This is a genomic window from Neobacillus solisequens (genome assembly GCF_051233465.1).
GTDB lineage: Bacteria > Bacillota > Bacilli > Bacillales > Cytobacillaceae > Neobacillus.
Map to the genome: position 1 here is coordinate 57,672 of NZ_JBKFGJ010000009.1, position 57,671 is coordinate 115,342.

51 protein-coding genes (2 of these 51 cut by a window edge) are annotated in these 57,671 nt (G+C 41.7%); 43 read left to right on the forward strand and 8 right to left on the reverse strand.

Annotated elements, in window-relative coordinates:
- Together ACI3K6_RS09535 and ACI3K6_RS09540 are read left to right on the forward strand one after the other, a co-directional pair.
- Positions 1–550 carry the final stretch of a DHA2 family efflux MFS transporter permease subunit gene (locus ACI3K6_RS09535; protein ID WP_435554632.1) on the forward strand. It extends 977 nt beyond the left edge of the window, so the window shows 550 of its 1,527 coding nt (coding positions 978–1,527); the start codon falls outside the window, past its left edge; the stop codon is at positions 548–550.
- A 131-nt stretch (positions 551–681) separates the two neighbouring features.
- Positions 682–1,137, forward strand: a complete 456-nt coding sequence (locus ACI3K6_RS09540; RefSeq protein ID WP_435554633.1) for a GNAT family N-acetyltransferase — start codon at positions 682–684, stop codon at positions 1,135–1,137.
- An 84-nt stretch (positions 1,138–1,221) separates the two neighbouring features.
- Here the strand turns inward: ACI3K6_RS09540 and ACI3K6_RS09545 are convergent, their stop codons facing one another.
- The 3 genes from ACI3K6_RS09545 to ACI3K6_RS09555 form a co-directional block, all read right to left on the reverse strand.
- Complete coding sequence (locus ACI3K6_RS09545) at positions 1,222–3,207, reverse strand: methyl-accepting chemotaxis protein (protein ID WP_435554634.1); 1,986 nt, start codon at positions 3,205–3,207, stop codon at positions 1,222–1,224.
- Positions 3,208–3,340: 133 nt separating this feature from the next.
- Entirely contained in the window at positions 3,341–4,402 is a 1,062-nt protein-coding gene (locus ACI3K6_RS09550) for an ABC transporter permease (RefSeq protein ID WP_435554635.1), read from the reverse strand.
- Positions 4,399–5,124: an ABC transporter ATP-binding protein gene (locus ACI3K6_RS09555; RefSeq protein WP_435554636.1), complete on the reverse strand. Its 726-nt coding sequence runs from the start codon at positions 5,122–5,124 to the stop codon at positions 4,399–4,401. Before ACI3K6_RS09555 ends, ACI3K6_RS09550 begins: the two co-directional genes overlap by 4 nt.
- Before the next feature lie 243 nt (positions 5,125–5,367).
- On the opposite strand from ACI3K6_RS09555, the gene ACI3K6_RS09560 reads away from it, so the two are divergent.
- The 21 genes from ACI3K6_RS09560 to ACI3K6_RS09660 all read left to right on the forward strand — a co-directional run bounded on the left by ACI3K6_RS09560 (position 5,368) and on the right by ACI3K6_RS09660 (position 23,715).
- On the forward strand, positions 5,368–6,663 hold the full coding sequence (locus tag ACI3K6_RS09560) for a methyl-accepting chemotaxis protein (protein ID WP_435554637.1): 1,296 nt from the start codon (positions 5,368–5,370) through the stop codon (positions 6,661–6,663).
- Between the two features lie 361 nt (positions 6,664–7,024).
- Positions 7,025–7,408 carry a GntR family transcriptional regulator gene (locus ACI3K6_RS09565; RefSeq protein WP_435554638.1) on the forward strand — a complete coding sequence of 128 codons (384 nt, stop codon included), beginning with the start codon at positions 7,025–7,027 and terminating at the stop codon, positions 7,406–7,408.
- Positions 7,408–8,265, forward strand: a complete 858-nt coding sequence (locus ACI3K6_RS09570) for an ABC transporter ATP-binding protein (protein ID WP_435554806.1) — start codon at positions 7,408–7,410, stop codon at positions 8,263–8,265. Before ACI3K6_RS09565 ends, ACI3K6_RS09570 begins: the two co-directional genes overlap by 1 nt.
- Positions 8,265–8,915 carry an ABC-2 transporter permease gene (locus tag ACI3K6_RS09575; RefSeq protein ID WP_435554639.1) on the forward strand — a complete coding sequence of 217 codons (651 nt, stop codon included), beginning with the start codon at positions 8,265–8,267 and terminating at the stop codon, positions 8,913–8,915. The genes ACI3K6_RS09570 and ACI3K6_RS09575 overlap by 1 nt, the downstream gene beginning before the upstream one ends.
- A gap of 341 nt (positions 8,916–9,256) precedes the next feature.
- Positions 9,257–9,853, forward strand: a complete 597-nt coding sequence (locus ACI3K6_RS09580; RefSeq protein ID WP_435554640.1) for a putative ABC transporter permease — start codon at positions 9,257–9,259, stop codon at positions 9,851–9,853.
- Positions 9,854–10,212: 359 nt separating this feature from the next.
- Complete coding sequence (locus ACI3K6_RS09585) at positions 10,213–11,493, forward strand: right-handed parallel beta-helix repeat-containing protein (protein ID WP_435554641.1); 1,281 nt, start codon at positions 10,213–10,215, stop codon at positions 11,491–11,493.
- Entirely contained in the window at positions 11,490–12,011 is a 522-nt protein-coding gene (locus ACI3K6_RS09590) for a nitrous oxide reductase accessory protein NosL (RefSeq protein ID WP_335477237.1), read from the forward strand. Before ACI3K6_RS09585 ends, ACI3K6_RS09590 begins: the two co-directional genes overlap by 4 nt.
- Before the next feature lie 37 nt (positions 12,012–12,048).
- Positions 12,049–12,858 carry an ABC transporter permease gene (locus tag ACI3K6_RS09595; RefSeq protein ID WP_435554642.1) on the forward strand — a complete coding sequence of 270 codons (810 nt, stop codon included), beginning with the start codon at positions 12,049–12,051 and terminating at the stop codon, positions 12,856–12,858.
- The gene (locus tag ACI3K6_RS09600; RefSeq protein ID WP_435554643.1) at positions 12,858–13,568 is read left to right on the forward strand and encodes an ABC transporter ATP-binding protein; all 711 of its coding nucleotides are present in this window, start codon (positions 12,858–12,860) and stop codon (positions 13,566–13,568) included. Before ACI3K6_RS09595 ends, ACI3K6_RS09600 begins: the two co-directional genes overlap by 1 nt.
- A gap of 43 nt (positions 13,569–13,611) precedes the next feature.
- A complete protein-coding gene (locus tag ACI3K6_RS09605; RefSeq protein ID WP_435554644.1) occupies positions 13,612–14,436 on the forward strand; it encodes a sensor histidine kinase in 825 nt (274 codons plus the stop codon).
- Positions 14,405–15,043, forward strand: coding sequence for a response regulator (locus ACI3K6_RS09610; RefSeq protein ID WP_435554645.1), 639 nt, complete (start codon positions 14,405–14,407; stop codon positions 15,041–15,043). Before ACI3K6_RS09605 ends, ACI3K6_RS09610 begins: the two co-directional genes overlap by 32 nt.
- 205 nt (positions 15,044–15,248) lie before the next feature.
- Positions 15,249–16,595 carry a cytochrome ubiquinol oxidase subunit I gene (locus ACI3K6_RS09615; protein ID WP_435554646.1) on the forward strand — a complete coding sequence of 449 codons (1,347 nt, stop codon included), beginning with the start codon at positions 15,249–15,251 and terminating at the stop codon, positions 16,593–16,595.
- Entirely contained in the window at positions 16,592–17,617 is a 1,026-nt protein-coding gene (locus ACI3K6_RS09620; protein WP_435554647.1) for a cytochrome d ubiquinol oxidase subunit II, read from the forward strand. The genes ACI3K6_RS09615 and ACI3K6_RS09620 overlap by 4 nt, the downstream gene beginning before the upstream one ends.
- A 15-nt stretch (positions 17,618–17,632) precedes the next feature.
- Complete coding sequence (cydS, locus tag ACI3K6_RS09625; protein ID WP_435554648.1) at positions 17,633–17,734, forward strand: cytochrome bd oxidase small subunit CydS family protein; 102 nt, start codon at positions 17,633–17,635, stop codon at positions 17,732–17,734.
- Positions 17,735–17,815: 81 nt separating this feature from the next.
- Entirely contained in the window at positions 17,816–18,136 is a 321-nt protein-coding gene (locus ACI3K6_RS09630; protein WP_435554649.1) for a ribosomal eL19 family protein, read from the forward strand.
- A 29-nt stretch (positions 18,137–18,165) separates the two neighbouring features.
- On the forward strand, positions 18,166–19,365 hold the full coding sequence (gene chrA / locus ACI3K6_RS09635) for a chromate efflux transporter (protein WP_435554650.1): 1,200 nt from the start codon (positions 18,166–18,168) through the stop codon (positions 19,363–19,365).
- A gap of 186 nt (positions 19,366–19,551) precedes the next feature.
- Entirely contained in the window at positions 19,552–19,923 is a 372-nt protein-coding gene (locus ACI3K6_RS09640) for an ArsR/SmtB family transcription factor (protein ID WP_435554651.1), read from the forward strand.
- Complete coding sequence (locus ACI3K6_RS09645) at positions 19,910–21,979, forward strand: heavy metal translocating P-type ATPase (protein ID WP_435554652.1); 2,070 nt, start codon at positions 19,910–19,912, stop codon at positions 21,977–21,979. The genes ACI3K6_RS09640 and ACI3K6_RS09645 overlap by 14 nt, the downstream gene beginning before the upstream one ends.
- On the forward strand, positions 21,972–22,097 hold the full coding sequence (locus ACI3K6_RS09650; protein WP_435554653.1) for a hypothetical protein: 126 nt from the start codon (positions 21,972–21,974) through the stop codon (positions 22,095–22,097). Before ACI3K6_RS09645 ends, ACI3K6_RS09650 begins: the two co-directional genes overlap by 8 nt.
- Positions 22,098–22,121: 24 nt before the next feature.
- The gene (locus ACI3K6_RS09655) at positions 22,122–22,727 is read left to right on the forward strand and encodes a class I SAM-dependent methyltransferase (RefSeq protein WP_335477225.1); all 606 of its coding nucleotides are present in this window, start codon (positions 22,122–22,124) and stop codon (positions 22,725–22,727) included.
- 55 nt (positions 22,728–22,782) lie between these two features.
- Positions 22,783–23,715 carry a cation diffusion facilitator family transporter gene (locus tag ACI3K6_RS09660; protein ID WP_335477224.1) on the forward strand — a complete coding sequence of 311 codons (933 nt, stop codon included), beginning with the start codon at positions 22,783–22,785 and terminating at the stop codon, positions 23,713–23,715.
- A 100-nt stretch (positions 23,716–23,815) separates the two neighbouring features.
- Here the strand turns inward: ACI3K6_RS09660 and ACI3K6_RS09665 are convergent, their stop codons facing one another.
- Positions 23,816–24,574 carry a helix-turn-helix domain-containing protein gene (locus ACI3K6_RS09665; protein WP_435554654.1) on the reverse strand — a complete coding sequence of 253 codons (759 nt, stop codon included), beginning with the start codon at positions 24,572–24,574 and terminating at the stop codon, positions 23,816–23,818.
- Positions 24,575–24,680: 106 nt separating this feature from the next.
- Here ACI3K6_RS09665 and ACI3K6_RS09670 point away from each other — a divergent pair, with 106 nt between their 5' ends.
- The 5 genes from ACI3K6_RS09670 to pgmB all read left to right on the forward strand — a co-directional run bounded on the left by ACI3K6_RS09670 (position 24,681) and on the right by pgmB (position 31,185).
- Positions 24,681–25,946: an extracellular solute-binding protein gene (locus tag ACI3K6_RS09670; protein WP_435554655.1), complete on the forward strand. Its 1,266-nt coding sequence runs from the start codon at positions 24,681–24,683 to the stop codon at positions 25,944–25,946.
- Between the two features lie 91 nt (positions 25,947–26,037).
- Complete coding sequence (locus ACI3K6_RS09675) at positions 26,038–27,252, forward strand: carbohydrate ABC transporter permease (protein ID WP_435554656.1); 1,215 nt, start codon at positions 26,038–26,040, stop codon at positions 27,250–27,252.
- A gap of 13 nt (positions 27,253–27,265) precedes the next feature.
- Complete coding sequence (locus ACI3K6_RS09680; protein WP_335477220.1) at positions 27,266–28,099, forward strand: carbohydrate ABC transporter permease; 834 nt, start codon at positions 27,266–27,268, stop codon at positions 28,097–28,099.
- Between the two features lie 27 nt (positions 28,100–28,126).
- A complete protein-coding gene (locus ACI3K6_RS09685) occupies positions 28,127–30,394 on the forward strand; it encodes a glycoside hydrolase family 65 protein (RefSeq protein WP_435554657.1) in 2,268 nt (755 codons plus the stop codon).
- A 113-nt stretch (positions 30,395–30,507) separates the two neighbouring features.
- A complete protein-coding gene (gene pgmB / locus ACI3K6_RS09690; protein WP_435554658.1) occupies positions 30,508–31,185 on the forward strand; it encodes a beta-phosphoglucomutase in 678 nt (225 codons plus the stop codon).
- Between the two features lie 92 nt (positions 31,186–31,277).
- Here pgmB and ACI3K6_RS09695 read toward each other — a convergent pair whose 3' ends face one another.
- The 4 genes from ACI3K6_RS09695 to ACI3K6_RS09710 form a co-directional block, all read right to left on the reverse strand.
- Entirely contained in the window at positions 31,278–32,624 is a 1,347-nt protein-coding gene (locus tag ACI3K6_RS09695; RefSeq protein ID WP_435554659.1) for an APC family permease, read from the reverse strand.
- Positions 32,625–32,767: 143 nt separating this feature from the next.
- Positions 32,768–34,558 carry an amidohydrolase gene (locus ACI3K6_RS09700; RefSeq protein ID WP_435554660.1) on the reverse strand — a complete coding sequence of 597 codons (1,791 nt, stop codon included), beginning with the start codon at positions 34,556–34,558 and terminating at the stop codon, positions 32,768–32,770.
- A gap of 172 nt (positions 34,559–34,730) precedes the next feature.
- Positions 34,731–36,515, reverse strand: coding sequence for an amidohydrolase (locus tag ACI3K6_RS09705; RefSeq protein ID WP_435554661.1), 1,785 nt, complete (start codon positions 36,513–36,515; stop codon positions 34,731–34,733).
- A 121-nt stretch (positions 36,516–36,636) separates the two neighbouring features.
- Positions 36,637–37,500: a MerR family transcriptional regulator gene (locus tag ACI3K6_RS09710; RefSeq protein WP_435554662.1), complete on the reverse strand. Its 864-nt coding sequence runs from the start codon at positions 37,498–37,500 to the stop codon at positions 36,637–36,639.
- 199 nt (positions 37,501–37,699) lie between these two features.
- On the opposite strand from ACI3K6_RS09710, the gene ACI3K6_RS09715 reads away from it, so the two are divergent.
- The 15 genes from ACI3K6_RS09715 to ACI3K6_RS09785 all read left to right on the forward strand — a co-directional run.
- A complete protein-coding gene (locus ACI3K6_RS09715; protein WP_435554663.1) occupies positions 37,700–39,508 on the forward strand; it encodes a glycosyl hydrolase family 18 protein in 1,809 nt (602 codons plus the stop codon).
- Between the two features lie 102 nt (positions 39,509–39,610).
- Positions 39,611–39,850 (forward strand): DUF2198 family protein, encoded by a 240-nt coding sequence (locus tag ACI3K6_RS09720; protein ID WP_335477252.1) that lies wholly within the window; start codon positions 39,611–39,613, stop codon positions 39,848–39,850.
- A gap of 158 nt (positions 39,851–40,008) precedes the next feature.
- Positions 40,009–41,988: an excinuclease ABC subunit UvrB gene (gene uvrB / locus ACI3K6_RS09725; protein WP_335477212.1), complete on the forward strand. Its 1,980-nt coding sequence runs from the start codon at positions 40,009–40,011 to the stop codon at positions 41,986–41,988.
- Between the two features lie 8 nt (positions 41,989–41,996).
- The gene (uvrA, locus tag ACI3K6_RS09730) at positions 41,997–44,870 is read left to right on the forward strand and encodes an excinuclease ABC subunit UvrA (RefSeq protein ID WP_435554664.1); all 2,874 of its coding nucleotides are present in this window, start codon (positions 41,997–41,999) and stop codon (positions 44,868–44,870) included.
- Between the two features lie 222 nt (positions 44,871–45,092).
- A complete protein-coding gene (locus ACI3K6_RS09735) occupies positions 45,093–45,647 on the forward strand; it encodes a CBO0543 family protein (RefSeq protein ID WP_435554665.1) in 555 nt (184 codons plus the stop codon).
- Between the two features lie 359 nt (positions 45,648–46,006).
- Positions 46,007–46,321 (forward strand): magnetosome magnetite crystal formation protein family, encoded by a 315-nt coding sequence (locus ACI3K6_RS09740; RefSeq protein WP_435554666.1) that lies wholly within the window; start codon positions 46,007–46,009, stop codon positions 46,319–46,321.
- Positions 46,322–46,360: 39 nt separating this feature from the next.
- Positions 46,361–47,488, forward strand: a complete 1,128-nt coding sequence (locus ACI3K6_RS09745; protein WP_335477208.1) for a DUF4097 family beta strand repeat-containing protein — start codon at positions 46,361–46,363, stop codon at positions 47,486–47,488.
- 12 nt (positions 47,489–47,500) lie between these two features.
- A complete protein-coding gene (locus ACI3K6_RS09750) occupies positions 47,501–47,866 on the forward strand; it encodes a phage holin family protein (RefSeq protein WP_335477207.1) in 366 nt (121 codons plus the stop codon).
- Positions 47,867–48,009: 143 nt separating this feature from the next.
- On the forward strand, positions 48,010–48,945 hold the full coding sequence (gene hprK, locus ACI3K6_RS09755) for an HPr(Ser) kinase/phosphatase (RefSeq protein ID WP_335477206.1): 936 nt from the start codon (positions 48,010–48,012) through the stop codon (positions 48,943–48,945).
- A 16-nt stretch (positions 48,946–48,961) separates the two neighbouring features.
- Positions 48,962–49,780 carry a prolipoprotein diacylglyceryl transferase gene (gene lgt / locus ACI3K6_RS09760; RefSeq protein ID WP_335477205.1) on the forward strand — a complete coding sequence of 273 codons (819 nt, stop codon included), beginning with the start codon at positions 48,962–48,964 and terminating at the stop codon, positions 49,778–49,780.
- A 21-nt stretch (positions 49,781–49,801) separates the two neighbouring features.
- Positions 49,802–50,743 (forward strand): nucleoside recognition domain-containing protein, encoded by a 942-nt coding sequence (locus ACI3K6_RS09765; RefSeq protein ID WP_435554667.1) that lies wholly within the window; start codon positions 49,802–49,804, stop codon positions 50,741–50,743.
- The gene (ppaX, locus tag ACI3K6_RS09770) at positions 50,736–51,380 is read left to right on the forward strand and encodes a pyrophosphatase PpaX (RefSeq protein WP_335477203.1); all 645 of its coding nucleotides are present in this window, start codon (positions 50,736–50,738) and stop codon (positions 51,378–51,380) included. The genes ACI3K6_RS09765 and ppaX overlap by 8 nt, the downstream gene beginning before the upstream one ends.
- 66 nt (positions 51,381–51,446) lie before the next feature.
- Positions 51,447–51,980: an acyltransferase gene (locus ACI3K6_RS09775; RefSeq protein ID WP_435554668.1), complete on the forward strand. Its 534-nt coding sequence runs from the start codon at positions 51,447–51,449 to the stop codon at positions 51,978–51,980.
- Positions 51,981–52,354: 374 nt separating this feature from the next.
- Complete coding sequence (locus ACI3K6_RS09780) at positions 52,355–56,374, forward strand: bifunctional 2',3'-cyclic-nucleotide 2'-phosphodiesterase/3'-nucleotidase (RefSeq protein ID WP_435554669.1); 4,020 nt, start codon at positions 52,355–52,357, stop codon at positions 56,372–56,374.
- Between the two features lie 161 nt (positions 56,375–56,535).
- On the forward strand, positions 56,536–57,671 hold the 5' portion of the coding sequence (locus tag ACI3K6_RS09785; RefSeq protein WP_435554670.1) for an ATP phosphoribosyltransferase regulatory subunit. 31 nt of this gene lie beyond the right edge of the window; 1,136 of the gene's 1,167 nt are visible here — the first part of the coding sequence; its start codon is at positions 56,536–56,538; its stop codon lies off the right edge, out of view.

Consider the following 57,671-nt stretch of genomic DNA (forward strand, 5'->3'; position numbering starts at 1 on the left):
TAAGTTTGGCGGCAGAGTTTTAGCAGTCATCGGCTTATCCATTACAACCTTTACAACTTACTTATTCAGTAAATTAACATTAGATACGACATATACACATTTGATTTTGCTCTATTCCGCTCGGATGTTTGGGATGTCGATGGTAATGATGCCAGTTATGACAAACGGGTTAAATCAGTTGCCTGCCCGTTTCTATCCACATGGTACCGCGATGAACAACACCTTGCAGCAGGTTTCCGGAGCGATTGGATCGGCATTGCTGGTAACTATTATGTCAAACCGGACGAAGACACATGCTACGGATCTCGCTGCAGATGCCATGAAACACTTGACAGGGCAGCCGAGTCCAGAAATGCTTGCAACAATGAAGCAGCAAATTGCCATGAAGGCTATGCTCGAAGGGATCAATGATTCTTTCCTTGTGTCGGTTGGGATTGCCAGTATCGCGCTTGTTCTGGCCTTCTTTATCAAACGTGCCAAACAAGCCGAAGATCCAGCTGAGAAGATGAATGCAGGGAATCCGGTTGTTAATAAGCTTGCAGAAAATTGAATCGATAAAACACACAGTGGATGCTGTGTGTTTTTTTATACATTGAATTGTATTCCAAAAAAAGGGAAACTTGGCACGGAAATTGCTTCTTTACTAATTGAAACAAAACCTGAATAGGAGGCTGAAACAAGATGGAACATATAAACATTCGCAAGGCAACCAAGAAAGATATCCCTCAACTTCTGGAATTAATGGATCAATACATCGTTGACTTCTATCATTGCCCTCGTCCAAAAGGACAATCGGTTGAAAACTTGGTCCAACATTTACTGGAAAATCCTTACGAAGGGATACAGTTTGTTGCAGAAACGGAGTCAAATCACCTTGTTGGTTTTGCTACACTTTATTTTACGTTCAATACCCTTGAAGCAAAACGGATGGCAATACTTTATGATTTATTTGTTTCACCAGAAACAAGGGGAGGGAAAATAGGGGAAAGGCTGATGCAGACTTGTATTTCCTATATCAGAGAGCATGACTATTCCCATATGATCTGGGAAACCGCACATGACAATTATCCCGCCCAGGCTTTGTATGATAAATTGGGAGCAAAAAAGGCCGTTTGGCTTAACTATGAAATCAGCTAAGTGTTATGTATAGCTGAATAAATTATTCAAAACCTCATAAAAAAAATATCTCCGGGCCAGTACATACCAGTCCGGAGAATTCTTTTATAGTTTAAATTTATGAATTAATCCTTTTAAGTCTTGAGCCATTTTGTCCAAATAGCCGGAGGATGCTGCGATTTCCTTCATGGCCGAGAGTTGCTCATTGGAAGAATAGGCCACGTTTCTGGAAGAATTGGCGGAGCCCTTTGCTATTTCTGCGACTTCTGTAATGGATGAGGCGACTTTTTCCGTGCTGGCCTCCATCTGTGGTGTTATTGACGCCAACTCTTGGGTTAGGCGGGTTACATCCTTGGTGGCCGAAAGGATATTTTCAAAGACTTCACCGACGTTTTCAATTTGATTTAATCCCTCATGGACCTCCGAGTTCACCTTATTCATTGACTGAACGGATGAGGCGGAGTCACGCTGAATGACGGAAACGAGTTCCGATACCTGTTTAGCTGAAACAGCGGATTGCTCCGCTAATTTTCTTACCTCATCAGCTACTACAGCAAATCCCCGGCCATGCTCACCTGCCCGTGCTGCTTCAATAGCCGCATTTAAGGCAAGTAAATTTGTTTGGTCAGCAATATTAGAAATGAGCAAGGCAATTTGCCCAATTTCTTGAGATCGGTCGGTAAGTTGGTTTACGATTAAGGACGATTCATTAAAAGAAACACTGATATTTTGCATTTGTTGGATGGCCTTTTGAATCGATTGATTTCCTGATACTACTTCCTTCTCCGTTTCGGTAGAATTGACCGAAATATGAGAAACAGTGTCAGCAATATTTTGTATGCCTACAGCCATTTGTTTGACGGCACTGGAGGAGTCAAGCGTCCCTTGCAGTTGAACGTCTGAACCGCCAGCCACTTCCTGAATAGCAGCCGCAATCTGATTGGTAGCCTTTGTTGTCTCCTCGGAACTAGCCGAAAGCTGTTCTGCAGAGGAAGCGACCTGTTCTATTGCTTGTGCCACTTCCTTGATCAAATTTCTGAAATTTTCAATCATGATATTCATGGCATTACCCAATTTTCCTATCTCATCACTGCGCTTGGAAATTTTGTGATCCACTTCACACGACAGAACCCCCTTGGAAACCTCTCCGGAAATGGAAACTATACTCTTAACAGGTTTTATCATAAACCGATAAATCACAAAGGAAAGCAATATTAAAATAACGAGCATTATTGCTGCTATTATTAAGTTGACGTTGATAAGTTCTGCCTTGACCTTTGTACTTTCCGCTTGTTTTTCATTGATGTGTAAAATTGCCAAGGGTTCTCCAGAAAAAGACTTTAATGAAGTTGTATACTCAGCATATTCAGTTGATTTCTCAGAGTTTGTTTGAAAGTCTTCCAAGTCTCGTTGCTGATCCAGATTGTTTTGGTACTTAGTAAGTTGTTCTTGCTTTATTAGTTTCGTTGTTGAAAGCATGCTGCCATCTTTGGATAGAATCGCAATATCGTCATGAAGTGTTTCTTTAATCTCCGCTAAAGCTTTTTCATCGAGCAGTCTACCATAAATCAGGATGCCGGATGGCTGTTCGGATCCATCTGCATTTGTAATGTAAGATGCTGCAAAAACAGCTAGCCCTTTGGAGGTGTTTACTAAACCTGAAAGCTTATTATTTTGCGTCATTTTGCTAATGATTTCTTTTTCAGCTAATGTTCCACTGAACTCTTTAACATCCCCTGCCTGGGATAATACGTTGCCTTTTAAATCTGCTGTTGCGATAAAAGAAATCCCTTTAGCGGGGCCTAAATCAGAATTTATATTATCGACAATCCAATTAACATTCTTTTGTTCCACAGCGACATGATAGTCTTCCCAATGAGAGTTCCCATTAGCCAGCCCAAGTAGGTCAATCCCCATTTGTTGAATTAGATTTGCTGTTGCTTGATTGGAAATCTTTACCCGTTCTTTTTCCATTTGGGTAAGATCTTTATTTATTTCCGAAAATAAGTAGAAGCCTGCTAGTGTAATCGGTAAAACTAATAATATAACAAAAAATAAAATCATTTTTACAAGTAAAGAATTTTTGCCCATCACCAATTTGTCCTCCATAAGTACTATATTTTTATATAATAATACATTATACAATAATTAAATCTTTTGTATATATCTGTCGAAATTGTGAAACTTTTGTAAAAAAAGAAGCCAAAGGCTTGACCTTTGACTTCTATAATGTCCGATACTTTTTCAACGCAAGAATATTTAAAATAATAAACAAGGCAGCAAAGAGGAATAGTGCAAACAGGTCTCCGCCAATCTCACCTAAACCTGCTCCCTGATACATGACGGCCTTTAGGGCATCACCTGCGTAATACATAGGGAATATTTTTGCAATCACCTGGAGCCAGTTGGCCATCCCTTCAAGTGGAAAGATACCGGCAAAAAACACTTGAGGAACGACGGCGATTGGAATGAATTGCATCATTTGAAACTCGGAAGCGGCAAATGATGATAATAAAATTCCTAAAGATAATGCAACTAAGGCTAGTAACAGGTTAATTAGTATGACGTGAAAAATGGATCCGACTAATACAATGTCTAAAACGTTGATCGCGTAAATGACGACAATAATTGTTTGGAGGACCGCAAAAATACCATACCCGATTAAATAGGCTGTTACCACCTCGGCGCGGCGGATTGGTGTGGAAATCAGCCGTTCCAATGTACCGGTTGTTCGTTCGCGCAGCAGCCCGATCCCGGAAATAATAAAGACAAAGAAGAAAACGAAGAAGCCGACTAAAATTGGGCTGAGTACATCAAAAAACACCGTGTCCTTATCCCCATAAACATATTTGGTTGTGATGCTTTGTTTCGCCAACCCGCCGGCAGCCATAGCCGGTAGTTGCTGGATCAGCTTCGCCTGAACCACTCCTGCAGAAGCCTGATTAATCTTCATTTGTAAAGCCTTTGCTTTGGTTGGATCATCGTTTCGCAGGGTTAATGTTAATGTTCCATTATCCTTGACTAGCAAGCCATCGAGATCATCATCTACCACTGTCTTTCCAGATACCTTTGAATAAGACTTTACATCGATATCCGCTTTTTTGATTGCTTTTACAAGAGTTTGATCAATTCCTTTTACTCCAAGCTTGGGATCGACCGTATTTCCGTTAAAAAGAAAGTACATTAAGGTAAGGATTAACAAAGGCGCCACGAACATTAACGCCAAGGTCCGTTTATCCCGCACCATTTGCTGACAAATTCTTTTGACTAACGCCCAAATTCTCATGATTGTTTCACCCCCGCCTTTAAAAATACCTCATCGAAGTGGTCAGCCTTGTAATATGCCTTTAATTCCTGAGGGGATCCGTTTGTGAGAATCCGTCCATCACGAACCATAGCTACGTAATCACAGCGCTCCGCTTCATCCATTACATGGGTAGTGACAATGATCGTTTTGTGTTCTTCCTTTTTTAAGCGAAGGAATTCATTCCAAATCGAAAGTTTTAGTTCCGGGTCGATGCCGACGGTTGGTTCATCCAGGATGAGTATTTTAGGATCCTGAATTAAGGCGATGGCCAGGGACAAGCGGCGCTTCATACCTCCTGAATAGGCAGATACCCGTTTCTTGAGCTGATCTGTCAAATTAACCAGATTGGCAACGTATGCAATGCGTTCTTTCTGCACTTCTTTTTTCAATTTGTAAAGCGAAGCAAAGAATTTTAAATTTTCTTCACCGGTTAACTCAACATATAGAGCATCGGATTGGGCCATATACCCAATTTCCTGTAAAATTTCGAGGTTCGGCATATCTTTGTCTAAGACATGAATCGTTCCGGCATCGGCTTTTTCCATCCCAACAATCATTTTGACAAGAGTGGTTTTTCCTGCACCTGAAGGCCCAATTAGTCCGTAAAGCTGGCCTTTATCAATTTCAATGCTGATATCATTTAAGACGGCCTTTTTATTAAAGCTCTTACTGACATGAGCCACTTTAATGGCAGCTTCCATACTGTATCCCCCCATAGAGAGTGTTTATAATTTAATTTTACCTTGTAAGCTGAATTACACAATAATCAAAAACCGACAATGTGTTGATTATTTTTTTAAAAAGCGTTGTGACAAAAATGGATAAAATGGTGCCACTCCAAAAAAAGGTGAGTTGAGACGTAAAATTAGATAGTGGTATAATATGTATATACAGCAATACCATTTCCAAACATGAAACAATCATCGATAAAGGGCAGGGAGATTATGACGGAGCAAACAAAAAAAATGTTCAGCATTCAGAAAAAATTAGTTATCGGGATTACAGCAGTTGCTTTAATTACTTATGGAATCAGTGCTATTTTTATCTTTTATCTGGCAGAATTGATCTCTAAATATACCAATTTATCTGTCAACTTTATTATTACGCTAACTCTTTTACTGGGAATACTATGGTGCGGAATCCTGGGGTACGTGGCTTCCCTATATATCACTCGGCCATTAAAGAGAATGGAAGAGTATGTGACTAGGGCAGCAAACGGGGATCTAACCAAACAGCTACCTCTTACTAAATCAAATGATGAGTTGCGATCATTGTCTGTTGCCTTTAATCATATGTTGAACAATCTTCAGGAAATGGTTCGGGAAATTGATATTAACTCAAATATGACGAATACAACTGTTGAACTAGTAACGGCAAAAACAAAAGAAGCAAATCAAGCATTTCAAATAGTATCGAATAATATAGAAGAAATTGATAGAGGGACGCAAAAAACGGAGATGTTAATGGAGCATACGGTTAACACGTTGTCTTCCTTGAAGGAAATTGCCGTCGTCATTCAGGAAAAAGCCAATGATACGAGTAATTTCACTAACAAGATGAATGAATCATTAAAATCATCTGTTGATTCTGTCGGAACGATTGTTGAGGGATTACAGAAAGTTGCGGATGAAAGTCAGTTATCTGTGAGTTCCGTTCTGCAACTAAAAAAATATGCCGAGGAAATCAACCGGGTGGTTACCATCGTTGGCGATATTTCCACACAAACAAACTTATTGGCGCTAAACGCCAGCATTGAAGCAGCGCGCGCCGGTGAACATGGAAGAGGATTCGCGGTCGTTGCAGAGGAAGTCCGGAAACTAGCGGATGAAAGTGCTGAATCGGTCAAAGAGATCACGAAATATATTAAAAATATCCAAATAGAAGTGGAAGAAGTGGTGAAGCGGATGACTTCACTCAGTAGCCAAACAGGTGAGCAGACTGATCACGGTAGGAAGGCTAGCGGAGATATGATGAAGATGGAAGAGGTCTCATTATCCATCATTGAGCAAATCTATGAAATTTACAGTCTCGTCAATAAACAAATGGATGTCATAGAACAAACGAACTCACAAGTCTTTGAAGTAGCCATCGTTGCCAAAGAAGCGGCAGTTTCCAGCGAACAGGTGACCGAATTCACAGCAAACCAATGCAGAATGATGTCCGAAATCGAAACCATCACAGTCGAACTGACCGAAAAAGCAAGCAAAATGCGCAAGACCATTGAAAAATTCGACTATTAGAAAAGAAAAAAATAGGAGTGTAAAAAAAAGACAAGCCGAATTTAACGGGTTTTATTGAAATATTTGCTTTAGGAGGAACTGACATACAAATCTATCAGCAAGAACCAACAAAGGAAAACAACCAAGATTTTACCGACTATGCTGAGGAATTACTAAAAGTAAAAATTTCAATCCAAATAAAGGTTATTTAGAGAAATAGGTTAAACACCTGTTTCTTTTTTTGTTTGTTAGAAAAAGGAAAATTAAGTTTGAATGGTAATCCAATTATCATGATATAAAAATGATGGATGATAGTTGATGTATATTGTGTATATACTGTATATTATATATATAAACAGTTATGAAAAAGAGGTTTTCATTTGTGAAAATAATAATTAAAAATACTTCTGAACAACCGTTATATCAACAAATAAAAGAACAAATTAAGGGTGGGATCCTTCGTAAGGAACTAAAGGAAGGTGAAAAACTTCCTTCTATTCGTAAATTAGCAAACGATTTACAGGTAAGTGTCCTTACGACAAAAAGAGTATATGACGAATTAGAGAGTGAAGGATTCATTATAACTCAAGTTGGAAAGGGGTCATTTGTAGCCTCAGAAAATATAGATATGTTATCGGAATCTAAGAGACATATGATTGAAAAAAAGCTATTAGAGGTCTGGCAAATGGCTAAAACATTTGGAATAACAAAAGAAGAATTAACTCTAATGATGGATATTATCTTTGAAGAGGGAGAAGAAGAATGATGAAGACTATTTTAGAGGTAAGAAACTTAAAGAAAGATTTAGATGACTTCAATTTAGATAATGTGAATTTTTCTTTAAAAGAAGGGTGCATAACAGGCTTTATTGGAGTTAATGGCTCTGGTAAAACTACAACGATAAAAACTATCCTTGGGCTATATCCAAAGGATGGAGGAAGCATAAGTGTTTTTGGTAAGGATATTGAAAAAAATGAATATAATGTTAAGAACCGTTTAGGTGTAGTTTTGGATGAAGGTTATTTTTATGAAGAGATGACCTTGAAAGAAATGAAGAGTGTTATTGCCCCTGCTTATGAAAATTGGGATGAAACTATTTTCTTAAATTATATCCAAAAGTTTGATTTAGATTTGCGTCAAAAAATCTCAAACCTATCCAAGGGGATGAGAATGAAATTCGCTATAGCATTAGCCATTTCCCACCATGCCGATTTACTAATAATGGATGAACCGACAAGTGGGCTTGACCCATTAGTTCGCAATGAATTAATGCAAATACTTCTGGACTTTATGGAGGAAGATGGGAAATCTGTTTTCTTTTCAACGCATATTACATCGGATTTAGATAAAATAGCGGACATGCTTATTTTTATTGATAAAGGTAGAATCATAATTAACGAGAGTAAAGATGAATTGTTGGATAGACATGCTTTAGTCAAGGGAGATAGTCATCTTATTAACGAAGAGACAAGCAAACTATTCCTGAGCATACGGCAGACCTCATTTGGATTTGAAGGGATCACTGATAAAAAGGAATTAGTTTGTGAACAAATGAACGATGTTGTTATCGAAAGACCTACCGTTGAAAATATAATGTTAGCTTATGTAAAGGAGGGGTATTAATGTTGTTTCATCTTGTAAAAAAAGATTTTATTTTGACAAAAAGGTATCTATTAATAATGCTTCTATTTGCAGTGGTAGCACCTATTTTTCTCTATTCACAGTCGGGACTAGATAATAGTGGCTTTGGAAGTTTTCTGATAACTGTTTTATTTTCGGAATATATTTTATTTAATACGGTTTCGATGCAAGAGGACAAATATAGGGGGTCAGCACTTATTTGCACAACTCCACATACGCGAAATGGAGTGATTAAAGCAAAATATCTATTTGTTCTTGTGATTTTTATTGGGTGTTTCCTATTGTATAACCTCGCAACAGCTATTAGTACATCCGTTGGATTGAAACAGTTGGATATTTTCAATGTAGGTACAGCTCTAATGATAATTTCTATCTTTTATGGGGTACTAATACCTGTTCAAACTAAACTGGGTTATGAAAAAACAAAGTATATTTTCTTTATTATAATCTTTTTAACACCATTTCTATTACCACGTATTATTGAATGGTACCAATCAATGAATTTTCATTTCAGTATTAGCTCGAGCCTTCCCTACAGTATTGGAGTATGGATTCCTTTTGCTGTATCTTTCCTGATTGGGTTAACGTCAATGTTACTATCAATTCAAATTTTTACAAATAAAAACCTATAACCCCATTCAGTATGGTGAGCATTAAATAAAGAAAAGCAGGTGAATTCCTAAGTGAATGAACTGCCCTGGAAATGTTAGACACTCTACTAACATTTCCAGGGTGTTTTTTTATGTTTTGCACCTCAAAATTGAAACGTTAGGATTACACGCAAGTCCTTATTTGGGTGGACACATAAGGGGGACAATAATGGTGACAGGCACCACTCGTGGACAAAGTACCCATTTTGTCCGCCTAGCGTGGACACTTATTTGAGTTGGGAAAATGAAAATGTTGGAATATTTGGGGCTTGGGCTGCAAAACCTAATATTGGTAATTTAATGTTTATGGAGGGTGGGTAGTTTTGATTATTAGTTTATTGGATGGATTCAAGTTTCAAACCCCCGTTTTTTTGAATTTACAGGGGGCAGCAGCGTTACTGTTTTATTTTACCTTGTACTCGTTTTTCGGATGGCTGTTGGAAAATGGGTATAACTTTTTTACAAGGGGAGAGTGGACCAAGCCGAATTTTTTATATGGCCCCTTTAAACCGATGTACGGTTTTGCTCCATTAGTTCTCGTGTTATTCATCACTTCTAAGACTCACTGGGCCGTTGTATTGCTCCTTTGCTTGTTCATTCCTACGATCGTGGAATATGTCAGTGGGGCTTTGCTGTACAAATTATTTAACCGACGCTGGTGGGACTATACGGAAACACCATTACAGCTGCACGGGCATATTTGTCTGCCTTTTTCCCTCTGTTGGGTGGCGCTTTCCGTGATCTTTCTTAAATGGATTCACCCTACAGTTGAATCGGTTTATGAATTATTTGAACCTTTTTGGACGTGGATATGGACGATCATCGCACTATACTTTATCGCAGACCTCGTTCTAACCATCCGGAGACATACATTACAAAATGCCATCACAAACGAAGAACCAACAAACCCGATTCAATAGGTATTCTTTTTGTCAGTTGAACTGGGCCTTTCACTGACAAAATTCCATCCGGATTGGTTTTGTGGTATAATTTAGTAAATGAATATTGTTCGGCAGAGGCAACTGAATAGATATTTCGCAAAAGCGAATGGGCAAACCTGAGAAGACACGTATACCGTCTTTTCGGGTTTTTTGTGTTTAAAGAAAGAGACACAGGACAGGGATGATATGAATGTTCGAGGAAATTTCAAATTCTTTTAAAAAATAGCCCAATTGAGTCATAGGAATTGATGGTAAATTGCTTTAAGTTAGAATTTGTCTATTTATGTATTCCTTAAAATAACGGTGCTAGAAAAGTTTTCTAAGGAAGGAAACGAATTATGAAAGTATTGGCGAAATGGATGGTTGTAGCTGCCTTAATGATGGTAATTCCGGAAATGAAGGCGTTTGCCGAAACCTCCCTGCAATCACGTATTAATGCGCTGCCTGTGGGAGGCACGCTTAAACTGGAAAAAGGTATTTATCATGAAGCCATTGTTATGAACAAACCAATGACTCTTGTAGGGACAAAGGGGGCTATATTTCAGACCTGCGGCTCTGATCCGGCCATCACGATCACCGGTAATAATGTCACGTTAAAGGGAGTGAAGCTAAAGCAATGTGCTGCATCAAAGGCAAAGGCCGTGATTTCTATCAGTGGAGATCAGCATCATTTGGAAGATCTGACAATAAGCACAGGCAATACCGGTATCAAATTAACGAACACCGTAAATTCTAGCCTGGAATCAATTAATATTACGGGACGGGGAAAGGAAAACGCCATCGATCTCTGGCAGTCCCCACACAACACCTTTGAAAACATCTCCATCCGTCATGTTCAGGACGGCTTTTACATGGAAAACAGCGACAAGAATTCGTTTCTCCATAACACCATCCAAGATTCACGCTACGGCATGCACATCATGTTTTCCGATCAGATTACCTTGAAAGGCAACACGTCGACCCGCAATATAACCGGGGCAATGGTCATGGGCACCCAACAAACCCTTATCGAGAAAAATAACCTGATAGCCAATAATCAAAATGTAAATGCCCAGGGTCTGCTTCTATACGATGTCCACCATTCGGTGATACAGAACAATCTCCTATCACAAAATCGAATCGGGATGTATATCGAGGATTCCAGCGGCAACCAAATCCATGACAACGAGGTCAATGCCAATTTTATCGGGGCACAAATTCGTCAGATAACCAAAAATACGATCAAGGGCAACTCGTTTATCGGAAATGTGAATGAAATCCAAGCAACTGATAGCAGCGATAACAAGTTGGAGAACAATTATTGGGATGCTGCCCTGAAATTGGATATTGACGGCGATGGTAAAAGCAATCTGCCATATCGGGCCGATCCGTATTTTCTGAATCTTACGAGGGAAACACCACCCTACCAACTACTGTTCCAACATCCGGGGCTCACCTTATTGCAAAAAATGCTGAAGAGTCCGGAGCCACTACTTGTTACTGATTCTGCACCGTTAATGAACAATCGACTACTCGAAAAACACCCGGAAAGGGAGTCTAACACAGCCCAATGGGGCATCAGTCTTATCATGATTTCAATCAGTCTACTAATGATTTATTTGGGGAGGAGAAAACAATGAAAAAAATTACTATTATTGCCGTCCTGGCAATGCTACTCATTGCAGGGTGTGGAAAAACTGAATATAAAGCCGTGGCCATTAAAGAGAAAACGGATAAGTGTGAGGTCTGCAATATGGCTGTGAAAAACAACGAGTTTGCCACGGAAATTATCCTGGATAACGGAAAATCAATCGTGTTCGATGACATTGGCTGCATGTTTAAATGGATCAAGGAAAACGAAGGCAAAAAAGTGGCCAATTCCTATGTCAAAGATTATCACTCCAAAGACTGGATTGAACTGGAGAAAGCCAGCTTTGTCTATGACAAGTCGATTAAAACACCAATGGCCTATAATGTCATTTCGTTTTCAGACAAAAAGCACGCCGAAAGCTTTATTGATGGCCACGATGGTAAACTATTAAGCTATGAAAAACTTCAACACCATTCCTGGAAACGAAACAAGGAAATGATGAAAAAAATGCACGAGCACATGAAAGGAATGGACATGAAAAAGTCTGAATCAGAGCACGACAAATAAAGAGTAATCTGTCTTTCTGCCTAAGGAGACTTGAAATATGAAAACGATACTGATTTCTGAATGGAAGACTATGACACGGCAGCGCTCTTATTACACTTTTTTTATCCTATGGGTGCTTGTTTTTTCTCTGCTATTTTTGCTAGAAAAAACAAATTCGGGTATTTCAGGGTTCACGAATATAACGGGTACCATTCTCAATATCATCCTTTACCTGCTGCCGCTGTTCATGCTAATCACTGGCTCCTTCTCGATTGCTAATGAAATGGAAAATGGCCAATGGCAGCTGCTCAGCACCTATCCTGTCAGTTTACTATCCTATTTACTGGGTAAATGCGGCGGACTGTTTACAGCACAAACGGTGATTTTTACATTAAGCTTTGGCTGCAGCATGGGGATTGGCCTCATAGCAGGTAATGCAATGACTCTTGGCTGGCTATTAAAAATCTACCTATTTTCAATCCTGCTAATCTACACGTTTATTATTTTTGGCCTCCTAATCGGAACCTGGGTGAAAACGAGATGGCAAGCCTTTACAATCTCAGTGGCAATGTGGTTTTTTCTCATAATGATTTGGCCGACGGCGCTCATTACTTTTCTTGGCCTTGTTCCCTATCCGGTGATTGAACCCATTATGAAAATGGCAATGATGCTAAATCCGGCTGAGTTTTTGCGCATCTTTTTCATTGTCCAATGGGATAGCGGCTCAGTATTCGGCCAATCTTATGATTCAATTGTCACATTATTCCATGCAGGGGCCGGCTGGTTGATTCTCTCTGCTTATCTGGCCATCTATTTGGTTGCGTTCATTTCCTTAGCTTTGCTATGTTTACAAAGGAGGAGGCAGTAATGACAAAGCGATTAGAAATGAAGGGAGTATCAAAGACCTTTAAAAATAAACCGGCGCTTCATCCGTTCTCTTTAACTGTAGGGGGCGGGGAGTGTGTGGCGCTTTGCGGAGGGAATGGTGCCGGAAAAAGCACGTTGCTAGACATCGTTGCAGGGATATCCGTGCCTAGTGAAGGCTCCGTGCTGATTAATCAGGTCGACCTTAAGAAAGACCGAGGAAGCTATGTATCATTCATTGGCTATATGCCCGATGATTTTTATGCTCAGGAAACCATGACGGTGACTGAGTTTCTCTCCTTTTATGGGGCTTTACGAAAAGTGAAAAAGGAGCGGGTCCAAGAGGTCATCCATATCTTGGGCCTAGAGACAAAAGAACAGGATCTAGTGAAACATTTATCAAAGGGGATGCGGCAGCGGCTGTTATTCGGACAGGCCTGGCTAGCTAATCCGGACGTCCTCATTCTAGATGAACCGACGAACGGATTGGATCCTTACTGGATCAGTGTGTTTATCGATCTATTAAAACAAATCAAAGCAGCTGGAACGACCATCATTTTTTCTACTCATATGATGGATGTAGCGGCAGAGGTTGCCGACCTAATCATTTTCATGGAGGATGGCCATGTCATTGAGGCAATTACGAATGACCATCTGACACCGGAGAAATTTATGGTGGAGTTGCTTGCAAGATACAGGGGAGTGGAAGAATAAATTGGTTATTTATGGTTTAATAGAGTAAGAGGAGGCGAAACAGGTGTCATACCGTACATTAAAAATCATCACAATTCTCTTGCCAACCTTACTCATTGGTGGTTTCGAGTTACTGCGTCACAGTGTCCTACTCCATGAACTATCTATGAAAACAGGAAATTATTTAATCACGATCTTAACCTTCCTCATTTCCTATGCCTTCTCTACCTGGATGTTTAAAACGATTCAAGACAAGAATCAACGGATTGCTTCCGAAAGAGCAATGCGAGCCGTTTATGAAGAGCGGGAAAGGCTAGCTAAGGAACTGCACGATAATATTGCACAAACGTTATTTTTATTAAAAGTCAATTTAAAAAAAGGAAAAGTGGATGAAGCCACTGGTCTGGTTCATTCAATCGATGCCAATGTCAGACAGGCCATTTACAACTTGCGGATGAGTCCAGATGATATGATGTCCTTTTCAAAAAGGGTGGAGAATTGGCTGAATGAGTGGAGCGCTGTGTCAGGAGTTGAACCATCTATTAACATTCAAATTCCCGAGGGGTATTTCAGCACTTTGGAAGAAGTCCAGTTATTTGGAATTATCCAAGAGGCCTTTATGAATATCCGCAAGCATTCCCAGGCAACTTCCGTCTCCTTGCAGCTGAAGCCCAATAATCTTGGTTGGGAATTGCGGATTGAAGATAATGGAAAAGGGTTTTCGCCAAAAGAAATCAAGGTAACCCAATATGGACTTGTCATGTTAAAGGAACGGGCTCAAAAACTGGAGGCAGATGTGGACATAGTTTCGGAACTAAATCAGGGAACGACGATTACGGTGAGAGGAGGAGTGAAATATGGTTCCATATCGATTGCTCATCGCGGATGACCATCCTCATGCCCGCCAGGCGATCCGGGAAATCCTAGAAGGGGATCCCCTGTTTTCAATCGTGGGCCAGGCCAAAAACGGTCATGAGGCCATCCAGCTTTGCGAAGAGCTAGTACCGGATATGTTGCTGATTGATATTGAAATGCCGGTGATGAACGGTTTAGAGGCAACAAAGCTAATCAAAGAAAAATTCCCTTACATGAAAGTCATCATATTGAGCGTGTCCGACCATGTGGGCGACTTATTTACTGCCATCCAATATGGTGCCCAAGGCTATTTATTGAAAAATATGGATCCGGATGAATGGCTCCAATATCTTCATTCGATTGTCGACGGTTCTGATCGGGTATCAAGGGACATGGCCTCAAAACTTCTCTACCAATTTCGAGAGCGGGATTTACAAAACACACCTACCATCAGTTCTTTAACACCTCGTGAAAAAGAAATTCTCCTTTTAGTTTCAGAAGGGCGAACCAATAAGCAAATTGCCGAACAACTATTCATTGCCGAAAATACGGTGAAAAATCACATTAAAAATCTCCTGGAAAAGCTAGAGCTGGAGAACAGAGTGCAATTAGCCTCCTATGCTGTAAAATTTCTTCATTGAAGTTATTTTCCAAAAAATAGGGAATAGTAATGGTGGCGGCAGGTCTTTTTTTTTTCCAATACATAAAAACAGTGAAGTGGGGTTTACGGTGTATAAAAAACAAGAACGAATGCTCATCTGGCTGACCTTTATTGTTGCTGCCATTTTAGGATTGTCAATCATAGGACGGATGTTTTGATTTAAGGAAAGGTGGTCTTTGCTTGGAATGGGAAATTCAGAAGCCGTATTTTTCAGCCGGGTCTTAACAGAACTTACCTTATCTTTTCATATTATTTATGCAACCATTGGGGTCGGCATCCCGTTAATGATCATGATTGCTCAATGGGTGGGCATCAAGAAACAGGATGAACACTATATTCTGTTGGCTAGACGCTGGACACGCGGCTTTGTCATTTCGGTTGCGGTTGGTGTTGTAACGGGAACCGCCATAGGTCTGCAGCTATCTTTACTGTGGCCGAATTTTATGGAGCTTGCGGGTAATGTGATCGCCTTGCCGCTCTTTATGGAGACCTTTGCATTCTTTTTTGAAGCGATTTTTTTAGGTATTTACATTTATACTTGGGATCGGTTTGAAAATCAGAAGAAACACCTGCTCCTGTTGATACCGGTGGCACTGGGAGCGTCATTTTCAGCCATTTTTATTACCATCGTCAATGCGTTTATGAATGCACCGCAGGGGTTTGATCTATTCAAAGGTCAACTCGTCAATGTCAGCCCTATTGTTGCGATGTTTAATCCGGCGATGCCGACGAAGGTCGCTCACGTATTGGCAACGGCCTATATGACATCTGCTTTCATACTAGCCTCTATTGGGGCGTTCCGCTTATTAAAGGGTTCGAATCATATTTACCATAAAAAGGCTTTGCTGCTAACGATGAAGCTTGGTTTTGTTTTTTCGATTGCCACAGCCGTTATCGGAGATTTTTCCGGAAAGTATTTGGCAGAATATCAACCGGAAAAATTAGCAGCAGCCGAGTGGCACTTTGAAACAGAAGAAGGAGCGCCGCTTATTTTGTATGGTGTGCTTGACAATGGCGACGTTAAATATGCGTTGAAAATTCCGTTTGGGCTCAGTTTCCTGGCTCATAGTAATCCGACCGCAGAGGTAATCGGGTTAGACCGTTTTGTCGAGGATGAGACACCGCCGCTCTACATCCATTATTTGTTTGATGTTATGGTGACGCTTGGTATGTGGCTGACGGTTGTTTCCTTCTTATATATAATGGGTGCGAGATGGAAATTGCGGTTTATTTTTTCAACTTGGTTCCGGTGGTTAATGGTTCTCGGAGGACCGCTTGCGGTTATCGCGATTGAGGCAGGTTGGTGGCTGACGGAGGTGGGCCGGCAACCGTGGATTTTAAGAAGGATCATGCGGACGAGTGAGGCTGCTACCTCTAGTGGACATGTGGATTTAATGCTTATGCTGTTCTCGATTTTGTATCTAATACTTGGAATTGGCAGTGTGCTGGTGCTGTGGCGCATGTTCCGGAAAAATCCGGTAGAACAGGAATTGGCGGATCGTGATGCGGATAAGGCAGGTGACTTGAGATGAACTTTGAGATAACGGGAATCACCGTATTGGGGGTATTCCTGTTTGGCTATATCATCGTGGCCTCGCTTGATTTTGGCGCCGGCTTTTTCAATGCTTTCAGTACCATTACCGGGAAACAGCATATTTTAACGAGGGTTATTCAACGTTATTTATCGCCAGTATGGGAAGTTACCAACGTCTTCTTGGTGTTTTTCTTTGTAGGGATGGTGGGATTTTTTCCAAAAACCGCTTATTATTATGGGTCGACCCTGCTTGTCCCTGCGAGCATCGCTACGATTCTCCTGGCCATTCGAGGCGCTTATTATGCCTTTACCACTTATGGAGGATTGAAGCAGAGACGCTATACAATCCTTTATGGACTGACAGGGGTATTCATTCCTGCCTCCTTATCGATTGTGCTGGTGATCTCTGAGGGGGGCTTCGTTATAATGGGGAAGGGCGGTCCATCCCTTGATTATTGGGCGTTGTTCACCAGCCCTCTATCATGGAGTATCGTTTTGTTAAGTTTAACCTCAGTTTTATATATTTCCGCGGTGTTTTTAACTTGGTATGCCCAAAAGGCGAAGGATTGGGGGGCAGCCGGATTATTGCGAAAATACGCATTAGGATGGGCTGGGCCTGCAATTGTAACCGCGACAGGGATTATTGTAGAGATGAGGTCACATAATCCAGAGCATTATGAACGTCTGGTTGATTTATGGTGGCTGTTTGGTTTGTCTGTCCTATTTTTCGCTGGTACAGTATTTTTACTTTGGAAGCGAATCGCCTACGGTTTTGCCTTTGTTTGTTTAATGGGGCAATTTATCTGTGCCTTTTTGGCATACGGAATTTCTCATTATCCTTATTTAATGTATCCTTATCTGACCATCTATGACAGTTTCACGAATGAAGCAATGGCCACCGCGCTGGTGATCGCCTTCATTGCCGGACTGGGATTACTGGTGCCATCCCTTTATTTGTTGCTTAAGCTGTTTTTGTTTAACAAGGATTATGTTCAAGGTAAACGGGATGATCATGTTTGAAAAGGAGGATTTCAGGTGAGTGATTTTCTGATGTTTTATGCACCTTTCATCGTGATTTTTGCCTCTATTGTTGTGGCGTTTTGGTTGGCCCCGATGGATAGGGGCGTTGAGAAATAGTGGGAGGGGACCTTGTTTTTTGGGGTCTTCTCTTTTTTTATTGGCTTGCTGGTAAAAGAAGGTGGCTGGATTCGGTGAGTTTTGGAAGGAATTCCGCCGGTTTATCTGAAAATCCCACCAGTTTACGCCGGAATCCCGCCGGTTTTTCGGAAAATCCCGCCAGTTTACGCCGGAATTCCCCCGGTTTATCTGAAAATCCCACCAGTTTACGCCGGAATCCCGCCGGTTTTTCGGAAAATCCCGCCAGTTTACGCCGGAGTCCAGCCAGTTTTTCGGAAAATCCCGCCAGTTTATGCCGGAATTCCGCCGGTTATTCGGAAAATCCCGCCGGTTTCAGCGATAATTCCTACGATCGTACCAACCTCGTACTATAAATCAAAAAATATTGAGCGCCGATCCTAAACTAACGTAAAATAAAGAAAATACAAACAATGGAGGAACAAAGTGTGCCGCAAAACAAGTTAAGAATCTGGATTGAAATCCTGCTGGTCTCAACCAAACTGGGATTGACATCATTTGGTGGACCTATCGCTCATTTAGGTTATTATCATGCGGAGTACGTTCAGCGACGGAAATGGCTTGATGAAAAAAGCTACGCTGATCTTGTAGCCCTGTGCCAGTTCCTCCCCGGTCCAGCAAGCAGCCAGGTTAGTATTGGAATTGGAATCATGCGTGGCGGCGTGTTGGGTGGGATCATGGCATTCATTGGATTTACCGCTCCTTCGATGATGGTCATGATTCTTTTTGCTATTTTATTAAAGGGCTTTGGTCTGGCCGACTCCGGCTGGATTCATGGCTTGAAAATAGTAGCCGTAGCCGTAGTGGCTCAGGCTATCTTCGGTATGTCACAGAAATTGACCCCTAATTTGCCTACAAAAATGATAGCTTTATTAGCATTGATCGTTACGTTAATGTGGGATACGGCCTATTCTCAGGTCGGGATTATCCTGTTGTCGGCAGCAGTGGGATGGCTAATTTTTAAAAAGCACAAAGAAGACCTCGGCACAGTTGCAATTGGCTTTCCGATTTCCTATCGGTCTGGGGTCATTTGTTTAGGGTTATTTTTTCTGTTGCTTTTTGTATTGCCATTAGGGAGCGGCTTATTACAAACTGAATGGTTGAATATGTTTGATCGTTTTTATCGTTCTGGTTCGTTGGTATTCGGTGGTGGTCATGTCGTTTTGCCATTGCTTGAACGGGAGTTCGTTCCGACGGGCCTGATTTCGAAAGAGGACTTTCTCGCTGGATATGGTGCTGCCCAAGCATTGCCAGGACCGTTGTTTACCTTTGCAGCATATATTGGAGCCATCATATATGGTTGGAAGGGCGGCCTCCTCGCCACGGCTGCGATTTTCTTGCCGGCCTTGCTGCTTGTTTATGGAACATTGCCTTTCTGGTATAAACTGCGTTCTAATCCAAAAATCAAAGGGGCTCTAATTGGTGTGAATGCGGCAGTTGTAGGTATTTTGTTAGCTGCTTTTTATCATCCAATTTGGACCAGTACCATCTTGTCCCCCCGAGATTTTGCTTTTGCAGCAGTATTATTCAGCTTGCTGGTATATTGGAAGCTGCCACCATGGATTATTGTAATCGCCGGAGCTTTGGGCGGGGCAGTATTGAATGTATTTTAAAAATAAGGGTCGGATCTGTGAATGATGACAATCGAAAAAAGTGTCTGGCCCCCATTTTCCCTCAGATCAATCCTTCAAATTTTCCTCGAAAAATCACAATCATTTCTCTTTAAATTAGTTGACATTCAAACGAGTATTTGAATATGATATATTCAAATGAACATTTGAATGAAAGAAGGTCACGGTATGAAAGAGCATGATGTCTGTGAAGTTACCTGTGTGGACAGCGAAAAAACAGCTCACGTTCAAGAGCAACTGGAAAAGAGCCGGGAAATAGCCGGAGTTGCTAAGCTGTTTAAAGCCTTGTCCGATGAAACACGTATGAAAATTGCTTATGCACTTACAGTTGAAGATGAGCTCTGCGTCTGTGATGTTGCTAATATTGTGGGAGCTACAACAGCAACGGCGTCCCATCACCTTAGGCATTTAAAAAGCCTGGGTCTCGCCAAGTACAGAAAAGAGGGCAAGTTAGTCTATTATTCCCTTGATGACGATCACGTAAAACAGATTATCCATATCGCTTTTGCTCATCAAAAAGAGGTGATTGGCCGTGAGTAATCCCATCGAAAAACAGGTTTACCGAGTCCAAGGTTTTTCCTGAACTAGCTGTGCCGCAAAGTTCGAAAAGAACGTCCAACACCTGGATGGTGTGGTTGATGCAAAAGTAAATTTTGGGGCAGCGAAACTGACTGTCTATGGTAACACCAGTCTCGAAGAACTCCATAAAGCTGGTGCATTTGAGAAGCTTACTATTTTTCCAGAAAAAGAAAAACCGTCAGCAGCGCCGAAGGAACCAATATGGAAACGATATTCACTGCTTGTTCTATCCTTATTGTTTCTATTAGCGGGCTATATTTTTTCCGAAAATCTACTTTTCGCGATAGCGATTTTAGTAGGCGGATTCCCGCTTTTTAAAACAGGCTTGAACAATTTAATAAAATTTGAGTTTGATATGAAAACGCTGATGACGATTGCGATTATCGGGGCGGCCATCATTGGTGAATGGAGTGAGGGAGCCGTAGTCGTGATTCTGTTTGCGATCAGCGAAGTGCTTGAGGGCTATTCGATGGATAAAGCGCGGGCTTCAATTCGGTCGCTCATGGAAATGGCGCCAACTGAAGCGCTCGTCGTTCGCAATGGCCGAGAAATGCTATTGAAAGCTGAAGACATAGAAATCGGCGATCTGATGCTGGTAAAACCGGGACAAATGATTGCCATGGACGGCATGATTGTCGAGGGGGCATCTTCCATTAATCAAGCTGCCATCACAGGTGAATCGGTGCCTGTTGAAAAAGCTGTCAACGATGAGGTCTTTGCTGGAACTTTAAATGAAGAAGGCTTTTTAAAAATAAAAGTTACCAAGCTTAGCGAGGATACGACAATTTCCAAAATCATTCACCTTGTGGAGGAAGCACAGGCGGAAAAGGCACCGTCCCAGCAATTTATTGATATATTCGCGAAATACTACACTCCGGTTATTATCGTGGTTGCACTATTAATTGCCATTGTGCCGCCGTTATTGTTCGGAGGGGAATGGCAGAAGCGGATTTATGAAGGGTTAGCTGTATTAGTTGTTGGTTGCCCATGCGCCTTGGTTATCTCCACTCCAGTTGCATTGGTTACCGCGATTGGCAATGCCGCTAGAAACGGACTTCTGATCAAAGGCGGAAATTTTCTAGAAGAAGTTGGTGCCATTAAGGCGATCGCTTTTGATAAAACCGGCACACTGACCAAGGGTGTGCCAACTGTTACAGAGTTCATCAATTACAGCAGGGATGAGGAGCTTTTTGAAAAAATTGCCGCATTGGAATGCAAGTCCCAGCACCCGCTGGCATCAGCAATTGTAAAAAAGGCGGGTAATATAACCTATCAAGTGGAGAATTTCACTTCCCTTACCGGAAAAGGTATTAAAGGGACAATCGGTGGCAGGGAGTATCTAGTCGGAAATACCAAGTTATTTCATGGCATTCCCGCTGAAATTCAAACACAAATCACCGACCTGCAAAATCAAGGGAAAACCGTCATGATTGCTGGAACAGATTCGGAAATCATGGGGTTGGTTGCTGTTGCGGACGAGGTCCGAGCGAGCAGTGAATCAGTCATTAGGAGGCTCTATCAGCTTGGGGTCAAGCAAACGGTGTTGCTGACTGGCGATAATCAGGCCACTGCAGCCTTCATCGGTCGCCAAACCGGTGTAACAAGCATAAAAGCTGAGCTGCTTCCGCAAGAAAAATTGGAAGCTATTAAAAAACTAGCCACAGAATATGGCAGAGTAGCCATGGTGGGCGATGGTGTTAATGACGCGCCAGCCCTAGCCGCGGCAACGGTCGGAATTGCCATGGGCGGGGCCGGAACCGATGCCGCTTTGGAAACGGCAGACATCGCCCTGATGAACGACGACCTGGATAAACTGCCATATTTAATAAAATTAAGTCGGAAAACACTCAAGATTATCAAACAAAACATTACTTTGTCGCTAGTGGTTAAACTGTTAGCATTGCTTCTTGTCATACCGGGCTGGCTCACCTTATGGATTGCCATCTTTGCTGATATGGGTATGACTCTGATCGTTACTTTAAACGGCTTGCGACTGCTAAGAGTGAAAAATGATTGATCTGATTCAGTGTTTACTTGCGGCATCACTAGGCTTACTTGCGAAAATAACCCTTATACTTGCGGAAGCTACCGTTCTACTTGCAAAAAACACCTATTTATTTGCGAAACAAAAATGATCTTAGAATATGGGGGTGTATCCAATGAATAACCATTGGAACCGCTGGATCTACCGGCTTTGGTCGCCCATCTATGATACATTTTTCAACAAAGGCCCGTTCCTCAGGGCACGGCGAGAAGTGTTTAGAGAGATCCCATTCAAAAAAGGCGACAAGATCTTATTTGTCGGGGTCGGTACCGGGGCCGACCTTGAACAGATTCCAGTTAAACTGTTAAATATAACAGCTATTGATTATTCTGCAGACATGCTGCAGCAGGCAAAAAACAAATTTCCAGCCGGAGAAATTGATTTTCAGCAAATGGACGCCCAAGCCCTTAAATTCCCGGACGGGAGCTTCGATTATGTCGTTGCTAGCTTAGTGCTATCGGTGGTGCCTGGCACCAATAAGGCGTTTTCGGAAATGAGCCGGGTGTGTCAATCTGGTGGGCAGATTCTGATTTTTGATAAGTTTGCGGCAAAGCCCTCATGGTTAAATGCGCTTTTCAGGCCGATTATTAAAGTGTTGGGTACGGATATAGGGCTTTCTTTTGATAAGATTTTCGCGGGCAGTGAAGGTTTATGCATTTTGGAGGATCGCCCCGTTCTGTTTGGCGGAATGTATCGAAAAATAAGGATTGGAAAAAGCTAGAAGTATAATAAAAGAGAAAAGGAGTCTTAATGAAAAGGCTTTAGGGGGGATAAACATGGGTCACCATCATCACCATCATGGACATTCACACGGCCACTCACATGGCCATTCACATACAAGCAATAAGAAAGCATTATTAAGTTCTTTCATCCTAATAGCTGCTTTTATGATTGTTGAAGTGGTTGGCGGATTAATCACAAATAGTTTGGCACTGCTTTCTGACGCTGGACATATGCTAAGTGACGCCGCAGCTTTAGGATTGAGCTTTTTTGCGATTAGACTCGGAGAAAAGCAGGTTTCACAAGAAAAAACCTACGGCTATAAGCGGTTTGAAATTATTGCAGCCGCTCTTAATGGGCTGACCTTGATTATAATTTCCATTTATATTTTTTATGAAGCTATCGGTCGCTTTTTCAACCCTCCGGAGATTCAAAGTAAAGGTATGCTTTGGATCTCCGTGACCGGCTTGGTCGTGAATATCATAGCTGCTTGGATTTTAATGCAAGGAGATAAGGAAGAAAACCTAAATGTTCGCAGTGCCTTCCTACATGTACTTGGTGATATGCTTGGTTCTGTCGGGGCCATCGTTGCCGCGCTGTTGATCATGTTTTTTGGCTGGGGGATTGCCGATCCGATTGCCAGTGTGATTGTCGCTGTCTTAATCCTGATTAGCGGATATCGAGTCGCGAAAGACTCATTCCATATTCTGATGGAGGGTGCGCCGACAACTATTGATATGAGCCAGGTAAAAACGGCATTAGGAAAAGTTCCTTTTGTAAAGGAAGTCCATGATTTGCATATTTGGACGATTACGTCAGGCTACCCGGTCCTCAGTTGCCATATCACCATTTATGATGAAGGCATCCATGACGAGGTCCTAGCCCAATCTCAAAAAATTCTGCATGATGACTTTGATATCGAACATAGCACAATCCAAGTGGAAAAAGCGGCTAACGGTTGTCCTAGTCCGCATGGGACATGTAATTAATCTAATTCAAAAACATAAAGCAGCCTAGTTCCAAAAATAAATGGAACCAGGCTGCTTTTTTGTGCTGTTAATAATGTACTTCAATCCGGGCATGCATTTTTTATTTTTTCGGCGAATTTTGCGCTTTTGTTAAAAAGCTGTCTTTGTACTGTCTGGGTGTCATCCCAACGTATTTTTTGAATAATAACGTGTAATAGCTTTGATTGCAATATCCAAGCATTTGGGCAATCTCGCTTAGCTGTGATTTTGTATGAAGGAGAAGATATTTGGAATCCTCAATTTTCTTGCGGTTGATGAATTCGGGAATAATCATCCCTACTGATTCTTTAAAGATTTTAGAAAGGTAGCCCGGATGGACTCCGGTAAATTCAGCTATTTTTTCAAGGGATAATTTATTGTTCGAAATTTCTCGATAAATATAAGTAATGGCTTTATTAACCAATGGATTATATTCCAATTTTTCAGTCGCTTTTAATGTTTCAATAAAGCAAGTTACCATTTCATACTCTAGGTCTGTTAAATCACGAATGGTTTCCTTCTTTTCAATTTGCCGAATCATCACATCGCTTAAGTTAAAAGCGTCCTCTGGCATTACACCTCCATGGATGGCGGCACGGGTAAATAAGGTGCAGGAGCAAATAAGAGAATTTTTTAAAGAGCGGATGGGGTCAGAAGCCAGTGTCGCTCGATCCAAACTATTAATCTGGTCCAATACTTCCTTTGCTCCGTTTTGGTCACAACGGATTATTGAGTCCATTAATTGCTGTTCCAAAGCAAAAGAGGGGTGATAGTAGAGATTGAGATTATTATTTGCACGGTTTTCGAAAAAGAGCTTAATATTCCGATTATTGATCTGCATCCATTTTCACCTTAAAAAATTGTTATAAATGTCATATTTTTAATATAATTGTAGTTTTTGACTCGTTAAAATTCAAGTATAAACCAAAAAGGGGGCTCAAAAATAAATGTCAAAAAGAAAATGGATTACAAGAATGTTAGCGTTTTCATTTGCCGCGAGCATTGCACTTACAGGGTGCAGCAGCAATACCAGCGGTGATAAGTCAAAGCCTGCTGATGACAAAAAATCCAGTTCCAGTCCCATTGTTTTAAAATTTGCGGCTCAGGCAGACAACACACCTGCTACCAAGAAATTAATTAAGGCGTTCAATCAAAAGCAGGACAAGTACAAAGTGGAATGGACGCAAATGACAAACGACTCCGCACAAATGCATGACCAGCTTCTGAATTCATTATCAAGCGGTTCTTCCGATTATGATGTTATTTCAATGGACGTTGTTTGGGCAGGAGAATTTGCCGGTGCCGGATATTTGGATCCAATTGATGTACAAATGAACAAAGAAGGTCTCAAAAAGACGGATTTTAACTCAGGATCGATGACATCCGGAAATTATAAAGGCAAACAATACACTCTTCCATTCTTCCCGGATCTTGGATTGCTTTATTTCCGTAAGGACATTGTCAGTCAAGAAGATGCCGCCAAACTGGAAAGTGGCAACTATACTTACGATGACTTATATAACATGGCGAAAACCTATACTGGCAAAAACAATACCAAATACGGCTTTGTCTATCAATCTAAGCAATATGAAGGGTTGACCGTAAACGTTACCGAGTTCTCCAAATCGTACCAGGATGTTAAAGGCGGACTAGAAACGATGTATAAATTCACACAAGCACCTTTCGAACCGAAGGATCTCCTTAACTTCATGGAAGGAGAAACTCATACCAACTTTGAACAAGGCAATGCAGTATTTGCCCGCAACTGGCCGTATGCTTTTGGGCGGATTAAAGGAAAAGAGGACGGTGTAACTGTAACCGTTGACCAAGTTGGTATTGCTCCGCTTCCTAATGGTGGGTCAGTAGGTGGCTGGCTGCTTGGAATGAATAAAAATTCGAAACACCTTGACGGTGCATGGGAATTCGTCAAATTTACTGCAGGTGAAGAAGGGCAAAAAATCATGTCTACAGAAGGCGGATATTTGCCTGGCTTTAACTCACTGCTCAACGATGAAGACGTTAAAAATGCCAATGTCATGTTAAGCTATCCAGGCTTCCAAAAAGCATTATCTGCAACGATTGCAAGACCGGTTTCACCTGAATACTCAAAGACTTCAGACACCATTCAAGTTTCCGCACATAAATATTTAAGCTCCGGAACAGGTCTTGATGAAGCGGTTAAGGCAATTGAAGACGCTGCTAAAGGACAATAAACGATCCAATCTAACTTGAATAATAGGGGAGGCTGACTTATGGAAGGCCTCCCTTTTCTATCAGAATATGTAACTGTAAAGAGGTGAAACAATGCGGAAAATGGGTTTCAAGGAATGGCTGTTTATCGTTCCCACACTATTGCTCATTGGAATTTTCTCTGTTTGGCCGGTTTTGCAGTCATTCACCTATACCTTTTTTGATTATCGCCTGAACGACCAGCAAAAGTCCGGATTGTACCTTAGTGAAAGATTTAATGCTTCCCTATTCAATGAAACACAAATGTATATTTCGATGTTCCTGGAAGAAGACCTGCCGAACATTAAGGATGCACAGGATCAAGACCGGGTTGCCGACATAACGAAAGAACTGTCCACTGCCGTCCATAAATATAAAAACCAAAAGGGTGTCATCAAGATTAGTAAGCAGGAAAGGACGAAGATTGAACGATTGCACAAACATGCAAAGTCCTTAATAACCTCCCTTAATCAGAAGTATACGCTGATCCACAAGGATGATCTGCCTCCGTTGGTAGACGACTTGCAAAATAGTATCATTCCATCCAATTTCATAGGCTTAAAAGGCTATAAACACGTTTTAAGCGATGAGCGGATTGGCATTGCATTAAGGAATACCGCCCTATTTACGATTGTATCCGTGTTTATTGAACTCGTTCTTGGACTTGGTCTTGCACTCATATTGAATAAAACCATTTTTGGCCAAGGTCTGATTCGGACTACCTCCTTAATTCCCTGGGCCATCCCGACCGCCGTTGCGGCATTGATGTGGAGCTATCTTTTTAATGGAAGCAGTGGGATAATCGCTCATTTTTTTGAAATGATTGGTCTCGTAGATAAATCCCAAGATTTGCTCTTGAGCGGAACGGGTGCGATGATTTCGACTATTTTGGCCGATGTATGGAAAACAACGCCTTACATGGCATTATTACTTTTAGCTGGATTGCAGAATATTTCAAAGGATTTATATGAAGCATCATCGATCGATGGGGCCACCAAAATTCAAGCATTTTTTAAAGTGACCCTGCCTTTGTTGAAACCATCCATCCTTGTCGCCTTGTTATTCCGGACTTTGGATGCCTTCCGGGTATTTGACCTTATTTATGTATTAACAGGGGGAGGTCCCGGCGGCGAAACCGAAACCATGTCCATTTATGCCTACAAGGTTATGTTCGGGCAGACCAATTTCGGCTATGGTTCCGTTACTGTGATGCTTATGTTTGTTTGTGTCGCAATTATTGCTATCATTTTTGTAAAATTTCTGGGTGCTAACCTAATGGAGAGAAATTAAGGAGGGGGCTCATATGCAGGCATCGAAAAGAAAGCTATGGATTACCTTTGGGATCATTGTAGTCCTGTATTTGTTTGCGATGGTATTCCCATTTTTCTGGGTCTTTATCACCTCCTTTAAAACATCAGGTGAAATATTTGGAACAGGGGCATTCCGTGTCGTCCCCGAACATCCGACCATCCAAAACTATATAACGATTTTATTTGAAAAGAACATTTTAAACTCGATTAAAAATAGCCTGATTGTGGCGACAACCACCACCGTTTATATCATAGTGGTCGCTACCTTTTCAGCCTATGCCATATCCCGGTTCCAATTTAAAGGGAAAAACATTCTACTGGGCTTGATCCTTGCAGTATCGATGTTCCCGCAAATGATTATTACCGGTCCTGTTTATAATTTATTTTTACATTTCAAACTCTTGAATTCATATGCAGTTGTGCTACCGTATTCGACCATTACGCTGCCTATGGCGGTTTGGATTTTAGTCACCCATTTCAATCAAATTCCGGCAGCTCTTGAAGAATCCGCGAAAATGGACGGGGCGACCACTTTCCAAACCTTATATAAAATCATCTTTCCACTGGCAGCACCCGGTGTTTTTACGACTGCCATCATTACATTTATCGCCTCCTGGAATGAATTTCTTTTGACCATCACCTTAAATCCAAACGCCGAGTATCACACAGTACCGGTGGCCATTTCATTTTTACGGACGCAATTTGAGATCCTTTGGGGCCAAGTGTCTGCGGCAACAGCAATCGTCACCGTCCCAACACTGATTATTGTCCTTTTCTTTCAGCGGCAAATTGTTTCCGGGCTTACCAGCGGCGGTGTAAAAGAGTAATCTTACAAAAGCATAGAGGTGTACAGCATGTCTTGGAAAATTAGTTCTTTCAGTACGGAAGAATCTCAAATATTAGTAGATGAAAGTTTATTTTTTATAGGAAATGGATATCTTGGGGTCCGCGGAAATTTTGAAGAAGGTCTTCTGCCTGGTCAAAAAACCATTCGTGGCAGCTATATCAATGCCTTTCATGATTCTGTTCCCATTTCATATGGTGAGAAGCTCTATGCCTTTCCGGAAAGTCAGCAAAAGCTTTTAAATATCATCGACGCCCAAACAATTGCCATTTACTTCGGAGAAGATAGGTTCAGCCTTAATGAAGGTGAAGTCCATTCGTTTGAACGCCATCTCCATCTTGATCAAGGTTTTTCAGAAAGAATCATCGAATGGTGCTCTCCTTCGGGAAAAAGAATAAACCTTATCTTTAAAAGAATTGTTTCATTTTGTGAAAAAGAGGTCTTTATCCAAAGAATTGAAATAGAATCAGCTGATTACAGGGGCCAGGTGCGAGTTGTTTCAACAATTAATGGCGATGTTCAGAACTATGTGGACAAGAGTGATCCGCGTGTTGCTTCGGGCCATGCAAAGCTCCTGAACGTTACCCGAGTAGAGCAATCAGATTCTATCTCCTTTGTCGAGTGTGAAACAACCAATACTCACTTAAAAACAGCTTGTGCGGCCGTTTATAGTGTGACTTCCCCTTATTTAAGAAAGGATTTTGCTAAAGCTTCCTCTATCGAAACGGAATTCATTTTTGAATTCACAGGGAAAGCGGAGTTTGAGAAAAAAGCGATTTTTACAGATACTTTGAGGCACGGGGAAGATCTACGTGCTGCTTCATTTGCACTGCAAACAAAACTGCACGAAAAAAGCTTTGATCATTTTTTACAGGGGCAAACGGTTTATTTAGAAGAGTTTTGGAATTACGCAGACATTGTAATAACGGGAGATTCCACCATTCAGGAGGGAATTCGCTTTAATTTATTTCACCTGTTGCAATCGATTGGCCGGGACCGTTTTTCTAACATTGCGGCTAAAGGATTGTCCGGAGAAGGGTACGAGGGCCATTACTTTTGGGATACGGAAATCTACATATTTCCCGTCTTTTTAATGACCCATCCAGAAATGGCGAAAAGTCTGCTTTTATACCGATATTCCATCTTGGATCAGGCGAGAGATCATGCAAAAGAAATGGGACATCGGAAAGGAGCATTATATCCATGGCGAACGATTTCAGGCACTGAATGTTCTTCGTATTTTCCGTCTGGGTCGGCTCAGTACCATATTAGCGCAGACATTGCCTATAGCTTTATTCAATATTACCTTGTGACCAATGACTTGGCCTTTATGAGGGATTTCGGGGCGGAGGTGCTGTTTGAAACGGCAAGGCTGTGGCTGGAAACTGGTCATTTTTCCGAAGGCTCTTTTAAAATTGATGCCATAACCGGTCCCGATGAATATACGTGTATCGTCAACAATAACTATTACACCAATGCCATGGCCAAACATAATTTGCTTTGGGCGGCCAAGTTCTTCCGATTACTTGAAACACAGGTTCAGGAAGCTCTATCAGCTTTATCTCGGAAAATCGGGTTGAAAACTGAGGAAATGGATGCTTGGCAAAAAGCGGCCGATTCGATGTATTTGCCGTATGATGAAACCCTAATGATCAACCCTCAGGATGATACATTCTTGCAAAAGGCTGTTTGGGATTTAGCGGGCACACCAAAGGAAGATTTTCCGCTGCTTTTGCATTATCATCCACTGACCATTTACCGCTATCAGGTTTGTAAACAGGCGGATACGGTGCTGGCGCACTTTTTGTTGGAGGATGAGCAGAGTGTCGAAACGATTCGAAATTCATTTCATTACTACGAAAACATTACCACTCATGATTCGTCCCTATCAACCTGCATCTTTAGTATTATGGCGTCCAAACTCGGTAATGGAGAAAAGGCCTACCAGTATTTTAACGAAACGGCACGATTGGATTTGGAAGATACACATGGAAATACAAAGGACGGTCTGCATATGGCCAACATGGGCGGGACATGGCTGGCAATCGTTTTTGGCTTTGCCGGCCTAAGGATAAATGAAAGAGGATTGTCCTTGTCTCCGATCATCCCTGACAAATGGTCCGGATACCGTTTCTCTATTCGATATCAGGGACGCAAAATTCAGATTGAGAGATTAGCAGAGCAAACGATTATTCACCTATTGGAGGGTGATGGTTTATCTCTGACTGTATACAATCAGCCGTATTTGCTGGAAAAAGAAACCTCGATAATAATTTGACAACCAGGTTGCTCTAAAAGGTTGGTCCCCTTTCATTTTGGGACAGCCTTTTCTTTTTAGGAAAAGCGTAGCATGTGTGAAGACACGAAAATGTAAATGGGGAGGCTGGATTGATGGTTCCACAATTGAAGGCAGTAATCTTTGATTTGGATGGAGTAATTACCGATACGGCTGAGTATCATTACCGTGCCTGGGAGGCGCTCAGCAAGGAATTAGGAATACCCTTTACAAAGGGATTTAATGAGGAACTGAAGGGGATTTCACGGATGGAATCTCTTGAGAAAATTCTAGTTCTAGGCGGGAAACAGAATGATTTCACCACGGATGAAAAGACATTGCTTGCCGATCGAAAAAATGACTATTACCGGAGACTGATAGAAACGATCACACCACAAGATATTCTTCCGGGAATTAAGGAATTCATCTTTGACCTTAAGCAGAATGGAATTAAGATGGGGTTGGCTTCAGTCAGCAAAAATGCCTTTACTGTTATCAGCCGTTTGGAACTAGCTGGAGAGTTTGACGTCATCGTCGATGCGGCTTTGATTCAAAAAGGGAAACCGGATCCGGAGATTTTTTTGCGGGCAGCTGAACAGTTGAGCGTTGTGCCTGCTGACTGTATCGGAATAGAGGATGCAGAAGCGGGAATCACTGCTATCAAAGCAGCCGGTATGTTTGCGGTGGGCATTGGGAATGTGGAAAGACTTGTGCAGGCGGATCTGATCTATCACTCGACCGAGGAAATTCAGTTTGATGAAATCAGGGCTGCGTTTTATTCTGCAAAATCTTGAGACCGAAAGATAGGAAAGCCGTTCTTCAATTGAGGAACGGCTTTTTATCAGTAATATTCAATCTATTCTGTACCTAAATGACCAGTCCTTTTTTATGAAGCTTCATCAAGACCAAGCTCAGGCGGCGGCTGCCTGAACAATTTTGTTAAGTTTAATAGGTAGATAAATCCCACGATCAACCAAGTTCCTCCGAGCATGAGTGAGTGGATATCCAATTCGATAAAAAATAAACCAATGAGTCCTGCACCGATAAGTGGAATGATGAAATATTGAATTGTTCCCTTTATTGACCTCTTTTTCTCTCTGAAAAAATAATGGGCTGTGACCGAAAGATTGACAAAGAAATAAGCGAACAACGCCCCAAAACTAATGAGCGATACGGCTGCTGTTAAACTTAGAAATAGGGCACTTAACGAAACTATTCCTACTATTAAAATATTAAATACAGGTGTGCTGAACTTTGGTGATAAATAACCAAAGACTTTTTTTGGCAGGACATTTTCCCTTCCCATGGCATATAAAATCCGGGAGGCACTCGTTCCGGATGCTACGGCTGAGGCAAAGGTGGAGGTCAGTCCCACAGCTATAAAAAAACTCATGAAGGCTTTTCCGCCAATATAGACTGCAATCTCTAAATAGGCAGATTCAGGATTTTTGAAAGACTGAAATTCTGGAAAAACGAGTTGAGCAAAGTAAGAACCTGCTATAAATAAGAAACCTCCAATCACCATAATCAAATAAATGGCTTTTGGCAGTGTTCGGGTAGGATCTTTCGTTTCTTCGGATAGGGTTGATACAGCATCAAAGCCTAAAAAGCTAAAACAAAGAATGGGTACTACCGATAAAAGAGCAGGCATATTCACTTTTGTATCATAGAATGGAGCAATGGACATTAATGTTCCAGCCCCTTTTCCTGCAAGAAGTCCTTTGATCGACAAAATAAAGAAGATGGCAAACAATAAAATTTGCAGAAGAAGCATGTAAGTATTTAGTTTAGCTGCTAATTTTATGCCAAGGATGTTGACGCTTGTAACGGTGACTATGAATAATATGATCCATACAAACATTGGAATGGAAGGAAAATAGGCTTTCAGAGCAATTCCTAAGATTAGGGAACTGATCATTGGACTTAAAATATAGTCAAGGATAATCGTCCAACCAACAATAAATCCGAAATGTGGACTTATCGATTTCTGCGTAAAAGTATACGCTGCCCCGGCATTTGGAAAAGCTTTGACTAACTGTGCATAACTATAAGCCGTAAAAAGCATAACAACAAAAGCGATCGCATAAGCGGTTGGTATCATCCCGTTTGTACGATGAACGGCTACTCCATATGTGGAGAAAAACGTTTTAGGCGCCATAAAGGCCAATCCGAAAAAGACGACATACTTTAACGTAAGCGAGCGCTTTAGTGTTGGTGAATTTGATTTTTCCATTTATTCAATCCTCCTTGTAATGGTCATTATGAAAGTATCAAAGATGCATGGACTTATTATAAGGTCTTGTCCAACACCAGAGTAAACCGTTTTCATAAAAAAATAAGACCGCTTAACAGATAGTTCGGCGGTCTAAAAATAAATTACTTTTTATATACGATCTTTCCATCAACGATTGTATAGTCCACAGGAGTTTCGGAAATATCCTTAGGATTGATTTTGGTAATATCCTGATCAAGGACAACCATATCGGCTTTCTTGCCAACTTTCAATGTTCCCAGATCGTTTTCACGGAAAATCTGATAAGCAACATTTTTTGTGACAGCCTGTAGCATTTCTTGAACGGTAAGAGCTTGAGATGCATTACGTACCATGTCCTGATCCTGTTCCTCCGGATATGGGCTGTTTCTAGTCACACCCGTTTCGATTGAATTGAGTGGACGGTAGTCAGGAGTTGGCGGGTAGTCGCTGCTTCCGGAAATCAGCACGCCCTCGTCCCAAATCTTTCTGGCTGGATACATGGCTAGTGCGCGATCTTGGCCGATCATGGCACTTTCCAATTGATAATATTGATCCTTATAGAACCAGAAGGGTTGTAAGGAAGCAATGACTTTCAATGCTTTCATTCGAGCGATGTCGCTGTCTTTGATTGCTGAAATATGGGTAATCGTATGGCGAGCATCACGTTCTCCATTTGTTTTAACAGCGCTCTCAATGGCATTTAGACTCATATTAACCGCTCCGTCACCAATCGCATGAATATGAACCTGGATTCCAGCTTTGTCCATGGCAGATACCATTTGATTGAAATTATCTATCTTCCAAACTGAATCCCCATGGAAGTCACGGCCCATTCCAGCCCCCTCAGTGTATGGTTCGAGGAAGAGTGCAGTTTTGCCTTCGGTCACTCCATCGGCAAATAGTTTAACAGTATGTACCTGAAGCCAATCCGAGTGGTACTTTTGTTGAGCCTTTTTCATTTTTTCTACTTCAACTTCCGGATTGCTGCCCGGGTCGATAAAATAGGTGCCAGAGACGCGCATCGTCAGCTTACCTTCTTTTTCTAATTCTCCAAGTATATCAATCATTTTGTCATCTGTTCTTTGAAAGGTCATAATCCCGGTCATACCAAAGCTGTGCATTTCCTCTTGGTATTTTAAGACGGCTTCTTTATATTGATCTTTTGTTAACGTAAATAAGGCTTGAACTTGATCCACCAAATCTCTTGCGCCTTCACGCAGAACACCTCTTGGCGAGCCGTCGGGGTTGTGTTCAATCATACCGCCTTTCGGTGCCTGGGTGTCTTTGGAAATTTTGGACATGTCCATCGTCTTGGAATTTACCCATACGGAGTGATTATCGATAGAATAAAGAATGACGGGTATGTCAGCAACAATTGCGTCCAAATCTTCCTTCTTCGGCCCAGGATTCGTTCCATCTGCTTGTTTATATGGACCGTTTTTCCAGCCTGTACCTGTAATAATTTTTACATCAGGATGTTTCTTTCGGAAATCAGCAACCGCTTTCAGATATTCCTCATGAGTTTTGAGGCCTGACAGATCCACTTCAAACAACTTGGTTGTCCAAAGGCCAGGAATATGGGTATGTCCGTCCATCAACCCCGGTGAGACCATCTTTCCTTTTAAATCAATGACTTTGGTGCCCTTTCCAACATAGTTTTCTACATCCTTGCTACTGCCGACAAAGATAATCTTTCCATCCTTGGCAGCAATTGCTTCCGCTGTTGGCTGGTTATCTTCCATCGTGTGTACTATACCATTCTTTAAAACAAGCGTAGCTAATTCATCCGATCCTCCTGCTTGTTTTTTTGGGGAGGCTTCTTTTTCCTTGGCACAACCATTTAGCAATGGAAGCAACAGAACTATAATGCCCAACCAAGCTAATAACTTCTGGTTTCTTAGAAAACTAATCATTATTTTAACCCCCTAAAGATTTAGTGGCTTGCAGGAATTATTATAAAGTCTGGTATAACACCAGAGTAAACAGTCTCGAAACGAAAAAATCTACGAAATGGTGAACATTTCGTAGACTGGTTTTCTCCTGAATTGGACCGCTAACATAATTGCCAGGTGGTCCAAAAATAAATTATTTTTTATATACGATCTTTCCATCCACGATTGTATAGTATACAGGTGTTTCCGAGATATCCTTAGGCTTGATTTTAGTAATATCCTGGCCAAGGACAACCATGTCGGCTTTCTTTCCAACCTTCAATGTGCCCAGGTCATTTTCACGGAACATTTGATAAGCCACATTCTTTGTAACTGCCTGCAGCATTTCTTGAACGGTAAGTGCTTGAGATGCATTACGTACCATGTCCTGATCCTGCTCCTCCGGATATGGGCTGTTTCTTGTCACACCCGTTTCGATTGAATTGAGCGGACGGTAGTCAGGAGTTGGCGGGTAGTCACTGCTTCCGGATATCGTCACTCCGGCATCCCACATTTTTCTTGCTGGGTACATCGCCAATGCACGATTTTCACCGACCATAGCTTTTTCCAACCCGTAGTATTGGTCCTTATAAAACCAGAATGGTTGTAAAGCGGCAATAACTTTTAATGCTTTCATTCTCGGAATATCATTGTCTTGAATGGAAGAAATATGGGTAATGATATGGCGTGAATCACGTTCCCCATTCGTTTTAACAGCATTTTCAATCGCGTTAAGTCCAGCATTAACAGCTCCGTCCCCAATCGCGTGAATATGCAATTGAATTCCTGCTTTATCCACTGCTGCAACCATTTTATTGAAGTCATTCACTTCCCAAGGCATTTCTCCATGGTGATTATGCCCCATTCCAGCTTTCTCTGTGTATGGTTGAATGAATAGTGCTGTTTTTCCTTCTGTCACACCATCTGCATATAATTTAATGGTATTAGCTCGAAGCCAATCAGAATGATATTTTTGAGAGGCGGCCTTCACTTTTTGAACAGCTTCATCCGGAGTGCTGTCAGGGTAAATAAAATAGGCCCCGGCAACTCTCATGGTCAACTTCCCTTCTTGTTCCAGCTCTCCCAAGATATCGATCAGATGTTCTTTATCCTCAAAAGTCATAATGCCAGTCATCCCAAAACTATGCATTTCCTCTTGATATTTTAAAATTGCTTCCTTATATTGCTCTTTGGTAGGTTTAAATAATGCCTGAACGTCTGCAACTAAATCCATTGCTCCCTCACGTAAAACACCTCGAGGGGAGCCATCAGCATTATGTTCAATCATGCCACCTTTAGGAGCCTTGGTATCTTTGGTTATCTTGGCCATTTCAAGTGCCTTGGAGTTTGCCCAAACTGAATGATGGTCAATAGAAAGGAGAATGACAGGAATGTCGGAAACAACCGCATCTAAATCCTCTTTCGTCGGGCCGGGATTTGTCCCATCTTTTTGTTCATATGGGCCATTTACCCAGCCTAGCCCTGTAATAATGTTAACATTTGGATTCTTCTTCCTATAGTCAGAGACGGCTTTAATGTATTCCTCATGACTATCCAGATTTGAAAGATCTACTTCGAATAGTTTTGTAAGCCATAAACCCGGGATATGTGTGTGACCATCCATAAATCCTGGAGAAACCATTTTTCCTTTTAAATCAATGACTTTAGTGTTTTTTCCCACATACTTTTCTACCTCTTTGGTGCTGCCGACAAAGACAATCTTTCCATCCTTTGCGGCAACGGCTTCAGCTGTAGGCTGATGATCTTCCATTGTGTAGATCATACCGTTCTTCAGAACCAGGGTAGCTGCTTCATCCGATTGGGTTGTTGCCTTTTTTGAGACTTCTTGATCTTTTGTACAGCCATTTAACAATGGTAACAGCAGTACAAGAATAGCAATCAAAAAATGTGGCCACCGTTTTCTTTGAATACTTTCCATCATAATGCCCCCTATATTTTTGTCACTTACAGGAGTCATTATAAAGTCTCGCGTAAGGCTAGAGTAAACGGTTTCAAAACATAAAAAGCTACGAAATGGTGAACATTTCGTAGCCTGTTTTCTAAACGATTTTCCTTTGAATGGGAATCTGGATTTCATAATAAGCTTCATCATATTGGTCTGTTAAAGAAACATCAACCTGCATAATTCGAACGGCGTTACCGGTAATAACATAGCCATATTTATCACAATAATCCAATAGTTTTTTGAGCTGAATCAGCATTTTTTCCCATACGAGGCCCGTATGGTAGGAACAAATATATAATCCTTTTTCTAGTTTTTGAGTGGAGTACGGCGAATCTTCATCCTGAATCAATATGAATAATTGAGATTGATAGGAACTAAGCTGATCGGGAATATCTGAAGTTTGTCGAAATTCATCAAAGTACTCTTTATAAATAATGTCGCCAAATTTATTACTGGCCAGTACTGGAATGGCTCCTTCAATCATATTTTCAAGCTCAAGAAATCCAAAATAGAGACTTTCATAATCGTTCCAACTCACTGGCTTTTCTAGCTGAATATATTCACGTTCTTCAAAGTATTTAATGACGATATCTGTGTCTTTATAGCTGTTTTTAAACTGTTCAATATTGGTTAATCGGATATTCAAAATATGATGAATATCTTGCAATTCCCTGATTTTTTTCTGAATATCGCTCATGGATTTCTGTAGAAATTGAATCGATTGATCGACGTTCCGATTCGTTAGAAATAGCTTAATTTTCTCTAGGGAAAAACCAATATTCCTTAATTCCTTGATTGTTCCGAGCACTTCATACTGTTCAATGGAGTAATAGCGATAGCCGGAATGGGGGTCAATATAATCCGGTTTCAACAAGCCGATTTTATCGTAATGCCGTAATGTATGGATGGTTACGCGTCTAAGCTTTGACATTTCTCCAATACTCAACTTGCTTTGCATAGGTTTTACTCCCCCGATATCCTTACTATAACTCTACTTTAAAATGAATAAAGAGACATTGCAATACCAGACTATGAATGCTTTATGTCCTCAAAACGAATCATGCCGATAATACTAGTATTTACCACTATATCCCTGCCATACCATCAATTAAAATAGAATTATCATAATATTTTAATAGGAGAGGCAGGTTAAAGGGATGAAGCCACATGTCCACCATTTGAAAAAGCATAACGGCTTTAGGTTCTTCTTTATTATTTTCTTGCTGGTTAGCTACTTCACCACATATAGTGTGACGGAAGCAGCCACGTCAGATCGAAAAGCACCAACAGCACCGACAAATCTTCGTACAACCGGGATCACAAGTTCAAGTGTTTCTTTGGCATGGACGAGCTCGACTGACAATGTGGGGGTTACTGGGTACGATGTTTTCCAGAATAATAAAGTAATAGGGAAGACTACATCCACGCAATATACGGTTAATAATTTAACGGCCAATACCACTTACAGCTATTTTATTAAGGCACGGGATGCAAGTGGAAATATATCTTCTTCAAGTAATATTATAAAGGTAACCACTCCCAAAGTGGTGACGGATCTGGCGCCGCAGGTTGGCAATATCCAGGTTTCACCGATTGCCAGTGACGGAAAAACCGTTAGTGGAACCGTTACCTTATCAGTCAGTGCAAGCGATGATAAAGGAATTAGCAAGGTGGAGTTTTATAGCAGCAATGGCGGCTATTTAATCAAATCCCTGACTTCCGCACCCTATAGTGTAAGTTGGGCCACGAATCCCTGGGTGCCGGATGGAGAACAAATATTAAAGGTCGTAGTTTACGATACTGCCAATCAAATAGCACAGGTTTCAAGGACTGTCATTGTAAAAAATACCGTAAGTGCGGTACAGAGCGCCTACAAGATGGTTGGATATTACACAAGCTGGTCAACATATTCCAATTTTCAAGTGGCAAACATTGATGCATCCCAAATAACACACTTAAACTATGCCTTCGCTAACATTTCTACGGATGGAAAAATAGCTTTGGGGGACTCATGGGCAGATGTAGAAAAGCCATTTTCAGGAGATACAACCACACAGCCTTATAAAGGAAACTTCTATCAATTAACCAAATTGAAGCAGTCCTATCCAAATTTAAAAACTTTAATTTCTGTTGGCGGCTGGACTTGGTCAGAAAAATTCTCGGATGTAGCTTTGACCGACCAATCCAGAACAATTTTTGCGCAAAGCTGTCTGGACTTTATCAGAAAATACGGTTTTGATGGAGTGGATATAGACTGGGAATATCCGGTTGCCGGGGGAGAACCAGACAATGTGAACCGCCCCGAGGACAAACAGAATTTTACGCTTTTGATAAAGAAAATCAGAGAAACCTTTGATGCCCAAAGCGCTGTGGATGGGAAAAAATATATTGTAACGATCGCCGGAGGAGCAGGCAGGAGCTTTGCAGCAAATACAGAGCTGAATTTACTTCAGCAATATGTCGATTATATGAATCTGATGACCTATGATTTTCATGGTGAATGGGACACCTTAACCGGTATGAATGCTCCGTTGTACCGAGATCCTGAATCAAAATTTACCGGCGAGTGGAGTGTTCAGGATGCAGTGCAACTTTATATCAATAACGGTGTGCCTGCCAATAAAATAGTCATGGGCATGCCGCTATACGGAAGAATCTTTAATCAGGTAACAAATTTGAATAACGGTTTGTACCAATCTTATTCAGGTGGAGGGTCTTCCATTAGTTACGCCAATATAGAGGCGAATTATCTTAACAAAAATGGGTTCATGCGTTATTGGGAGACCGATTCAAAAGTACCGTGGCTATTTAATGGCTCACAGTTCGTCAGCTATGATGACCTGGAATCAATCGGCTATAAAACTTCCTTTATCAAATCGATGGGCTTAGGTGGCGCTGTAATGTGGGAGCTGAGTCAAGATCCTAATAAGGTTTTGGCATCCAAGATTTATAATGATTTGAAATAAATCAAGATGTACTATGCAAACCGGATTTATTTTTGTTGCATTTTTCTGGATTAATTTCTAGAATTAATTAACAGAACAAGAATAAATGAGGTGTACCCTTTGATTGTAATTGAATATTTATCGGCGTTGATTTTGCCGGGGTTATTAGTTCTCCTGTTCACACGGGTCACTTACAATCGGATGATCGGCCTGATCTTGACTGTCGCCCTAATCGCAGGATCTGCCTATAAAGGTTATACAAATACATTAGTCCTTATCGTCATTGATGCTTTTTCACTAACAGCCGGTTTCTGGCTTGCGTCAAAATTGAAACCAAAAACAGCGAGAAAAAACGAATCATAGTCTGCCCGTCATGTGGCAGGCTTTTTATTTTATAAAAAAACGAATATTAGTTCGCATATTGTTGGTTTGTTTTTGGGTGAATGTGGTAGAATGATAATATTGAAAACGGAGATTCAAAAACAGTAACTATAGAGATGAAAAACGGGAGGAACCTGTTCGTGAAGGACCAATTTGAATTAGTCTCAAAGTATTCGCCTCAGGGGGATCAGCCGGAGGCCATCAAACAATTAGTCGAAGGCATCCGCAACAACAAGCAGCACCAAACCCTGCTTGGCGCCACCGGTACAGGAAAAACATTCACGATCTCCAATGTTATTAAAGAAGTAAACAAACCGACACTTGTCATCGCCCATAATAAAACACTTGCAGGCCAGCTCTACAGCGAGTTTAAGGATTTCTTCCCCAACAACGCGGTAGAGTACTTTGTCAGTTACTATGACTACTATCAGCCGGAGGCCTATGTTCCCCAAACGGATACCTTTATTGAAAAAGATGCCAGCATCAACGACGAGATTGATAAATTACGGCACTCAGCAACATCTTCCCTGTTTGAACGGAAAGATGTCGTCATTATTGCCAGTGTTTCGTGTATTTATGGCCTCGGTTCCCCAGAAGAATATCGGGAAATGGTTGTGTCATTAAGGACCGGAATGGAAATGGAAAGGAACGAGCTGCTGCATCGCCTCGTTGATATCCAATATGAACGCAATGATATCGACTTTAAACGGGGGACTTTCCGCGTCCGTGGTGACGTTGTCGAGATTTTCCCGGTTTCCCGTGATGAACACTGTATTCGAGTGGAATTATTCGGAGATGAAATAGATCGAATTCGTGAAGTTGACGCCCTCACCGGTGAAATTATTGGTGAGCGCGAACACGTGGCGATTTTCCCGGCGTCTCACTTCGTCACCCGGGAAGAAAAGCTGCGTGTGGCGATTGAAAATATTGAAAAAGAGCTTGAAGAACGCCTTACAGTTTTAAGAGAAAATAATAAATTGCTTGAAGCCCAGCGTCTCGAACAGCGGACTCGTTATGATTTGGAAATGATGCGGGAAATGGGCTTCTGCTCCGGAATTGAAAATTACTCGCGGCACCTGACATTGCGTCCTGCTGGATCAACACCATACACATTATTGGATTATTTTCCAGAAGACTTCTTATTGGTGATTGATGAGTCGCACGTAACCCTGCCTCAGGTTAGGGGGATGTTCAACGGGGATAAAGCCCGAAAGGAAGTCCTCGTGGAGCATGGATTCCGTTTGCCTTCAGCGCTTGATAACAGGCCGCTTACCTTTGATGAGTTCGAAAAGCATATAAACAATATTATTTATGTTTCGGCTACGCCGGGACCATATGAGCAAGAACATACCCCAGAGATGGTGGAACAAATCATCCGCCCAACTGGCTTACTTGACCCAACCATCGATGTCCGGCCGATTCAAGGCCAAATTGATGATCTGATTGGTGAAATCCAGGATCGGGTTAAGAAAAATGAACGGGTTCTAATCACCACCCTTACGAAAAAAATGTCAGAGGACCTGACGGATTATCTAAAGGAAATCGGAATTAAGGTGCAATACCTTCATTCTGAGGTGAAAACATTGGAACGGATTGAAATTATCCGCGAGCTGCGTCTTGGCAAATATGATGTTCTAGTCGGAATTAACCTCCTTCGGGAAGGGATCGATATTCCGGAAGTATCGCTTGTGGCAATATTGGATGCTGATAAGGAAGGCTTCCTTCGTTCAGAACGTTCGTTGATTCAGACAATCGGCCGTGCCGCACGTAACGCCAATGGACACGTGATCATGTATGCGGATCGCATGACAAATTCAATGGAGCTGGCAATCAGTGAAACCAAGCGTCGTCGTTCCATCCAAGAAGAATACAATTTAAAACACGGCATCACCCCGAAAACAATCCAAAAGGATATCCGCGATGTCATCCGTGCCACTCATGCTGCCGAGGAGCAAGAGGAATACAAACCAGCTGCATCGTTTGGCAAGATGAACAAAAAGGAACGGGAAAAGTTGATTGCCGATATGGAAAAAGAAATGAAGGCCGCCGCCAAAGCGCTTGACTTTGAACGCGCTGCGGAGCTTCGCGACCTTTTATTTGAATTGAAAGCGGAAGGATAACTAGAATCATGGTAATGGATAAATTGATTGTAAAAGGTGCAAGAGCACATAATTTGAAAAATATAGATATCACCATTCCAAGAGATAAACTTGTCGTGCTGACCGGGCTTTCCGGATCTGGAAAGTCTTCGCTCGCCTTCGATACGATTTACGCGGAAGGACAGCGACGCTATGTTGAGTCACTCTCCGCATATGCCCGTCAATTCTTGGGACAAATGGATAAACCGGATGTCGATACCATTGAAGGGTTGAGTCCTGCCATTTCCATTGATCAAAAAACCACCAGCCGCAATCCACGTTCAACCGTAGGAACGGTAACGGAAATCTATGATTATTTACGTCTATTATTTGCCAGAGTCGGCCATCCCACCTGTCCTAATCATGGTATCGAGATCTCCTCGCAAACGATTGAGCAAATGGTCGATCGGATTCTGGAATACCCGGAACGGACAAAAATGCAAATACTCGCACCTGTTGTTTCCGGACGCAAAGGAATGCATGTGAAAGTATTTGAAGATATTAAAAAGCAAGGATTTGTCCGTGTTCGTGTGGATGGAGAAATGCTAGATCTTAGTGACGAGATTGTTCTGGATAAAAATAAAAAGCACTCAATTGAAGTTGTTGTCGACCGGATTGTCGTTAAGGATGGGGTTTCTGCTCGTTTGGCCGATTCATTGGAAACGGCCTTAAGTCTTGGAGAGGGAAAAGTCATTGTCGATGTAGTTGACGGGGAGGAGCTAATGTTCAGTGAAAACCATGCCTGTCCTCTCTGCGGTTTTTCAATCGGGGAATTAGAGCCAAGGATGTTTTCTTTTAATAGCCCGTTTGGTGCTTGTCCTGAATGCGATGGTTTAGGCTCCAAGCAAGAAGTCGATATTGACTTAATCATCCCTAACAAGGAATTAACCCTTAAGCAGCATGCAATTGCCCCATGGGAGCCGACTAGCTCACAGTACTATCCGCAACTGCTTGAAGCAGTTTGTAATCATTACGGAATTGACATTAATATTCCAGTCAAAGACATTCCAGAGAACCAGATGGATAAAATTCTTTATGGTTCCGGCAATGACAAAATCTATTTCCGTTATGAGAACGATTTTGGGCAAATTCGTGAAGGGTATATCGAATTTGAAGGTGTCCTCCGTAATGTGGAGCGTCGATTTAAGGAAACCAGCTCCGATTTCATTCGTGAGCAAATGGAAAAATACATGGCTCAACAGCCATGCCCAACCTGTAAAGGATTCCGCTTAAAGAAAGAAACGTTAGCTGTTCTCATTAATGGGTACCATATCGCTCATGTGACTGATTTTTCAATTGAAGAAGCGCAGCAGTTCTTTGCGAACCTCCAGCTTTCCGAAAAAGAAAGGCAGATTGCCAGATTGATTTTACAGGAAATCAATGAACGGCTCGGCTTTCTTGTCAATGTCGGCCTTGATTACTTAACTTTGAGCCGCATGGCCGGAACGCTCTCAGGGGGAGAAGCGCAGCGTATTCGTTTAGCGACCCAGATTGGCTCCAGACTAACCGGAGTTCTCTATATTCTTGATGAACCGTCCATCGGACTTCACCAGCGTGATAATGATCGCTTAATCGGCACCCTGCAAAATATGCGTGATATCGGCAATACACTAATTGTCGTCGAACATGATGAAGACACGATGCTGGCAGCAGATTATTTGATTGATATTGGTCCTGGTGCGGGTGTGCATGGCGGAGAAGTTGTTTCCGCTGGAACACCTTCAGAGGTTATGGCTGACCCGAACTCATTGACCGGGCAATATTTATCAGGAAAGAAATTCATTCCTCTTCCATTAGAAAGACGAAAATCAGACGGCCGCTTTATTGAAATTAAGGGTGCGGAAGAAAATAATTTAAAAAATGTATCGGTAAAAGTGCCACTAGGCATGTTTGTCGCTGTTACCGGTGTCTCTGGATCAGGAAAAAGTACGCTCATCAATGAAATTCTCCATAAAACCCTGGCGCAAAAACTGAATAGAGCTAAAACAAAACCAGGAAAATTTAAGAGTATAACCGGAGTAGACTATCTTGAAAAAGTCATCGATATCGATCAATCACCGATCGGAAGGACACCACGCTCCAACCCGGCCACCTATACAGGGGTATTTGACGATGTTCGTGATGTTTATTCCTCCACGAATGAAGCAAAGGTGCGCGGTTATAAAAAGGGCCGTTTCAGTTTCAATGTAAAAGGCGGCCGCTGTGAAGCCTGCCGCGGCGATGGAATTATTAAAATTGAAATGCACTTCTTGCCGGATGTTTACGTTCCGTGCGAAGTATGTCATGGAAAACGCTATAACCGGGAAACTCTTGAAGTGAAGTATAAAGGAAAGAGCATTGCGGACGTACTCGACATGACGGTTGAAGATGCCTTGAAATTTTTCGAAAACATTCCAAAAATCAGCCGCAAGCTGCAAACGATTTATGATGTTGGCCTAGGTTACATCAAACTTGGCCAGCCGGCCACAACCTTGTCCGGCGGGGAAGCCCAGCGTGTGAAGCTCGCATCCGAACTGCATCGCCGTTCCAATGGTAAATCCTTCTACATTTTGGATGAGCCGACAACCGGACTTCACGTTGACGATATTTCGAGATTGCTCGTTGTCTTGCAGCGTCTGGTTGAAAATGGGGATACCGTACTGGTCATCGAACATAATCTCGATGTCATCAAAGGGGTAGACCACATTATCGACCTCGGTCCGGAAGGAGGGGACAAAGGAGGTACCATCATCGCCAGCGGTACCCCAGAAAAGGTCGCCGAAGTAGAGGGTTCGTATACCGGAAAGTACCTAAAGCCAATCCTCGAGCGCGACCGTTTAAGAATGCAACAACAAATTGAAGATAAAAGCATCATTAAAGCATAGAGCTGGAATCATTAGGGTATTATTTACAAATTACACATGTATTGACGTATGAATTAGCATACGTCTTTTTCTTTTTGATCCATGTTTTGCTCGTAGCTTCTTGACCTCCTTTAGTTATGACAATTAGGATTTGTTAGTTCAACAACAATTACGAAGCTGTATAAATGGGGAAATTCTGTAAAAACTAACAGTCAATGAATAATGCGAAACAGGTGGGGAGCAATGACATATCAAGAAGGATTAAAACAAATCGATCTTGCTACAAAACAAATTAGTGAAGCCAATCATTTAATTGTTGAAGCAGTTATGAATGCTTTTTTTTTCACTTGGCAATGGTGGTTAGCGTTAGCCATGATTGTGGTTCCATGGGTTATTTGGGGCATATTCCGGAATCGTGAGAGCTCAGCTCGTATATTTTCCACTGGTTTATTGATTATGGTATTATCAGAAATCCTTGATACGATAGGCGTTAGTTTTGGCAAATGGGCATATCCAGTGAAAGTAGTACCTGTAGCAACATTAAACTTTTCCTATCGACTTTCTGTTTTACCTGTATTTCTAATGCTGTTATTGCAATTTAAGCCAACCTATCATCCATTTGTAAAAGCCGTTTTTTTTGGTGGATTAGGAGCTTATGTAGGTATGCCGTTATTGGCAATGATCGATTTATACAAAAAAATTGATTGGTCTTTTACCTATTCATTTTTTATTTTAACTGTATTCTATTTAATTGCTCACTGGTTTCTTCGATTAAATACATATAAAGAAATCAGCTAGTTCAATACAAGAGCGAACACTTAGGGTGGTCGCTTTTTTATATGCCAATTTGATGAATGGATTTGCCTGAATTTTCCCAGAAACTGCCGAAATTATCGCAGAAACTGAGGGGATATTCTAGCGGAAACTGGGAATTTCGCAAAAACCGGCGGGAATATCGTAAAAACCGGTGGGGATATCGGAAAAACAGGCGGGAATATCTCAATAACCGGCGGGTTTCCGTTCCAAGTACGCGGGAAAGGCCAAAAATCTCTCGAGGCCCTCGCTCTAAAAATTGCTGAATCCCCAATTCCTACAAAAAAATTAACGAAACTTTCCAACCACCTAATCGTACATATTAACAAGAGGTGATGAACGTTATGGAATCAAAAAAGGTCTTATCCAGTTTGTGTTATTTTAGTGTTTTTTTCGCGGGATTTATTTTTCCGCTTGTGGTCATGCTGGCCAGCTCTGATCCGGATACCAAACAGCATGCTAAAAAGGCCTTGTTATCCCATTTGATCCCAGTTATTACAGTGCCCATCATTATTTTTGCAGCTATCAAGGACTTTTCCAACATGCAAGATCAAATTCCGGTCTTTTTTGTTATTAGCATTGTCGTTACGATTGTTATTTCGCTGGTTATTTTCATCTGGAATATTGTCAAGGGCGTAAAAGTATTGGTCTCCGAATAAATTGGTTAAGAAAAATAATTTCTGATGAGGGTGGAAAAAATGAAAGAGGAACGTAAACGTATTTTACAAATGGTAGAAGAAGGAAAATTGACAGTTGATGAAGCCCTAACATTAATGGAAGAACTTGAAAAAGCCCAGCAAACCGTGAACCAGAAGCAAGAAGAAATCATGAAAGAGCTGTCGACGACGGTTCAATATGAGCAGAATCATGAGCATACTCAGAGCACTAAGGAAGATCCATTTAACTCCAAGTTTCAATCAACAAAGGACAAAATCTTTGAATTTGTTGATTCTGCTTTGAAAAAAATCAAAGAACTCGATTTTGATTTCAACTTTGGTCAGTCCGTAGACCTATCCCATATTTTTCATCATGGAAACGCAGACTTCAAGGATATGGATATCGATGTGGCAAACGGTTCTGTTAAGATCATAAGTTGGGATCAGCCCGATGTAAGGGTAGAGTGTCAGGCGAAGGTGTACCGTGTTGAAAACCAAGACAGCGCACGAGCGAACTTTATGCGCGATATTACATTTGAGGTGGCAAACCAAAAGCTGCGCTTTGGCACCCAACAAAAATGGATGAAGGTCGAGGCACTCATCTATGTTCCTAAGTCACAATATGAAAATGCCAGAGTCAGATTATTTAACGGTTCCATTTCTGGTGGAGAATTAAATGTAGGCAATCTCCAGGTCAAAACGGCGAACGGAAAGATTGAACTGGGACAGATCATCGGTAAACGAGCTGAGGTTGAAACGGCCAATGGAAAAATTAAAGTTAGACACAGCCAATTTGATGAACTCGAGGCGGAAAGTATCACTGGGTCTATTAAATTGGACGGGGACATGGCTAAAGTAGATGCTCAATCATTTAACGGGAACATTCATTTGAATCTAAGCGGCAACAGGGCTGAATGGATTCACACCAAAACGACGACCGGGGGAATTGACCTGTATATCCCGGAAGAGCTCCCGGTTGAAGGGGAGCTTAAGACAAACCTAGGTGGCTTTAACTTAAATCTTGTTGGGGTCCAAATACTGGAGGAAAAGAGTGAAATGGTACAAAAGTCACTTCGTTTCCAATCGGTCAACCATCCTGATAAAATGTTAAAAATCTTTGCAGATACAAAAACAGGTTCAGTGACTTTGAAGAAATCTTTAGAAAAATAGGGGACAAGAAATATGAGATGGTTAATAGGATGTTTGATTAATGCGGTTATATTTATGGCGCTAGCAGGATATTTTCATGAAAGCTTTTATCTTTCAGGATTTGCAGCCGCGGTTCAGGCGAGCATTTTATTATCCATCTTAAATATTTTAGTCCGGCCGCTTTTGATCCTTTTTACTTTGCCAGTGACCGTGTTAACGATGGGGTTTTTTCTCTTTGTCATTAACGCAATGACACTTGAACTAACTGATTTTCTTATGGGGAGTTCGTTCGAGATTCATGGCTTCGGAATGGCGCTTTTCTTCGCCGTCATCATGGCTTTGATTAATCTGATCATCCAAAAAACAATTCTGGAGCCATCAAAACGCTCGAAAGAATAACATCAAAAAGGTGCGTATCCTATGTGATAGGCATCTTTTTATTTTTCACTTTAACAAAAGTATGGTTCTCCGTAAAAAAATGTTAAAATAAAAAGTAATATTTTCTTCAAAATACATTAGACCACTTTAAGGAGGAACGTTTCTTGCCTAAAGTACGTACCAAAGACATATTGGAAAAATTTCAGCTTGAATTGATTAGTGGTGAAGAAGGGATCAACCGTCCGATTACGATGAGTGATATCTCACGTCCCGGAATAGAAATAGCCGGTTACTTTGAGTTTTATCCAGCTGAACGAATCCAGCTTTTAGGGAAAACAGAGTTGTCATTTTACGGTGAACTATCTGACAGGGATAAAGGTACAAGAATGGAACAATTATGTACCGATATTACCCCCGCCATTATTGTGACTAGAGGCTTGGATGTTCCTCCGGAGTTAATCGAGGCTTCCGAGAGAGAATCTGTGCCGGTGCTAAGAACCAATATGAAGACAACGAGATTCTCCAGCCGACTCACCAATTTTTTAGAAAGTAAGTTGGCACCAACAACTGCTGTGCATGGTGTGTTAGTGGATATTTATGGAATAGGCGTGCTAATTACCGGAAAAAGTGGTGTTGGTAAAAGTGAGACAGCACTGGAGCTCGTCAAACGGGGGCACCGCCTTGTAGCGGATGACTGTGTTGAAATTCGCCAGGAGGACCAGGATACATTGGTTGGAACTTCTCCGGAATTAATTGAGCATCTGTTGGAAATCCGCGGTTTGGGGATTATTAATGTGATGACCTTGTTTGGTGCTGGAGCCGTTAGAAGTAATAAACGCATCACCATGGTGATTAATTTGGAAATATGGGATGCCAAAAAGCAATATGACCGTCTCGGGTTGGATGAAGAAAAAATGAAAATCATTGATACTGAGGTAACCAAGTTAACCGTACCAGTTCGTCCTGGACGAAATTTGGCTGTTATTATAGAGGTTGCAGCGATGAATTACCGCCTGAAACGAATGGGCGTTAACGCTGCGCAGCAATTTACAGAACGTCTTTCTGATGTCATTGAAGACGGGGAGCACGAAGAGATATAAGGGGGAAACAGGTAACATGAATGAATCAATTCAGCCGCTTAATCCGATTGCCTTTTCATTTGGACCCATTCAAGTCCATTGGTACGGCATTATTATCGGATCAGGTCTGGCCTTGGCGCTTTTTTTAGCGATTCGTGAGGGTAACCGTCGCGGTTTGCCGAAAGATACATTTGCTGACTTAATGCTTTGGGCGATTCCAATCGCGATTATTTCAGCACGAATCTATTATGTGATGTTTGAATGGGGTTATTATTCCAAGCATCCGGGCGATATCCCGAAAATTTGGAACGGTGGGATTGCCATTCACGGCGCGTTAATTGGTTCTGTCCTCACGACTTATATATTTGCCAAGAGCAAGGGCCTTTCTTTTTGGAAAATTGCTGACATAGCCGCACCAAGCATTATTTTGGGACAGGCAATTGGGCGTTGGGGAAACTTTATGAATCAGGAGGCCCATGGCGGTGAAGTGACAAGAACTTTTTTGGAAAACCTTCATTTACCGGATTTTATTATTAACCAAATGTATATCAATGGTACATACTATCATCCCACATTTTTATACGAATCGGTTTGGGATTTTCTCGGATTCGTACTATTGATGTTACTGCGCCGTGTGAATTTGCGCCGTGGTGAAATGTTTTTAACCTATGTAATTTGGTATTCAGTCGGCCGTTTCTTCGTTGAAGGTTTGCGTACAGACAGCTTAATGCTCGGCAGCCTGCGCATGGCACAAACGATTTCGATCGTCTTAATTGTGAGCGCATTAATTATTTTGTTGATCCGCCGGCAAAAACATCTTTCAGACAGACGCTATTTAGAACAGGAAAATATATAAGCTTAAGGGAGATTTGGGGAAATGCTGCTACACTCATTAAAAAAGGGGTTACTGGTTGGGTTGAAAACAACTTGGACATTGGGGATAATTATTTTTCCGGTTACAATGATTGTGGCAATATTGCAGTATACACCAGTATTGCCATGGTTGATTAAACTTGTTTCCCCGTTGATGAAACTACTTGGTTTATCCGGTGATGCAGCCATTCCTCTTGTCCTAGGGAATTTCTTGAATCTATATGCCGCCATCGGAGCCATTTTAACACTTGATTTTTCCGTGAAAGAGGTCTTTATTTTAGCGGTAATGCTGTCATTCTCCCACAATCTGTTTATTGAATCAGGTGTGGCGATGAAGGCTGGTGTCAAGCTTTGGATCGTTCTGACGACACGGCTAGGGTTGGCAACACTTTCGGCTTTTGTAATCAACTTGGTTTGGCACGGCGGCAGCCAGGCGGCCCAATATGGGTTAATTGAAAATAAAACGACACATGCCACAACTTTGGCAGGCATATTTCTGCAAGCACTCGAGAAAGCGGGATTGGGGATCCTTCAATTGGCGATGATTGTGATCCCGCTCATGGTGGTCGTTCAAATCCTAAAAGATATTGAATGGCTGAAGAAATTCTCGAAAACCATGGCTCCGGTGACAAGGTCCCTGGGGATGCAAGAAAATACCTCAACCACGATGGCTGCTGGCCTTTTTTTTGGACTTGCGTATGGAGCAGGTGTGATGATCCAGGCTGTTAAAGAAGATGGGGTCAGCAAAAAAGATGTTACCTTAGCTTTTATTTTTCTGGTTGCCTGCCATGCGGTGGTAGAGGATACGTTAATTTTTGTTCCTCTCGGGATACCGGTTTGGCCACTATTTCTGATCCGGCTCGGAGTTGCCATAACATTGACCTTAATTGTCGGGAACATATGGAAACGAACAGGCTTTTTAAGAAAGGAAGCTACCTATGAATAACAAAATTACCACATTGTTGTTTGATTTGGATGGAACGCTTATTGATACAAATGAATTGATTATCAGCACTTACTTGCACACTTTGGAAAAATATTATCCGGGCAAGTACCAACGCGAGGATGTCCTGCCGTTTATGGGACCAACGCTACATGAGGTATTTGGAAACATGGACCCGGACCGCGTTGAAGAAATGGTTCTGGAATATCGCAGCTTTAATCTTGCCAATCATGATTTATTGGTCAAAGAGTTCAGTGGCGTGCTAGAAACAATCCAAGCGCTAAAGCAAGCCGGATATAAGATGGGCATCGTTACAACAAAACGTCATGATGTTGCCATGAAAGGCCTGCGCTTGATGGAACTCGACTCCTATTTCGATACCGTTATCGCCTATGACCATGTGAAAAATGTAAAGCCTGATCCAGAGCCGGTTCTGAAAGCACTGGAACAATTGGGTTCTTCGCCTGAGGAGGCCATCATGGTCGGCGATAATCACCACGATATTTTAGGTGGGAAAAACGCCGGTACGAAAACAGCTGGAGTAGCCTGGTCTCTTAAAGGTCGGGAATACCTTGCCAAATATGAACCGGACTATATCTTGGAGCATATGAGTGACTTATTGAAGATCGTTGAGGTTTAGGGGATTTGCGAAAATTCTTTTTCAAGCATTAAATTCAGATACACTTGTTGGAGCTGAGATATAAAAATGAGAAATACGACCCGCTACCCCGTTGAAGGTGCGAACTCGTTGTGGCATGTATACAAAACCGTGCCGTTTTGGAAGGTGGTTAAAAATTTTATCGTCATCCAGCTGGCCCGTTACACGCCGTTCTTAGGGATGAAGAATTGGCTCTACCGCACATTCCTTCGGATGGAGGTGGGGGAGCAAACATCCTTTGCCTTAATGGTGATGCTGGACGTGATGTTTCCTGAAAAAATCAGTGTCGGCCGAAATACGGTAATTGGTTATAACACAACCATTCTCGCTCATGAATATTTAATTAAAGAATACCGGCTTGGAAAGGTAGAAATCGGCAGTGAAGTCATGATTGGCGCTAACTCTACCATTCTTCCCGGTGTCACAATAGGGGACGGAGCTTTCGTATCAGCTGGAACTATTGTCCATAAAGACGTCCCTGCCGGCGCCTTCGTCGGCGGCAACCCGATGCGGGTCATTTATACAAAAGAACAGTTAGCAGAACGCTGGGCTGACGATCCAATTTATGGTGATAAAAGATAAGAAAGCCTCGGCCTTAATGCCTGGCTTTTTTTTCGTGGACCCACGAGGGATTTCTGATAAATTCGGGGAATTCCACCAAAACTCGACGGGAATATTCCCAATACCCGCTGAATTACCCCAAAATCTTGCGGAATAACGCAAAAAACCGCGGAATCATTTACAAAGAATCAACATAATTTTTACAAAAGGAACATTTACGTTCTTATTAATGGACAGTATAATAATAGAGCAGTAATATAATTGATTCAGACATTTTGAGACTGGTTTAATAGAACACAGTCTTATTGTTGTCTCATAAATGAAAGGGGCGATTCTTTTACATAGTCATCGAGGTTCTTGAAAGAAAATAAGAAAGAGGGCTAGGTGGAATGAAAATGAACCGAAAGAAACTAAAGAACATGAAGAAACTGACCGCTACAGCACTAATCCTCAGCACAGTTTTTGCACCAACATACTCCTTCAAAGCAAATGCAGCAGGCACTAGCAATACTGCAACACTACGAATCTTAGAAACTACTGATCTTCACTCTAACATTATGCCTTATGATTACTATCAAGACACTTCTATTAATATTAATTATGGACTAGCAAAGACCGCCACTTTAATTAAGGAGGCACGTTCCGAAGTCAGCAATTCTATGTTGTTTGATGCCGGTGACTTAATCCAAGGAAATCCGCTTGCTGACTATGTGAATCGCATCAAGCCATTAGGAAAAGATGATACCCATCCGATATTAAGGGCGATGAATTACCTGCAATATGATGGCGGTATCGTGGGAAATCATGAATTTAACTATGGACTGGACTACTTAAACAATGTTTTAGAAGAGGCAAAATTCCCTATTATAAACGCTAACATTTATAAAGACGATAAAGACAATAATCCTGATAACGATGTTAACTACTTCACGCCATACAAAATCATTGATAAAAAAATCGTCGATGCCAATGGCAATGAATCCGTGGTTAAAGTGGGCGTAATTGGTTTTGCTCCACCACAAATTATGCAGTGGGACAAGGATAATCTGACTGGAAAAGTCATTACCAAGGATATCGTCAAGCAAGCCAACAAGTTTATTCCACAAATGAAGGCGGATGGAGCAGATATCATTGTAGCCATCGCCCACTCTGGATGTGACATCGCTGCTGAAGGGCAGGAAGAAGCAGAAAATGCTGTATACGATTTAACAAAGGTAAAAGGCATTGATGCGATGCTGTTTGGACATGCCCATGTCAATTTCCCTGGCGATGCTTCCTTTAATGGCAAAACCGGTATTGATAACACTAATGGAACAATCAATGGCACTCAAGCCGTTGAGGCCGGCTATTGGGGAAATAATCTTGGGGTGCTTGATTTAGCATTGGCACAAGATGAAAATGGCAAGTGGACTGTTGATAAGTCTAATTCCAAATCTGTCAACCGTCCGGTTACAGCAACAACAGGAGTCGACCAAACGATCGTAGATGATGTAAAGCCTGAGCATGATGGAACAATTGCTTATGTTCGCAGCAAAATTGGCGAAACCACCATTCCAATGAACAGTTATTTTTCCAGAGTGATGGATGATTCTTCTATCCAAATAGTCAACAACGCACAATTAGACTATGTAAAAAAATGGATTGATACAAAGGCTCCTGATTTAAAAGGAATTCCAGTCATTTCTGCAGCTGCACCATTTAAAGGCGGCCGCGGAGGTGTTGGGGACTTCACCAATATTCCGAAAGGCGAGCTTTCCATTAAGAGTGCCAACGACTTATATCTATTCAATAATACTTTGAAAGCCGTCAAATTAACCGGTGCTCAAGTAAAAGAGTGGTTGGAAATGTCTGCCGGACAATTCAAAACTATTGACCCGAATGTAGAAGGAAATCAAGATTTATTGGATTACGATTTCCGTCCATACAATTATGATGTCATTGACGGAATTAAATACCAAATTGATGTAACGAAACCGGCTCGATACAACTATGCCAATGGCGCACTTCTGAATCCGGATGCCCATAGGGTTATCAATTTTACGATGATGGATGGAACTCCGATTAAGGACGACCAAGAATTTATTGTTGCAACCAATAACTACCGTGCCAGCGGCGGCGGAAGCTTCCCGCCATTAATTGGTGGAAAAGCCCAAGTCGTTGTGGATTCTCCATATGAAAATCGACAAATCCTCATGGATTATATCAGCAAACAAGGCACTGTGAATCCAGTTGCGGATAATAACTGGAAAATCGCTCCGGTTGGCGGTAAGGCAACTTTGACATTTAACTCAGCTCCTGCAGCCCAAGCTTACCTTGGACAAACTCCAAATGTAAAGGATCTAGGAGCTTCTACGGCAAAACCAGGCTATGAAACCTATCAACTCGACCAAAATGTTCACGTACAATTACTAGGAATCAATGATTTACATGGCCAATTAGACTATAAAACGACTGTTTCCGGCAAACCTGCAGGTGGTATTGAATACTTGGCAGGATATTTAAAAGAAAGAGAAGCTACCAATGTTTCCAATACGCTGATGGTTCAAGCTGGGGATGCGGTTGGTGCCAGCCGTCCCGTTTCTGCCCTTTTACAGGATGAGCCTACCATCCGCTTCCTTAACGAATTAGGCTTTGACGTAGGAACCGTAGGTAACCATGAATTTGACGAAGGCGTTACAGAAATGCTGCGTTTGATCAATGGTGGATCTCATCCAAAAACAGTCGACAAGTATGGCGCGTTTGAAGGAGCAGCCTTCCCATATGTGGTGGCAAACGTAGTTAAAGAGGATACCAATCAGCCTATTTTACCACCGTATGTCATTAAAGAAGTGGACGGTGTCAAAATTGGTTTCATTGGTGTCGTGACAACGGATACACCTAATATTGTTACTCCAAGCGGTGTGGCCGGCGTGAAATTCACGGATGAAGTGGATGCAATCAACAAAAATGCAGCAGAATTAGAGTCTAAGGGTGTTAAGTCTATCGTTGTCCTTGCTCATGATCCTGGCACATCGGCAACTGATGGTTCTAACCCAACCGGAAAGGTAGTGGACATGGCCAAAGCGGTTGATGATGAAGTAGACGTTATTTTTGGCGCCCATGACCACAAATATCTAAATTCAACTGTTGACGGCAAATTGCTTGTTCAATCTTATTCTTATGGTACTGCATTCTCTGATGTTGATTTAGCAATTGACCCCGTTACACAAGACATCACGACGAAAAAAGCAGAAATCGTCTCGACCTTCCAGGATGCGGCCCATCTCGATGCAAAAGTGAAGGCTGAGCTTGATGCGTACCAAGCTGATGTGGCTCCTATCACTAGTCAGGTTGTTGGCGAAGCAGTGGCTCCGATTTCCCGCACTGCAAACGAAGCAGGGGAAACAGCTCTAGGTAACCTGATTGCGGATGGAATGAAGACCATCACGAAAACAGACTTTGGCTTTATGAATGTTGGCGGTATTCGGGATGATATCAAGAAATCTGGCCCAATCACTTGGGGAGACTTATTTGCCATCCAGCCATTCGGTAATGATATCGTCACGATGAATATTACCGGCGAACAAGTTAGAACTCTATTAAATCAACAATTCCAAGCAGACAGAAACCGAATCATGCAAATCTCCGGATTAAAGTATACGTGGACCAATAACCTGCCAATCGGTCAAAAGGTACTTGATATTTATTTACCAAATGGCTCAAAAATTGATCCAAAAGGAGTATACTCCGTTGCGGTAAATAACTTTATGGCTGACGGCGGCGACGGATTTACCGTGCTGAAGCAAGGAACCAAGCGTGTGACTTGGATGTCTGATTTAGATCTTCTAATTCAATACGTAAAAACATTTAGAGGCCCAATTTCCGCTCAAATTGATGGACGAATTCAAATTGATAAAACTGCACCGGATGCACCGGTTGTCAATGAAGTAACTGATCAATCCACTACCGTAACTGGAAAAACGGAAGAAGGTGCGAAAGTAGAAATTACAGCCAACGGCACCGTCATTGGTACAGCTGTTGCCAAAGCGGATGGATCTTTTACCGTAGCCATTTCTCCATTAAAAGCAGGAACAGAGATTTATGTAACGGCGACAGACATAGCCGGCAATAAGAGTGCTGAAACGAAGACAGTTGTGAAAGATGTGACTGCTCCGGAAGCACCGCAAGTAGGCATGATCATTGCGCCGGCGAAGAGTGTCAGCGGTATGGCGGAAGCAGGTTCAACCGTGAATGTGTACAATGGAAAAACACTTCTTGGAACAGCTGTTGCTGATCAGAACGGCAAGTTCACAATTGCCTTCAAATCCGCACAAACCCATAACACAGTATTAACCTTTACAGCAACGGATGCAGCAGGAAACACAAGTAAAGTAACCAAGGTTACCCTTGTAAAAAGCAATCCGAAATTCCAGTAAATAAACAAGAAAATGCCCCTGAGAATTTCTTCAGGGGTATTTCTTTTAATATTGTGATTATTTATTTGACTTCAGAATTTGAAAAAGGTAAACTACAAATAATAAACTTTACTTCTCTAATACATTAGCAAACTAAAGTAAAATAATAAAGGATGAGCAGGATGAGTCGCTTGTTTATGTTTGAAAAGCCATTAGGAATGCGAGATACGCTGCCGGAGCTCTATGAAAAGAAACATCCGGTTCGTTCCTCGATTGCCGGAACCATGAAAGGTTGGGGCTATCAATTTATTGAAACACCAACTCTTGAGTACTTTGAAACCGTTGGAGCTGCCTCGGCCATTGCGGACCAACAGCTCTTTAAATTGTTAGATAAAGAGGGACATACACTCGTGCTAAGGCCGGATATGACGTCACCCATTGCCCGGGTGGCCGCGTCGAAGCTTTTGGAAGAGGATGTTCCGGTACGCTTAGCCTATTCCGCCAATGTATTTCGAGCCCAACAGCGTGAGGGTGGCCGACCAGCGGAATTTGAACAAATCGGTGTAGAATTTTTAAATGATGAAACGATATCATGTGATGGCGAGGTCATTGCCTTATTGATATCCTCCTTAAAAAAAGCAGGTTTGACTGATTTTCAAGTATCCATTGGTCATATTGGTTTTTCTCAGGAATTATTTATGCAAATCCTCGGGACCAACGGCCGGGCAACAGCACTACGGAAATTTTTATATGAAAAAAATTATGTCGGTTATCGTGAAAATGTATATTCATTTGATCTCTCGACAATTGATAAACAAAGACTATTAAAGCTACTGCAATTGCGTGGTGGAGAAGAGGTCCTTGAACAAGCTGTCGAGATTACGGAGAACAATAAAGGAAAACAAGCGATCACAGAACTCCAGGAGCTTTGGAAGGTGTTGGAAGACTATGGAGTTCAGGAACATGTGCGGTTTGATCTATCGATCGTCAGTCATATGAGTTATTATACTGGAATTTTATTTGAAGTTTATGCCGGAAGTGTCGGCTTTCCGATCGGTAACGGGGGACGTTACAGTCTGCTTGAGAAGTTTGGCAAAAAGGCCAGTGCGACCGGGTTTGCCATCCGGATAGATATGCTTCTGGAGGCGTTGGGGGATGGCAAGTCGGAGACACCAAAACATTGTATCTTGTTCAGCCAGGAGCGGCGCAAGGAAGCCTTCCAACTGGCACAGGAGCTTCATGAGCAAGGACAACAGGCAGTGCTTCAAGATATTACCGGTGTAAAGAATCTTGATGCTTTTACAAAAAAATTCGCCGA

Excerpts from the sequence above, each read along its gene's own strand:
- ACI3K6_RS09540 (WP_435554633.1), top strand. The coding sequence starts at position 682 with ATGGAACATATAAACATTCGCAAGGCAACCAAGAAAGATATCCCTCAA.
- ACI3K6_RS09545 (WP_435554634.1), bottom strand. The coding sequence starts at position 3,207 with ATGGGCAAAAATTCTTTACTTGTAAAAATGATTTTATTTTTTGTTATA.
- ACI3K6_RS09550 (WP_435554635.1), bottom strand. The coding sequence starts at position 4,402 with ATGAGAATTTGGGCGTTAGTCAAAAGAATTTGTCAGCAAATGGTGCGG.
- ACI3K6_RS09555 (WP_435554636.1), bottom strand. The coding sequence starts at position 5,124 with ATGGAAGCTGCCATTAAAGTGGCTCATGTCAGTAAGAGCTTTAATAAA.
- ACI3K6_RS09560 (WP_435554637.1), top strand. The coding sequence starts at position 5,368 with ATGACGGAGCAAACAAAAAAAATGTTCAGCATTCAGAAAAAATTAGTT.
- ACI3K6_RS09570 (WP_435554806.1), top strand. The coding sequence starts at position 7,408 with ATGAAGACTATTTTAGAGGTAAGAAACTTAAAGAAAGATTTAGATGAC.
- ACI3K6_RS09575 (WP_435554639.1), top strand. The coding sequence starts at position 8,265 with ATGTTGTTTCATCTTGTAAAAAAAGATTTTATTTTGACAAAAAGGTAT.
- ACI3K6_RS09585 (WP_435554641.1), top strand. The coding sequence starts at position 10,213 with ATGAAAGTATTGGCGAAATGGATGGTTGTAGCTGCCTTAATGATGGTA.
- ACI3K6_RS09590 (WP_335477237.1), top strand. The coding sequence starts at position 11,490 with ATGAAAAAAATTACTATTATTGCCGTCCTGGCAATGCTACTCATTGCA.
- ACI3K6_RS09595 (WP_435554642.1), top strand. The coding sequence starts at position 12,049 with ATGAAAACGATACTGATTTCTGAATGGAAGACTATGACACGGCAGCGC.
- ACI3K6_RS09600 (WP_435554643.1), top strand. The coding sequence starts at position 12,858 with ATGACAAAGCGATTAGAAATGAAGGGAGTATCAAAGACCTTTAAAAAT.
- ACI3K6_RS09610 (WP_435554645.1), top strand. The coding sequence starts at position 14,405 with ATGGTTCCATATCGATTGCTCATCGCGGATGACCATCCTCATGCCCGC.
- ACI3K6_RS09615 (WP_435554646.1), top strand. The coding sequence starts at position 15,249 with ATGGGAAATTCAGAAGCCGTATTTTTCAGCCGGGTCTTAACAGAACTT.
- ACI3K6_RS09620 (WP_435554647.1), top strand. The coding sequence starts at position 16,592 with ATGAACTTTGAGATAACGGGAATCACCGTATTGGGGGTATTCCTGTTT.
- chrA (WP_435554650.1), top strand. The coding sequence starts at position 18,166 with ATGGAGGAACAAAGTGTGCCGCAAAACAAGTTAAGAATCTGGATTGAA.
- ACI3K6_RS09640 (WP_435554651.1), top strand. The coding sequence starts at position 19,552 with ATGAAAGAGCATGATGTCTGTGAAGTTACCTGTGTGGACAGCGAAAAA.
- ACI3K6_RS09650 (WP_435554653.1), top strand. The coding sequence starts at position 21,972 with ATGATTGATCTGATTCAGTGTTTACTTGCGGCATCACTAGGCTTACTT.
- ACI3K6_RS09655 (WP_335477225.1), top strand. The coding sequence starts at position 22,122 with ATGAATAACCATTGGAACCGCTGGATCTACCGGCTTTGGTCGCCCATC.
- ACI3K6_RS09660 (WP_335477224.1), top strand. The coding sequence starts at position 22,783 with ATGGGTCACCATCATCACCATCATGGACATTCACACGGCCACTCACAT.
- ACI3K6_RS09665 (WP_435554654.1), bottom strand. The coding sequence starts at position 24,574 with ATGCAGATCAATAATCGGAATATTAAGCTCTTTTTCGAAAACCGTGCA.
- ACI3K6_RS09670 (WP_435554655.1), top strand. The coding sequence starts at position 24,681 with ATGTCAAAAAGAAAATGGATTACAAGAATGTTAGCGTTTTCATTTGCC.
- ACI3K6_RS09675 (WP_435554656.1), top strand. The coding sequence starts at position 26,038 with ATGCGGAAAATGGGTTTCAAGGAATGGCTGTTTATCGTTCCCACACTA.
- ACI3K6_RS09680 (WP_335477220.1), top strand. The coding sequence starts at position 27,266 with ATGCAGGCATCGAAAAGAAAGCTATGGATTACCTTTGGGATCATTGTA.
- ACI3K6_RS09685 (WP_435554657.1), top strand. The coding sequence starts at position 28,127 with ATGTCTTGGAAAATTAGTTCTTTCAGTACGGAAGAATCTCAAATATTA.
- pgmB (WP_435554658.1), top strand. The coding sequence starts at position 30,508 with ATGGTTCCACAATTGAAGGCAGTAATCTTTGATTTGGATGGAGTAATT.
- ACI3K6_RS09695 (WP_435554659.1), bottom strand. The coding sequence starts at position 32,624 with ATGGAAAAATCAAATTCACCAACACTAAAGCGCTCGCTTACGTTAAAG.
- ACI3K6_RS09700 (WP_435554660.1), bottom strand. The coding sequence starts at position 34,558 with ATGATTAGTTTTCTAAGAAACCAGAAGTTATTAGCTTGGTTGGGCATT.
- ACI3K6_RS09705 (WP_435554661.1), bottom strand. The coding sequence starts at position 36,515 with ATGGAAAGTATTCAAAGAAAACGGTGGCCACATTTTTTGATTGCTATT.
- ACI3K6_RS09710 (WP_435554662.1), bottom strand. The coding sequence starts at position 37,500 with ATGCAAAGCAAGTTGAGTATTGGAGAAATGTCAAAGCTTAGACGCGTA.
- ACI3K6_RS09715 (WP_435554663.1), top strand. The coding sequence starts at position 37,700 with ATGAAGCCACATGTCCACCATTTGAAAAAGCATAACGGCTTTAGGTTC.
- uvrA (WP_435554664.1), top strand. The coding sequence starts at position 41,997 with ATGGTAATGGATAAATTGATTGTAAAAGGTGCAAGAGCACATAATTTG.
- ACI3K6_RS09735 (WP_435554665.1), top strand. The coding sequence starts at position 45,093 with ATGACATATCAAGAAGGATTAAAACAAATCGATCTTGCTACAAAACAA.
- ACI3K6_RS09740 (WP_435554666.1), top strand. The coding sequence starts at position 46,007 with ATGGAATCAAAAAAGGTCTTATCCAGTTTGTGTTATTTTAGTGTTTTT.
- ACI3K6_RS09745 (WP_335477208.1), top strand. The coding sequence starts at position 46,361 with ATGAAAGAGGAACGTAAACGTATTTTACAAATGGTAGAAGAAGGAAAA.
- ACI3K6_RS09750 (WP_335477207.1), top strand. The coding sequence starts at position 47,501 with ATGAGATGGTTAATAGGATGTTTGATTAATGCGGTTATATTTATGGCG.
- lgt (WP_335477205.1), top strand. The coding sequence starts at position 48,962 with ATGAATGAATCAATTCAGCCGCTTAATCCGATTGCCTTTTCATTTGGA.
- ACI3K6_RS09765 (WP_435554667.1), top strand. The coding sequence starts at position 49,802 with ATGCTGCTACACTCATTAAAAAAGGGGTTACTGGTTGGGTTGAAAACA.
- ppaX (WP_335477203.1), top strand. The coding sequence starts at position 50,736 with ATGAATAACAAAATTACCACATTGTTGTTTGATTTGGATGGAACGCTT.
- ACI3K6_RS09775 (WP_435554668.1), top strand. The coding sequence starts at position 51,447 with ATGAGAAATACGACCCGCTACCCCGTTGAAGGTGCGAACTCGTTGTGG.
- ACI3K6_RS09780 (WP_435554669.1), top strand. The coding sequence starts at position 52,355 with ATGAACCGAAAGAAACTAAAGAACATGAAGAAACTGACCGCTACAGCA.